At 69.5% G+C, this 56,148-nt stretch carries 51 protein-coding genes (2 of these 51 cut by a window edge); 23 read left to right on the top strand and 28 right to left on the bottom strand.

Annotation, left to right across the window (positions count from 1 at the left end; genetic code table 11):
* From hpf to BLU09_RS02815, 3 genes are all read left to right on the top strand, one after another.
* Positions 1-531: the 3' portion of a ribosome hibernation-promoting factor, HPF/YfiA family gene (hpf, locus tag BLU09_RS02825; RefSeq protein ID WP_090485061.1), read on the top strand. 138 nt of this gene lie to the left of the window's left edge; the window shows 531 of its 669 coding nt (coding positions 139-669); the start codon falls outside the window, past its left edge; the stop codon is at positions 529-531.
* Positions 532-943: 412 nt separating this feature from the next.
* Positions 944-1,405, top strand: coding sequence for a PTS sugar transporter subunit IIA (locus tag BLU09_RS02820; RefSeq protein WP_090485059.1), 462 nt, complete (start codon positions 944-946; stop codon positions 1,403-1,405).
* Positions 1,406-1,438: 33 nt separating this feature from the next.
* Complete coding sequence (locus BLU09_RS02815; protein WP_167371014.1) at positions 1,439-2,284, top strand: hypothetical protein; 846 nt, start codon at positions 1,439-1,441, stop codon at positions 2,282-2,284.
* Here the strand turns inward: BLU09_RS02815 and dtd are convergent.
* On the bottom strand, positions 2,281-2,742 hold the full coding sequence (gene dtd / locus BLU09_RS02810; protein ID WP_090485055.1) for a D-aminoacyl-tRNA deacylase: 462 nt from the start codon (positions 2,740-2,742) through the stop codon (positions 2,281-2,283). The genes BLU09_RS02815 and dtd overlap by 4 nt on opposite strands.
* Before the next feature lie 185 nt (positions 2,743-2,927).
* Between dtd and dacB the strand changes: the two genes are divergently transcribed.
* Positions 2,928-5,174 carry a D-alanyl-D-alanine carboxypeptidase/D-alanyl-D-alanine endopeptidase gene (dacB, locus tag BLU09_RS02805; protein WP_090485053.1) on the top strand — a complete coding sequence of 749 codons (2,247 nt, stop codon included), beginning with the start codon at positions 2,928-2,930 and terminating at the stop codon, positions 5,172-5,174.
* 210 nt (positions 5,175-5,384) lie between these two features.
* On the top strand, positions 5,385-5,882 hold the full coding sequence (locus BLU09_RS02800) for a single-stranded DNA-binding protein (RefSeq protein WP_090485051.1): 498 nt from the start codon (positions 5,385-5,387) through the stop codon (positions 5,880-5,882).
* A 122-nt stretch (positions 5,883-6,004) separates the two neighbouring features.
* Here BLU09_RS02800 and BLU09_RS02795 read toward each other — a convergent pair whose 3' ends face one another.
* Entirely contained in the window at positions 6,005-6,685 is a 681-nt protein-coding gene (locus BLU09_RS02795; RefSeq protein ID WP_011551192.1) for a succinate dehydrogenase/fumarate reductase transmembrane subunit, read from the bottom strand.
* 262 nt (positions 6,686-6,947) lie between these two features.
* Here BLU09_RS02795 and hslO point away from each other — a divergent pair, with 262 nt between their 5' ends.
* The 7 genes from hslO to BLU09_RS02760 all read left to right on the top strand — a co-directional run bounded on the left by hslO (position 6,948) and on the right by BLU09_RS02760 (position 16,824).
* Entirely contained in the window at positions 6,948-7,832 is an 885-nt protein-coding gene (hslO, locus tag BLU09_RS02790; RefSeq protein ID WP_090485049.1) for an Hsp33 family molecular chaperone HslO, read from the top strand.
* 22 nt (positions 7,833-7,854) lie between these two features.
* Positions 7,855-8,898, top strand: coding sequence for a Leu/Phe/Val dehydrogenase (locus BLU09_RS02785; protein WP_244171372.1), 1,044 nt, complete (start codon positions 7,855-7,857; stop codon positions 8,896-8,898).
* Between the two features lie 128 nt (positions 8,899-9,026).
* The gene (locus BLU09_RS02780; RefSeq protein WP_373283992.1) at positions 9,027-9,704 is read left to right on the top strand and encodes a phosphoribosyltransferase; all 678 of its coding nucleotides are present in this window, start codon (positions 9,027-9,029) and stop codon (positions 9,702-9,704) included.
* 19 nt (positions 9,705-9,723) lie between these two features.
* Positions 9,724-11,640 carry a selenocysteine-specific translation elongation factor gene (gene selB, locus BLU09_RS02775; RefSeq protein WP_090485045.1) on the top strand — a complete coding sequence of 639 codons (1,917 nt, stop codon included), beginning with the start codon at positions 9,724-9,726 and terminating at the stop codon, positions 11,638-11,640.
* Complete coding sequence (locus tag BLU09_RS02770) at positions 11,637-14,129, top strand: ATP-binding protein (protein ID WP_090485042.1); 2,493 nt, start codon at positions 11,637-11,639, stop codon at positions 14,127-14,129. The genes selB and BLU09_RS02770 overlap by 4 nt, the downstream gene beginning before the upstream one ends.
* Entirely contained in the window at positions 14,126-15,574 is a 1,449-nt protein-coding gene (locus BLU09_RS02765) for a sigma-54-dependent transcriptional regulator (protein ID WP_167371013.1), read from the top strand. The genes BLU09_RS02770 and BLU09_RS02765 overlap by 4 nt, the downstream gene beginning before the upstream one ends.
* 413 nt (positions 15,575-15,987) lie before the next feature.
* Positions 15,988-16,824, top strand: a complete 837-nt coding sequence (locus BLU09_RS02760; protein ID WP_090485038.1) for a GNAT family N-acetyltransferase — start codon at positions 15,988-15,990, stop codon at positions 16,822-16,824.
* Positions 16,825-16,901: 77 nt separating this feature from the next.
* Here BLU09_RS02760 and BLU09_RS02755 read toward each other — a convergent pair whose 3' ends face one another.
* From BLU09_RS02755 to BLU09_RS02725, 7 genes are all read right to left on the bottom strand, one after another.
* On the bottom strand, positions 16,902-18,461 hold the full coding sequence (locus tag BLU09_RS02755) for an NADH-quinone oxidoreductase subunit N (protein WP_090485036.1): 1,560 nt from the start codon (positions 18,459-18,461) through the stop codon (positions 16,902-16,904).
* 17 nt (positions 18,462-18,478) lie between these two features.
* Positions 18,479-20,206: a complex I subunit 4 family protein gene (locus BLU09_RS02750; protein ID WP_090485034.1), complete on the bottom strand. Its 1,728-nt coding sequence runs from the start codon at positions 20,204-20,206 to the stop codon at positions 18,479-18,481.
* Complete coding sequence (gene nuoL, locus BLU09_RS02745; protein WP_090485032.1) at positions 20,203-22,431, bottom strand: NADH-quinone oxidoreductase subunit L; 2,229 nt, start codon at positions 22,429-22,431, stop codon at positions 20,203-20,205. Before nuoL ends, BLU09_RS02750 begins: the two co-directional genes overlap by 4 nt.
* A 22-nt stretch (positions 22,432-22,453) precedes the next feature.
* Positions 22,454-22,756 (bottom strand): NADH-quinone oxidoreductase subunit NuoK, encoded by a 303-nt coding sequence (gene nuoK, locus BLU09_RS02740; RefSeq protein WP_090485030.1) that lies wholly within the window; start codon positions 22,754-22,756, stop codon positions 22,454-22,456.
* Between the two features lie 73 nt (positions 22,757-22,829).
* Positions 22,830-23,336 carry an NADH-quinone oxidoreductase subunit J family protein gene (locus tag BLU09_RS02735; protein ID WP_090485028.1) on the bottom strand — a complete coding sequence of 169 codons (507 nt, stop codon included), beginning with the start codon at positions 23,334-23,336 and terminating at the stop codon, positions 22,830-22,832.
* Positions 23,333-24,673: an NADH-quinone oxidoreductase subunit NuoF gene (nuoF, locus tag BLU09_RS02730; RefSeq protein WP_013935739.1), complete on the bottom strand. Its 1,341-nt coding sequence runs from the start codon at positions 24,671-24,673 to the stop codon at positions 23,333-23,335. The genes BLU09_RS02735 and nuoF overlap by 4 nt, the downstream gene beginning before the upstream one ends.
* A gap of 35 nt (positions 24,674-24,708) precedes the next feature.
* Positions 24,709-25,197: an NADH-quinone oxidoreductase subunit NuoE family protein gene (locus tag BLU09_RS02725; RefSeq protein ID WP_011551206.1), complete on the bottom strand. Its 489-nt coding sequence runs from the start codon at positions 25,195-25,197 to the stop codon at positions 24,709-24,711.
* Positions 25,198-25,302: 105 nt separating this feature from the next.
* Between BLU09_RS02725 and BLU09_RS02720 the strand changes: the two genes are divergently transcribed.
* From BLU09_RS02720 to serB, 3 genes are all read left to right on the top strand, one after another.
* Positions 25,303-26,052: a TIGR02266 family protein gene (locus BLU09_RS02720; protein ID WP_090485026.1), complete on the top strand. Its 750-nt coding sequence runs from the start codon at positions 25,303-25,305 to the stop codon at positions 26,050-26,052.
* 65 nt (positions 26,053-26,117) lie between these two features.
* Positions 26,118-27,698, top strand: a complete 1,581-nt coding sequence (locus BLU09_RS02715) for a serine/threonine-protein kinase (protein WP_090485024.1) — start codon at positions 26,118-26,120, stop codon at positions 27,696-27,698.
* Positions 27,699-27,771: 73 nt separating this feature from the next.
* Positions 27,772-28,971: a phosphoserine phosphatase SerB gene (gene serB, locus BLU09_RS02710; protein WP_090485022.1), complete on the top strand. Its 1,200-nt coding sequence runs from the start codon at positions 27,772-27,774 to the stop codon at positions 28,969-28,971.
* A gap of 9 nt (positions 28,972-28,980) precedes the next feature.
* Here the strand turns inward: serB and BLU09_RS02705 are convergent, their stop codons facing one another.
* Positions 28,981-29,829 carry a GspE/PulE/PilB domain-containing protein gene (locus tag BLU09_RS02705; protein WP_090485020.1) on the bottom strand — a complete coding sequence of 283 codons (849 nt, stop codon included), beginning with the start codon at positions 29,827-29,829 and terminating at the stop codon, positions 28,981-28,983.
* Between the two features lie 60 nt (positions 29,830-29,889).
* On the opposite strand from BLU09_RS02705, the gene BLU09_RS02700 reads away from it, so the two are divergent.
* Together BLU09_RS02700 and BLU09_RS02695 are read left to right on the top strand one after the other, a co-directional pair.
* The gene (locus tag BLU09_RS02700; protein WP_011551211.1) at positions 29,890-30,084 is read left to right on the top strand and encodes a CPXCG motif-containing cysteine-rich protein; all 195 of its coding nucleotides are present in this window, start codon (positions 29,890-29,892) and stop codon (positions 30,082-30,084) included.
* A gap of 210 nt (positions 30,085-30,294) precedes the next feature.
* A complete protein-coding gene (locus BLU09_RS02695) occupies positions 30,295-30,738 on the top strand; it encodes an Hsp20/alpha crystallin family protein (protein WP_090485018.1) in 444 nt (147 codons plus the stop codon).
* Between the two features lie 95 nt (positions 30,739-30,833).
* On the opposite strand, the gene BLU09_RS02690 is transcribed toward BLU09_RS02695, so the two are convergent.
* The 6 genes from BLU09_RS02690 to BLU09_RS02665 all read right to left on the bottom strand — a co-directional run bounded on the left by BLU09_RS02690 (position 30,834) and on the right by BLU09_RS02665 (position 36,968).
* On the bottom strand, positions 30,834-31,454 hold the full coding sequence (locus BLU09_RS02690) for a response regulator (RefSeq protein WP_020478919.1): 621 nt from the start codon (positions 31,452-31,454) through the stop codon (positions 30,834-30,836).
* A 40-nt stretch (positions 31,455-31,494) separates the two neighbouring features.
* Positions 31,495-32,070: a KdsC family phosphatase gene (locus tag BLU09_RS02685; RefSeq protein ID WP_090485016.1), complete on the bottom strand. Its 576-nt coding sequence runs from the start codon at positions 32,068-32,070 to the stop codon at positions 31,495-31,497.
* Positions 32,071-32,101: 31 nt separating this feature from the next.
* Positions 32,102-32,938: a 3-deoxy-8-phosphooctulonate synthase gene (gene kdsA, locus BLU09_RS02680; RefSeq protein ID WP_011551215.1), complete on the bottom strand. Its 837-nt coding sequence runs from the start codon at positions 32,936-32,938 to the stop codon at positions 32,102-32,104.
* The gene (locus BLU09_RS02675) at positions 32,935-34,575 is read right to left on the bottom strand and encodes a CTP synthase (protein ID WP_090485014.1); all 1,641 of its coding nucleotides are present in this window, start codon (positions 34,573-34,575) and stop codon (positions 32,935-32,937) included. The genes kdsA and BLU09_RS02675 overlap by 4 nt, the downstream gene beginning before the upstream one ends.
* Positions 34,576-34,660: 85 nt before the next feature.
* A complete protein-coding gene (locus BLU09_RS02670; protein WP_020478920.1) occupies positions 34,661-34,894 on the bottom strand; it encodes a hypothetical protein in 234 nt (77 codons plus the stop codon).
* Positions 34,895-35,201: 307 nt separating this feature from the next.
* Positions 35,202-36,968 (bottom strand): ABC transporter ATP-binding protein, encoded by a 1,767-nt coding sequence (locus tag BLU09_RS02665; protein ID WP_090485012.1) that lies wholly within the window; start codon positions 36,966-36,968, stop codon positions 35,202-35,204.
* Positions 36,969-37,077: 109 nt separating this feature from the next.
* Here BLU09_RS02665 and BLU09_RS02660 point away from each other — a divergent pair, with 109 nt between their 5' ends.
* On the top strand, positions 37,078-37,926 hold the full coding sequence (locus BLU09_RS02660; protein WP_090485010.1) for an aldo/keto reductase: 849 nt from the start codon (positions 37,078-37,080) through the stop codon (positions 37,924-37,926).
* On the opposite strand, the gene BLU09_RS39785 is transcribed toward BLU09_RS02660, so the two are convergent.
* Positions 37,919-38,872, bottom strand: coding sequence for a hypothetical protein (locus BLU09_RS39785; RefSeq protein ID WP_090485008.1), 954 nt, complete (start codon positions 38,870-38,872; stop codon positions 37,919-37,921). The two genes, BLU09_RS02660 and BLU09_RS39785, sit on opposite strands and share 8 nt — an antisense overlap.
* A gap of 2 nt (positions 38,873-38,874) precedes the next feature.
* Complete coding sequence (gene kdsB / locus BLU09_RS02650) at positions 38,875-39,615, bottom strand: 3-deoxy-manno-octulosonate cytidylyltransferase (protein ID WP_090485006.1); 741 nt, start codon at positions 39,613-39,615, stop codon at positions 38,875-38,877.
* Positions 39,616-39,722: 107 nt separating this feature from the next.
* Between kdsB and wecB the strand changes: the two genes are divergently transcribed.
* Both wecB and BLU09_RS02640 read left to right on the top strand, forming a co-directional pair.
* Complete coding sequence (wecB, locus tag BLU09_RS02645) at positions 39,723-40,853, top strand: non-hydrolyzing UDP-N-acetylglucosamine 2-epimerase (protein WP_090485004.1); 1,131 nt, start codon at positions 39,723-39,725, stop codon at positions 40,851-40,853.
* Between the two features lie 100 nt (positions 40,854-40,953).
* A complete protein-coding gene (locus BLU09_RS02640) occupies positions 40,954-41,943 on the top strand; it encodes an RluA family pseudouridine synthase (RefSeq protein WP_090485002.1) in 990 nt (329 codons plus the stop codon).
* A gap of 66 nt (positions 41,944-42,009) precedes the next feature.
* On the opposite strand, the gene purF is transcribed toward BLU09_RS02640, so the two are convergent.
* Positions 42,010-43,398: an amidophosphoribosyltransferase gene (purF, locus tag BLU09_RS02635; RefSeq protein WP_222595291.1), complete on the bottom strand. Its 1,389-nt coding sequence runs from the start codon at positions 43,396-43,398 to the stop codon at positions 42,010-42,012.
* Positions 43,399-43,542: 144 nt separating this feature from the next.
* On the opposite strand from purF, the gene BLU09_RS02630 reads away from it, so the two are divergent.
* Complete coding sequence (locus BLU09_RS02630; RefSeq protein ID WP_090484997.1) at positions 43,543-44,853, top strand: neutral/alkaline non-lysosomal ceramidase N-terminal domain-containing protein; 1,311 nt, start codon at positions 43,543-43,545, stop codon at positions 44,851-44,853.
* Between the two features lie 52 nt (positions 44,854-44,905).
* On the opposite strand, the gene yhbY is transcribed toward BLU09_RS02630, so the two are convergent.
* The 3 genes from yhbY to BLU09_RS02615 form a co-directional block, all read right to left on the bottom strand.
* Positions 44,906-45,196, bottom strand: coding sequence for a ribosome assembly RNA-binding protein YhbY (yhbY, locus tag BLU09_RS02625; protein ID WP_090484996.1), 291 nt, complete (start codon positions 45,194-45,196; stop codon positions 44,906-44,908).
* A gap of 42 nt (positions 45,197-45,238) precedes the next feature.
* On the bottom strand, positions 45,239-47,875 hold the full coding sequence (locus tag BLU09_RS02620; RefSeq protein WP_090484994.1) for a J domain-containing protein: 2,637 nt from the start codon (positions 47,873-47,875) through the stop codon (positions 45,239-45,241).
* Positions 47,876-47,974: 99 nt separating this feature from the next.
* A complete protein-coding gene (locus BLU09_RS02615; protein WP_090484992.1) occupies positions 47,975-48,787 on the bottom strand; it encodes a hypothetical protein in 813 nt (270 codons plus the stop codon).
* Positions 48,788-48,922: 135 nt separating this feature from the next.
* On the opposite strand from BLU09_RS02615, the gene BLU09_RS02610 reads away from it, so the two are divergent.
* The gene (locus BLU09_RS02610; RefSeq protein ID WP_090484990.1) at positions 48,923-49,699 is read left to right on the top strand and encodes a TSUP family transporter; all 777 of its coding nucleotides are present in this window, start codon (positions 48,923-48,925) and stop codon (positions 49,697-49,699) included.
* Positions 49,700-49,717: 18 nt separating this feature from the next.
* Here BLU09_RS02610 and BLU09_RS02605 read toward each other — a convergent pair whose 3' ends face one another.
* From BLU09_RS02605 to BLU09_RS02580, 6 genes are all read right to left on the bottom strand, one after another.
* On the bottom strand, positions 49,718-50,233 hold the full coding sequence (locus tag BLU09_RS02605; RefSeq protein WP_090484987.1) for a YfbM family protein: 516 nt from the start codon (positions 50,231-50,233) through the stop codon (positions 49,718-49,720).
* Between the two features lie 4 nt (positions 50,234-50,237).
* Positions 50,238-50,747 carry a biotin/lipoyl-containing protein gene (locus BLU09_RS39780; RefSeq protein WP_090484985.1) on the bottom strand — a complete coding sequence of 170 codons (510 nt, stop codon included), beginning with the start codon at positions 50,745-50,747 and terminating at the stop codon, positions 50,238-50,240.
* A 24-nt stretch (positions 50,748-50,771) separates the two neighbouring features.
* On the bottom strand, positions 50,772-52,289 hold the full coding sequence (gene accC, locus BLU09_RS02595) for an acetyl-CoA carboxylase biotin carboxylase subunit (protein WP_090484983.1): 1,518 nt from the start codon (positions 52,287-52,289) through the stop codon (positions 50,772-50,774).
* Positions 52,290-52,327: 38 nt separating this feature from the next.
* Positions 52,328-52,942, bottom strand: coding sequence for a hypothetical protein (locus BLU09_RS02590; RefSeq protein WP_090484982.1), 615 nt, complete (start codon positions 52,940-52,942; stop codon positions 52,328-52,330).
* Between the two features lie 118 nt (positions 52,943-53,060).
* Positions 53,061-54,623 (bottom strand): acyl-CoA carboxylase subunit beta, encoded by a 1,563-nt coding sequence (locus BLU09_RS02585; protein WP_090484980.1) that lies wholly within the window; start codon positions 54,621-54,623, stop codon positions 53,061-53,063.
* A gap of 9 nt (positions 54,624-54,632) precedes the next feature.
* On the bottom strand, positions 54,633-55,358 hold the full coding sequence (locus tag BLU09_RS02580) for a Coq4 family protein (protein WP_244171371.1): 726 nt from the start codon (positions 55,356-55,358) through the stop codon (positions 54,633-54,635).
* 212 nt (positions 55,359-55,570) lie between these two features.
* Here BLU09_RS02580 and BLU09_RS02575 point away from each other — a divergent pair, with 212 nt between their 5' ends.
* Positions 55,571-56,148: the start of a site-2 protease family protein gene (locus BLU09_RS02575; RefSeq protein WP_090484979.1), read on the top strand. Its footprint extends 580 nt past the window's final position; 578 of the gene's 1,158 nt are visible here — the first part of the coding sequence; the start codon lies at positions 55,571-55,573; its stop codon lies beyond the right edge, outside the window.

The raw sequence follows: 56,148 nt of genomic DNA, 5'->3' as shown, positions 1-56,148 counted from the left end.
CTCCACCATGCGGACATCACCATCCACTCCGGCGCGTGGGTCCTTCGGGGCCGCGACAAGAGCGATGACATGTACGCGTCCATCGACCTGGCGATGGACAAGATCGAGCGCCAGCTGCGGCGCTACCGTGACAAGCTGAAGTCGCACCATGGCCGTGAGCGCGTCCACCACCGGCATGATTTGGTGGAGCAGCTCCGGGTCCGCCACGCCGTGTTCGAGCTCCCGGACGTGGAAACGCTGACGTCGCTGGCCGAGGCCTCCGCGAGCGAAGATGCGCCGAAACCCGCCGCCGTCGTGCCCGCGCAGCCCGCGGCCTCGTCGCAGGCGGCGCGCGAGGTGCGTGCCACCCACCTCACCGTCAAGCCGCTCACCGTGGATGATGCGGTGATGCAGATGAACCTGATGGACAACGACTTCTACGTCTTCCACAACGTGGCGTCGGAGTCGCTGTGCATCGTCTACCGGCGCAAGGATGGCCAGTACGGCCTCATCGAGCCGCACGCCCCGGCGATCGCCGCCACGGGGACCTGAGCCGTCGCTGACCGCTGACCTTCCGCGCGCCGTCACCCGGTGAAGTGGGGTGACGGCGTGTGTCGCTGATTCGAATGCCTCCGCGTGCTGGAGGGCGTCGGTGCGGGTGCCCATGGGGCCCCGCGTTTACGTCCCGCCGCGGGGCGGTCCACCAGGCCGCTTCCGAAGGGAGCCTGGACGCGGGTGGGGGCCACCCGGCGAGCATGCGCCGGTCGCCCTCGACGCGATGTCGATGACAGTCGACAGGAACAGACGCTTCATGGGAAGTCCCTACCTCCCGTGGGACGGGTTTCCCTTCCGCGTCATGATGCGCAGTGAGTGCGGAGAGCGCGCATCCAGACAGGCCACCCTTGCGCTAAAGAGGGGTGGGGAGTAATTGCCGCCAACCAGGAGCGCCAGCGCGGGAGCGTCAGTGAGAATCGCCGAGTTCCTCAGCCCCCAAGCCGTCATCGCCGACATGCAGTCGCGGACGAAGCCTGAAGTCCTGCGAGAACTGAGTGCCACGCTGGTGCGCGCCCATCCGCTGCTGACCGCGGACCGGCTGGTGGAGGTGCTGCGCGAGCGCGAGAAGCTTGGCAGTACGGGCATCGGCGAGGGTGTGGCCATCCCCCACGGCAAGCTGCCGGGCATGGGGCAGCTCCAGGCCGCCTTCGGCGTGTCGCGTGCGGGCGTGGACTTCGAGGCCATTGACGGCAAGCCCACCCACCTGTTCTTCGCCCTGGTGGCGCCGGAGAACAGCGCGGGGGTCCACCTCAAGGCCCTGGCCCGCATCTCCCGTCTCTTCAAGAACCCGCGCTTCCGGGCCGCCATCCTCGAGGCGCCCACGGCCGCGGACATCCACGCCCTCATCGTCCAGGAAGACGCACGGCCTTGAGTGGGCGTGCGTTCCGGGGGGAACATCCGCACCATGGACGTCGTCCTGAGACCCATCAGCGACCGCTTCTTCCACGAACACCTGCTGCCCTTCTTCCAGCGGGCCATGGGGGATGCCCCCGGCGCGCTGGAGTCCCTGCAGGAGCAACTGGGGGATGGTCAGGCGCGCATGCTCTGCGAGCGGATGCTCTCCACGGCGCTGCCCGGCGGCGTGGGCTCCGTGGACGCGGACCCCTGGGCGGACCTGGTGGACCGGCTCGTCTTCCTGCACTGGACCGAAGGCCCCGCGGGCTGGGAGGTCGGTGAGGCGGAGGCGGGCTACGCGGACGGCTGGGACGAGGCCCTGCACCTGGCCCTGATGGTGGAGGAGGCGGACTATCCCTACTGGGACGCGCGGGGCTCGCGCGACGTCAGGGATCGCTTCCGCTTCCGGCCGCGTGAGGACGTGGGGCTGGCCTCGCTGCTCGCGGGCCTGTGGGAGCCCTTCCCGGAGTTCCCGCCGGACCAGGTGTTCACCACCCAGGGTCGGGGCGAATACTCCCCCGGGACGCGCTACGCCTTCGCGGACTGGGCCTGGCGCCCGGCGAAGAAGGTGGCGCACTGGCAGGTGAACCTGCCGCGCAAGCTGGAGCGGCTCCTGACCCGCGAGCAGGCGCGGATGAAGCTGCCGTCGCTGCCGGAGAAGGAGGAGGTGCTGGCGTACTGGCTGGGCAAGCAGCCGCAGCCGCCGCCGCTCACGGTGGCCTTCTCCGGCCTGGGGCCCCGCGCGGCCAACTGGATTCGCGAGCTGGGCGCCCTCACCGCGCACCTTCGCGGCGCGGCGCTGGCGAAGCAGGGGCTGGCGGCGCTGGTGACGAAGGGCTCCGGCGTCCGAATCTAGCCCTTGGGCGCGGCAGGCCCGGGGCTCTCCAGCAGCAGCGTGACGGGGCCGTCGTTGACGAGCGCCACCTTCATGTCCGCGGCGAAGATGCCGGTGCCCACGCTCAGGCCGCGCTGGCGCAGCAGCTCACAGGTGCGCTCATAGAGGGCCTTGGCGCTCACGGGCTCCATCGCGTCGATGAAGCTGGGCCTGCGCCCCTTGCGCGCGTCGCCGTAGAGCGTGAACTGGCTGACGACGATGAGCTGCCGGGACGTGTCCTCCAGCGAGAGGTTCATCTTCCCCGCGGCGTCCTCGAAGATGCGCAGCGTGGCCAGCTTCTCCACCATCCACGCCACGTCCGCCTCCGCGTCGCCCTTGCCCACGCCCAGCAGCACCAGCAGGCCCGGGCCGATGTCGCTCACGCGCTGGCCCTCCACCGTCACCGACGCCTCCAGCACGCGCTGCACCACCGCTCTCATCGAAGTCACCTCGTGGACACGCGTGTCTGACCGGGGGCTCGCGTCAGTCACGCCGTTACAGTTGGAATGTCAGGTTTCCGCCTGCTGGAAGAGCGAGCGCCCAGACGTGGACTCACGCAGCCACTCACCCTTGCCCGTCTTTTGCCCCGTTCCGCATAATGGCACCTGACTTCCCCGGAGAGAGTGTGCAGGTCCATCGAGCCAGCTCCATCTTGGCCGTGTCGGCCATTATTTTCCTGTCGCTTTCTCACGCAGCGCACGCCGCGCCCGCTCCAGCGGAGAAGCGCGCGGACCGCGAGGCCCTCAAGTCCGCGCTGCTGCAGGTCCTCCAGCGCGCGCCACTGAAGGCCAGTCGCATGGGCGTGCTCATGCAGAGCCTGGACGACGGCGCGGTGGTGTTCAGCCACAACGCCGACGAACTGCTCAACCCCGCCTCCAACGTGAAGCTGGTGACGTCCGCCGCCGCGCTCGCGTCGCTGGGGCCCGAGTTCCGCTACGACACCGAGTTCCTGGTGGAGCCGGAGCTGGGCGCGGACGGCAAGGTGAAGACGCTCTACGTGCGCGGCAAGGGCGACCCGTCCATGACGACGGAGCGCCTGTGGGGCATCGTCGCGGAGCTGTGGCACGCCGGCGTGCGCGACGTGGGCGAAATCGTGGTGGATGACTCGTGGTTCGACGCCGAGCGCACGCCGCCCGGTTATGACCAGGAGGACACGGACCGCGCCTACATGGCGCCCACCGGCGCGGTGAGCCTCAACTGGAACGCGGTGGCCATCTACCTGCGGCCCGGCAACGCGCCGGGCGCCAAGGGCGTGGTGGAGATGGAGCCGCCCAGCGACTACTTCGTGGTGGAGAACCAGCTCACCACCGGGCCGCGGCGCGCGCGCCGGGTGTCCGTCACGTCGGACCCCGCGGGCCTCCAGCAGAAGATTGTCGTGCGCGGCCAGCTCCCGGGGGAGCGCGGCGGCGCCGTCAGCGTCTGGAAGAAGATCGACAACCCGCCCATGTACTTCGGCCAGTCGCTCAAGCAGATGCTGGTGACGCGCGGCGTGAAGATGAAGGGCAAGGTGAAGCTGGGCAAGACGTCCACCAAGGCCCGCATGCTGCACGTGTCGCAGTCGGACACGTTCGACGTGCTCCTCAAGCGCCTCAACAAGCTGTCCAGCAACTTCGTCGCCGAGCAGCTTCTCAAGACGATGGGCGCCGAGCTGCGCGGCTCGCCGGGCTCCTTCACCAAGGGCGTGGACGTGGTGGAGCAGTTCCTGGAGCGCGACGTGGGCATCCCCCGCGGCACCTACGTGATGAAGAACGGCAGCGGGCTGAACGACGCCAACCGCTTCTCCGCCACGCAGCTCAACCAGCTGCTGCGGCACATGGTGCAGCGCTTCCCCTTCTCGCCGGAGTACCTGTCGTCGGTGCCCATCGCGGGCAAGGACGGCACGCTCAAGTACCGCTTCGAGGGCAGTGACGCGGTGGGCCGGCTGCGCGCCAAGACGGGCACCCTGGAGAGCGTGTCCGCGCTGAGCGGCTACGTGACGAGCGCGGGCGGGGAGCGCTTCACCTTCTCCATCATGGCCAACGACTTCGCGGGCCGCGCCGGTCCCATCGTCGCGGGCCTGGACGCGCTGGGCGCGGCGGTGGCCGCCACCGGCTCCAGCCTGGGGCCGTCCACGGCGGTGGCCGCGCTGGCGGACAGCGGGCGGCCCTCGGGCGCAGTGGACGACGTGGCCGCTCGCATCAAGACGTACCTGGACCTGGGCGCGCAGCGCGACCAGCGCAACATCGGCTTCCTGCGCACCGCGTGGCGCAGCGAGAGAGACCCGGCCGTGCGCGCGGTGCTGGCGGAGAGCCTCTACCAGTCCAACCCGCACGACTACCTGGGCGCACGCACGCTGCTGGACAGCTATTCGGCCACCGCCGAGGTCTACGGCCGGCTGAAGGACGTGGCGCGGGTGCTGTCCGTGGAGGTGCCGGGCGTCAGCAGCATGGTGGAGCTGGCGGCGGGCGGAAACGCCGAGGCGCTGGCCCGGGTGCTGGAGCTGGCGGGCGCGGCGGGCTCGGACGCCCAGGCCCAGTCGGAGATGGCCGAGGCCCTGGGCGAGGTGGCCCGCACCGCGCCGGAGGAGCTGGTGGTGGCGCTTCGGGCCGCCAGCGCCAGTGACCGGGACGCGTGCACCACGCTGCTCGCGCGGGGGCTGGTGCAGGCGGGGCAGGCGGACCACCCCTTCTGGAAGTCGCTGCGCCGCACGCTGGGCGCTTCGGACCCACGGCTGGCGTCCTTCGCCAAGGGGTTGGACTCCACGCTGTCGCAGAAGGTGGCGGAGGCCAAGGCCCCGGCGAAGACGCCGGAGGGCTTCACCCCCGTGCAGATGGTGGCGCCCGCGGGCAACGCGCCCGAGTCCTCCACCGCCGACAACCGCCCGGGCGGGTAGGCCGGAATCCGCTGTATTTCTCGCGAGTTCCCTCCGGCCGGGCCTGCCTCCCTGGCCGGGTGGCAGGCGGGCGTACGACACCCAGGAAGAAGGCGGCTTTCTGGCTGGGTGTCAGTACCCACTGCTATAGGTGGGAATCAAACCCGGCGGGTGCGTCCGGGGTGTAACCGGTCCTTGGTGGACCGGTTCTCGTGAGAAAGGAATGCAGTCATGGCTGGAGGCGTGAACAAGGTCATCCTCATCGGCAACCTCGGGGCGGACCCGGAGGTCCGGTTCACTCCCGGCGGTCAGGCGGTGGCGAACTTCCGCATCGCCACCAGCGAGAGCTGGGTCGACAAGAATGGCCAGAAGCAGGAGCGGACCGAGTGGCACCGCATCGTCGTCTGGGGAAAGCTCGCGGAGCTCTGCGGCGAGTACCTGAAGAAGGGACGGCAGTGCTACGTCGAGGGCCGCCTGCAGACGCGCGAGTGGACGGACAAGGAGAACCGGAAGAACTACACCACCGAGGTGGTGGCCAACGCCGTGACGTTCCTCGGCGGTGGTGGCCGTGACGCCGGAGACGGCATGGGCGGCGGGGGCGGGGGCGGTGGACGCCGGCAGTTCTCCCAGCCGCGAGGGGGAGACAACAACGACTACGGTCAGCCGCCTCCGGACGACATGGGCGGTGGCCATGGCGGCGGCAACGGCGACGACGACATCCCCTTCTAGGCCCGGCTGACGCCAGCGGCGCCCTGGAAATGAAACCGGCCGCTCCCCGGAAGTCTCGGGGGCGGCCGGTGTGCTTCGTGCGCCTGGACGTCCAGGCCCGGGAGCGCCGGGCCCGGGCCGCGTCACGGAGGGGTGGCACCCACGGGGCTGAAGGCGGCGCCCGCGGTGTAGAGCGCGTAGATGACCGCCCAGCTCATCGCCGTCAGGACCAGGAAGAGGATGATGACCACCGGCTCGAACTTGCGCATGGAGCGCTCGCTGGAGAGCAGACCCCAGCCCATGGCGAAGCCCTGGAGGCCGTTGGCCAGGTGGTAGGAGGTGCCCAGGGTGCCCAGCAGGTAGACGACCAGGGTGGGCGCGTGGTGGTGCATCTCCCGGGCGATGTCATCGAACGCCTCCGGGTGACCCAGCACCAGCCGCGGGTAGAGGAACGCCAGCCAGATGTGGGCGCCCAGGAAGGCCAGCACGCCCACCGCGGTGATGCGCTGGAGGATGTACTTGAGGTTGCCGTAGTTGTTGTAGCGGGCGTTGTTCGGCCGGAAGCTGAACAGGCGCACCAGGCCCCAGCCGGTGTGCATCAGCAGCGGCAGCAGGACGATGAGGAAGGTGAAGACCTGGGAGAACGGGTTGGCGTACGTCGTCACCGACTTCTGCCAGGCGTCCGCGCCGTTGAAGGCGGAGAGGTTGTCCCACAGGTGGTTGATGACCCAGATGGACAGGGGAACCACCGCGAGGAACGAGCCCAGGCGGGACTTGAGGAGCGGTGTCTTCGTCTCTACTGCGGCAGCGGCTTGGGTGCTCATCGAATCTCCAGCGGCGGCGCGTGGGCGTCTTGCCGCGTCCACGGTCGAAGGCAAGTGACAGTCGGACGGCGGTTTATAGCCGGTCCAGCGCCGGGGCTGGATTTCTTCCTCACCCCGGCATGCCAGCACACCCACACGGAGGCATAAGGCTGACCTTATGCGTCACCCCGGTCCCCACTGCTGCCCCCCTGCCGGGCGCAGGGGCCTCCGCCTTCTGTCGTTGGCGGGCAATGCGGGCTCGGGCACGCTAGTTGCCATCGATATGTCCGACGAGCTTGTCAGTGGAATGTTGAAGAACACGGACCTGCGCGTGGTGCTCGCCACCACGACGGAGCTGTCGCGCCTGGCGCGTGCCACCCATGGCACCGCGCCCGCCGCCGCCGTGCTCCTGTCGCAGGCCCTCACCGCCGCCGCCCTGATGGGGGCCCTGCAGAAGGGCGACGCCCGCATCAACATCCAGGTGGAGTGTGACGGCCCCCTGCGCGGCCTCTTCGTGGATGGGGACACGTCCGGGCTCGTCCGCGGGTACGTGAAGAACACCTACGTGGAGTACTCCGGGAACGACGGGCAGTACCATTGGCGCCCCGTGCTGGGGAACAAGGGCTTCCTGTCCGTGCTGCGGGATTTGGGCGGCGGCGAGTACTACCGCTCCGCGGTGGAGCTGGAGGCCTTCGACCTGGCGGCCGACCTGGAGCGCTACTTCCGTCAGTCGGATCAGCTCCCGTCACATGTGCTGCTGGCGCAGCTGCCGGAAGGCGGGGCCGCGGAGCCGCTGGGCCGCGTTGCCGGCCTGCTCGTCCAGCCGCTGCCCAGCGCGGACATGGAGGCCTTCGCGGCGCTGGGGGAGCGGCTGCGCCGTGACTTCGTGCCCTCGCTCCAGGCGCACGGCGAGGCGGGGGCAGCGGCCGTGCTGCGCGCGCTGCTGCCGGAGCCCGACTTCGAGGTCATGTCGCGTTACCCGCTGCGCTTCGGTTGTTCGTGCAGCAAGGACCGCGTGCTGCGCGCGCTCCTGGCCATGGGACGTGAGGAATTGACGGACCTTCTGGAGAAGGAAGGGCAGGCGGAGGCGACGTGCCAGTTCTGCACGACGCGCTATGTCATTCCTGGAGACGAAATCCGCGGCATGTTGGAGCGCGGCGCCATTTGACTTGCACGAGGCGCGACGGTACTTGCCGCGCGCCATGAGCTACTTCACGCAGTTGCTTGAGGGCGGCTACGAAGCCGTCCACCTGTTGAGTGATTCGAAGTCGGGCCTGCGTGCCATTGTGGGCATGCACAACACGCGGCTCGGTCCGGGGTTGGGCGGCACTCGCGCGCTGTCCACCTATGCCAGCGAGGAGGAAGCCGTCGCGGACGCGCTCCGGCTGGCGCGCGGAATGACATACAAGGCCGCGCTCGCGGGGGTGCCCCACGGCGGCGGCAAGGCGGTCATCATGCTGCCGCGCGGCAGCTTTGACCGTGAGAAGATTTTCGAGTCCTTCGGCCGCGCGGTGGAGTCCCTGGGCGGGCGCTACATCACCACCGAGGACAGCGGCACCAGCCCCGACGACATGGAGCACGTGCGCCGCCACACGAAGTATGTCGTTGGACTGAAGGAGCGCAGCGGAGACCCGTCGCCGGTGACGGCGTATGGCGTGGCGCGCGCCATGGAAGCCACGGCGAAGCACGTCTTCGGCAGCCCGGACCTGAAGGGCCTGCGCGTCACCGTGCTGGGCGTGGGCCACGTGGGCATGTACCTGGTGAAGGAGCTGCACCAGCGCGGCGCCAAGGTGTGGGTGAGCGACATCAACCCCGCCAGCGTTCAGCACGCGGTGACGCAGTACGGCGTCACGGCGGTGGACGCCGACGCACTGCATCGGATGGAGGCGGACATCTACGCCCCCTGTGCGCTGGGTGGCGCCATCAACGACACCACCCTGTCGCTGCTGAACGTGAAGGCGGTGTGCGGCGCGGCCAACAACCAGCTGCTCACGTCGCGTCACGGCGAGCAGTTGGCCCGGCGCGGCATCCTCTACGTGCCCGACTACGCGGCCAATGCCGGCGGCCTCATCAATGTGGCCCAGGAGTGGGCGGGGTATGACCGGGACAAGGCGTACGCCCGCGCCTCCCTCATCTTCGACACCATCGACACGGTGCTGACCCGCGCGAAGGAATCCGGCCTGCGCCCCGAGCAGGTGGCGGACCGGATGGTCGAGGAGCGGCTGGCCGGCTGAGCGCTCACGCACGCAGTGCGTGTCTTGCCGCGATACAAAGGCGACGTCTGGGGTGTGGCCGGATGTGGCCACCGTGCGGCCCTCGGAGTATGACGGGGCCGCACACACCCCAGCCGGAGTTCAGCGCCGTGGCGACCAAGCGGCAGAGCAAGTCCACCGAGAAGGCCTCTACGAAGAAGTCCCCTGCGGTCCAGGCGGAGAAGCTCGTCTCCATTCCCGCGGACGTCGTGTTGGCGCCGCAGGTGGAGGCCCCGCGCCAGCCGACGGGGAAGGACCAGTCCCGAGGCCGGTCCGCGTCCAGCGGCGTGAAGGAGCTGTCCTGGAAGGAGTTCGACCGCGCAGTCCAACAGCTCGCGGGTTCCATCAAGGAGACCTTCGAACCCCAGGTGGTGGTCGGTGTGGCCCACGGCGGCGTCTTCGTGGGTGGCGCGCTGGCGGGGGCGCTCGGCTGCCCGTTCTTCCCCGTGCGCATCAGCCGCCGGAGCAGGGACCGGGGCAGCGCCGCGCCTCGCACGTCGAAGACGCCGCAGCTCGCCGGGGAGATGCCCGCGGAGCTGAAGGGCCGCCGCGTGTTGATTGTGGATGACGTGGCCTCCAGCGGTGACACGTTGGAGCTGGCCACCGCCCTGGCGCGCGAGGCGGGCGCGAAGAAGGTGGCCACCGCGTGCCTCGTGACGAAGCCCGGTGGCTTCTCGCCGGACTACTCGGCGCTCTCCACCGCCTCGCTCATGGTCTTCCCCTGGGACTACGAGCCGTCCACCGGCGACGCGCGCTTCGACGAGGACCCGGACAAGGCTGGCGCATGAGCCTTGGCGCGGTGACGCCATGATTGTCGGGACGGCGGGCCACATCGACCATGGCAAGACGTCCCTGGTGAAGGTGCTCACCGGCATCGACACCGACCGGCTGAAGGAAGAGAAGCGCCGCGGCATCACCCTGGAGCTGGGCTTCGCCCACCTGACGCTGGATGACGGCGCCGTGGCCGGCGTGGTGGACGTTCCGGGTCACGAGCGCTTCGTGAAGGCCATGGCCGCTGGCTCCGGCGGCGTGGACCTGGTGGTGCTGGTGGTGGCCGCGGACGAGGGCGTGATGCCCCAGACGCGCGAGCACCTGGACATCTGCCGGCTGCTGGGCGTGAGGGCCGGCGTCATCGCCCTCACCAAGTCGGACACGCTGGCGGAGCTGGGCCCGGAGTGGCGCGCGCTGGTGGAGGCCGACCTGTCCGCGCTCACCGTGGGGACCTTCCTCGAGTCGGCGCCCGTGGTGGCCTGCTCCGCCAGAACGGGTGCGGGAGTGGACGCGCTGCGCGCCGCGCTCACCCGGGCCGCGGCGGCGCTGCCCGAGCGGCCTTCGGAGGGCCCCGCCTTCTTGCCAGTCGACCGCGTGTTCACCATCAAGGGCTTTGGCACGGTGGTGACGGGCACGCTGCTGTCGGGAGCGCTGGCGGTGGATGACGCGGTGTCGCTCCTGCCTGGGTTGCCCGGTCCGCTGCGCGTGCGCGGGGTGCAGCGGCATGGCGACGCCGTGTCCGTCGTGGAGGCGGGACAGCGCGCGGCGGTGAACCTCGCCGGCGTGGAGCCGGAGGCGTTGCGCCGGGGGATGGTGCTGGTGCGCGCGGGCGAGCTGCCGGAGACGCGCATGCTCGACGTCGAGTTGACGTTGCTGCCCGCGGCCCCGTCGCCGTTGCCTCGTCGCTCGAAGCTGCTGCTGCACCTGGGCACCGCGCAGGTGGAGGCCACGGTGGCGCTGTTGGATGTGGAGCGGCTGGAGCCGGGCGAGACGACGCTGGCGCAGCTGCGGCTGGGCGCCTCCGTGGGGGCGTTGGTGGGCCAGCGCTTCATCCTGCGCGGCGCGCGAGCCCTTCCGGGCCGAGGCGCCACGGTGGCGGGAGGCCGCATCCTGTCCATCTCCCCGCCGAAGCGGCGCAAAGGCGGCGCAAAGGCGGTGGCGCCCCTGCTGGAGGCGGACCCGGCGGGGCAGGCGGCCTGGCTGCTACGGCAGGCGGGCTATCGCGGGCTGACGCAGCCGGAGCTGTTCGGCCGCTCGGCGCTGGGGCCCCGGGTCCTCACGCGCGCGCTGGAGTTGCTGGGGGCGCGGGGCGGCGCGCTCCTCATCGACCGGGAGCGGCGGCTGTACCTCTCCGGCGAGGTCTTCCTGGCGTTGCAGGGCCGCGCCCTGGCGCTGCTGGCCACCTTCCATGAGCGCGAACCCCTTCGCGAAGGCCTGTCCCGCGAGGAGCTGCGGCAGCGATTGTCCTCGGCGCTGGACGCGCGGGCGTTCCAGCGGGTGTTGCAGTCCCTGGTGGAAGGAGGACGGGTGGAACTGGAGCGGGACGTGGTACGCCTCAAGGGGCGCGGTCGCACGCTGAGCCTGGGGGACACCGCCGCTCGGGCGCGGCTGGCGGCGGAGCTGTCCGCCGCGGCCCTGGCGCCTCCCTCGCTCCCCGAACTGGAGCAGAAGCTCCAGCTTCCCGCCTCCCGGCTGCGTGAGCTGTTGGGCGTCATGGTGGTGGAGGGCGCGGCGGTGCGCGTCTCGGAGGGCTTGTGGTTCGCGGCCGGGGCGCTGGCGTCACTGCGCGAGCGCCTGGTTGCCCACCTGCGCGAGAAGAAGGAGATTACCACCCAGGATTTCAAGGAGATGGTGGGGCAAAGCCGCAAGTTCGTCATCCCCCTGTCCGAATACTTCGACCGGGAGAAGGTCACGCTCCGGGTAGGAGAGAAGCGGGTGCTGCGTCGCGGATGAGTACCAAGCGCTACAGCGAGGCAGGGCTTCGCGTCCTCGTCGACACCTTCCGCAACCCCATGCTGGCGGTGGTGGAGGGACGGGTGCTCGTGGCCAATGACGCCTATGTCGCGTTGCTCGGCCTGCAACGCGCCCAGGTGGAGGGCCGCTCCGTCATGGACTTCATCCAGCCGGAGGACCGCAGCCGCGTGGTCGAGCGCTACTGGCGGGTGGAGGCCGGTGCGCCGCTCCATGAGGGCTCCCAGCTCTTCCAGGTCCCCTGCGCGGGTGGCGTGGCGCGCGAGGTGGCCGTCACCGCGTCCCGCTTCGTGTTGGAGCGCGGGGGCGGGGGCCTGCTGCTCAACTGCGTGCCCATGGAGAACCGGCCGCCGGAGATGTCGGTGGCCGAGCGGCTGGTGGAGACCTCCGCGGGGCTGGTGTCCGCGCACTCGGAGAACGCCGTCCGCCGCGTCGCCCTGAAGGGCCTGGAGGCCGCGGGCTTCCGGGCCCGGCTGTTGCGCTGGGACGGCGAGGGCCTGCTGGCTCGGGATGGGGAGCCCCTGCCGGAGGATGCGCGCCTGGGGCTGGAGTCGCTCGCGGACGGGCGCCCCGTCTTTGGTGGCTCGGACCAGGCCGCGCCCACCCACGTCTACCTGCCCGTGGGCGGCCCCCAGGCCGAGGTGCTGTGGGTGGAGGGCCACTGGGTGGCGCCGCACCATGGCTCGGTGTTGATGCTCTTCGCCAAGGTGGTGGGCGCCGCGCTGGCGGACGCGCGCGTGCAGGCGGAGAGCGCGCGCAGCCGCTGGGAGATGGAGGCGGTCGCGCAGATGGCGCGCTTCGTCGCGCAGCCGTCTCCGCCCACGCAGGAGGACTTCCTGGAGCGCGTCGCTTCACTGCTCCAGGCGGACGCCGCGGCCCTGCACCTCTCGACGCCTCCCGAAGCCACGCTGATGCTGTCCTCACACGTGGGCTTTCAGGACGCGGCGGACGCGCGCCGGCTCACGGGCGTGCTGTCGTGTGGCGCGGAGGGCGCGCTGTCCTCGTCCGCGGACGAGGCCCCGCTGGTGGCGCAGTCCGGAGGGCGGTTGGGGGCGGGCGCGGCGGTGTGTCTGATTCGCGGCGGCGGGGTGTGCGGGAGGCTCCAGGTGCTGCGCGCGCCGGGGAAGCCCTTCGACGAGCGGGACCTGCGCCTGCTGGGCACGCTGTCGGAGTTGCTGGTGACGCTGCTGGAGCAGCGCCGGCTGAGGGCCGAGTCCTCGCGCCAACTGGCCGAGACGCGCCTCCTGCTGGACCTGGCGCGCACCACATCCGGCGTGCTGGAGACGTCGAGCATCCTGGACGTGGCCGCCGACTTCCTCGTCCGCCTGCTGGACGTGTCCAACTGCTACATCCTGCTGTACGACGAGAGCGCCCGGCTGCTGCGTGGCGCCGCGGCCTCCATCGCGCACCGCGACTACTTCCGCACGGTGGTGCTGCCCCTCCATGGAGACGGCCTGGCGGCGCGCGTGGCGCGTGAGCGCAGGCCCATCGCGGTGGAGGACGTGACCGCCGCGGACGGAGGCTTCAACCCGGAGCTCGCGCACCGTTTCGACGAGAAGGCGCTGCTGGCGCTGCCGCTCACCTCGCGCGAGGAGCTCATCGGCGTGGTGGTGGTGGACGACACGCGGGGCCCGCGCGCCTTCGGCCCGGAGCTCATCGAGCTGGCGGAGGCCACGTGTGGCCAGCTGGCGTTGTCCATCGCCAACGCGCGCTTGTACGAGTCACTGTGGGCCAGCTACGCGGAGCTGGCCGCCACGCGCGCGGAGATGGTGAAGCGCGAGCGGCTGGCCGCGCTGGGCGAGCTGTCCGCGATTGTCGCCCACGAGGTGCGCAACCCGCTGGGCGTCATCTTCAACGCGGTGGCCTCGCTGCGCCGGCTGTTGGTGCCGGGCGGGGACGCGGCCATGTTGCTCGACATCCTGGGGGAGGAGAGCGACCGGCTCAACCGCATCGTCGGTGACCTGCTGGACTACACGCGTCCCAGGGACCCGGTGCTCCAGCAGGAGGACCTGGGCCGCGTGCTCCAGGATTCGCTGGAGGCCGCGCGGATGCAGGGCGGCGGCGCGGACCGCTCCATCCGCATCCAATCCGACGTGGAGCCCGGCCTGCCGCCGGTGCCCATGGACCGCCGCCTCATCCGACAGGCGCTGGTCAACGTGGCGGTCAACGCCATCCAGTCCATGCCGCAGGGTGGACTCGTGCAGGTGCGCGCGCGCCGTGAAGCCCACGCGGGGCGCGAGCAGCTGCGCATCGACGTGGTGGACCAGGGCCCGGGCATCCCCGCCGAGCTGCTCCACCGCGTCTTCGAGCCGTTCTTCACCACCAAGGCCCAGGGCACCGGCCTGGGCCTGGCCGTCGTCAGGCGCATCCTCGAGGAGCACCGGGGCGAAATCGCCGTGGACAGTATTCCGGGGCGCGGTACCACCTTCACCTTCCGGCTGCCGTTCTCGCAGCCTCCGTCCTTCCCATGACCGACGCGAACACTCCGCCGACCCGAGGACGGCTCCTCGTCGTGGACGACCAGCGCAACATGCGCGCCACCACCGCCCTGTTGCTCCGGGCGGAGAACTACACCGTCTTCGAGGCCGCCACCGGCGAGGAAGCCCTGGCCCAGCTCGCCAGCGGCAGCATCGACCTGCTGCTGACGGACCTGAAGATGGAGCCCATGGACGGGCTCACGCTCCTGCGGCGCGCGCTGGAGGTGGCACCCCGGCTCCAGGTCATCATGATGACGGCCTTCGGCTCCATCGAGAGCGCCGTGGAGGCCATGCGCCTGGGGGCCTACGACTATGTCACCAAGCCCTTCAAGGAGAGCGAGCTGCGCTACCGCGTGGAGCGCGCCCTGGAGCGCGCGCGCCTGCTGCGCGACGTGGACAACCTCACCACGGACTTCAACCAGCGCCACGGCCTGTCCGCCCTGGTGGGGCGCAGCGCCGCCATGCGCGAGCTCACCACGCGGCTGATGCGCGTGGCGCAGAGCGACGCCACCGTCCTCATCCAGGGCGAGAGCGGCACGGGCAAGGAGCTGGTGGCTCGCGCGCTCCATGCGCACAGCCGCCGAAAGGCCCGCTCCTTCGTTCCCGTCAACTGCGCGGCCATCAGCGAATCCCTGCTGGAGAGCGAGCTGTTCGGCCACGCCAAGGGCGCCTTCACCGGCGCGGTGAAGTCCCGCCGGGGCCTCTTCGAGGAGGCGGACGGCGGCACGCTCTTCATCGACGAGGTGACGGAGACCAGCCCCACCTTCCAGTCCAAGCTGCTGCGCGCGCTGCAAGAGGGCGAGGTCCGCCGCGTCGGTGAGTCCACCGCGCTGCGCGTGGACGTGCGCATCGTCGCCGCCACCAACCGGGACATCGAGCTGGAGGTGCGCGACAAGCGCTTCCGGCAGGACCTCTACTACCGCCTCAACGTGGTGGCCCTCCGCGTCCCGCCCCTTCGCGAGCGCCTGGAGGACGTGCCTGCGCTGGCGGAGCACTTCCTGGAGCGGGCCAATGCCCGCAGCCCCAATCCCAAGCGCCTTTCCGCCGCCGCGGTGTCTCACCTGATGAGCTACGGCTTCCCCGGCAACGTGCGCGAGCTGGAGAACCTGGTGGAGCAGGCCGCCGCGCTCGCGGAGGGCGATGAGCTGCTGCCCGAGGACTTCCCCGTGCGGCAGGGCCGCATGACGCCGGCCCATGGCACCCCTAGCGTCGCCTTCCTGGACGGGCAGGGCGGGGCGCTCGGGCGCAACGCCAGCGCCGGGCCCACGCTGGCCCAGGTGGTGGAAGAGGCGGAGCGCCACGCCATCACCCAGGCCCTGGAGCGGCACGGCGTGGACCTGGCGCGCGTCGCGGATGAGCTCGGCGTCTCCTCCACCACGCTCTGGCGGAAGATGAAGCGGCTCAACCTCCGACCTCCCAGTGAGCTGGCCCGGGAATAGCCCTGGAGTAGGAGGAAGACTCACCCATGTAACTTTCCCGCAGCCATGGATTCAGATCCGAAATGGACGGGTTCATAGGTGAAAAAGGTAAGTGGCTGGATTTGCTCGTCTTTTTCACATCTGAAACTCCATTGCAGTCATGAAATGGAGCGGCGGGGCAGGGGCAGCGTCAGCTAGTTCTTCAAGTGCTTGAGAAAACTAGAGTTTCTCCCCGCGAGGCTGCTGGCACGGCGACTGCTAAAGGAATACGCGGGACACATCGAAGCGAGGCTGAAGGCGGTTCCCCCCCACCCCTTCAGCACTTCCGGTGAGTCACCTTGAGAAGACCCGCGGCCCGGCACCTCTTTGGGGTGTCGGGCCGCCTTCTTTTCCGCGTCCGTAGCTGCCTCGGCTCGCGACGAAAGGAAGCGCAGGTGGGTTCCTCTGAATCTCAGTGGGTGCTGCGTCCCGGTCGGCTGGAAGACCACGCTGTCTTTGCCCGGCTGTTTCTTGAACTCGGGGTGGATGAGCCCCCGCCGCCAGAGCCCGTGTGGGCGGCGGAAATCGCTCAGCGCTCCCTGTTCGCCGAAGGTCCCCAGGGTGTGGGCGCCTACGCCGTGACGAGCGTCCTGGGGGACTTCGGGTACGTGAGGCAATTGGTGGTGGCGCCGTTCGCCCGGGGGCAGGGACTGGGGCGGAGGATGATGACGCACCTGGCCGGGCACTTTCGCGCACAAGGGTGCACCCGCTGGGTCCTCAACGTGAAGCGGGACAACACGCCCGCGCTCGAGCTCTACACCTCGCTGGGAATGCGGCCGGCGCGCGAGGCCACCACGTTGCGGGTGACGCGGGCCCACCTGGCGGCGCTCCCCCTCGCGTCACCGGACGGGGCCGTGGTCCCGGTGTCGCTAGAGGACTGTGGCGCGCTGACGGAGGCCTTCGGGATGATTCCCGGCAAGCTGGCGGCCTCCGCGGCCAGTGACTCGCACCGGCTGCTGGGGCTCATCGACCCTCAAGTCCCTGCGCGCCGGTGGTTGGGGATGATGGACCTGCGCCCCGGTCCTAGCTTGTTTCCCTTCTTCGCGGTGTCTCCCGGGCATGCGCGGACACTGCTCGAAGAGGCCTTCAGCCGGCTGGAGGAGGGCGTGTCCGCGCTGAATGTCACGGTGGTGGATGACGCGCCCCTGGTGCACCTGCTCCGCGAAGCGGGAGCGCAGATGCGCCTCGAGACGCTGGAGCTTCGCGGCTCACTGGTGGACGCGGCGCCCTGATTCACGGGCGCTGAAAACACGACGCCCGCCCAAGCACGAAGCCAGGGCGGGCGGGGTGTGACAGCGGAGGCGGGAGGCTACTGGCCGAAGATGCTGCTGGCCTGCTCCAGCCAGCCCATGATGGGACCGGGGATGATGCCCAGAATCACGACCGCCGCGGTGGACAGCACCAGCGCCAGCTCGGTGGACCAGCTCTTCTCGAGCGCCTGCGCGCCCTCCGGCACCGGCCGCATGAACATGTAGACCACCACGCGCAGGTAGTAATAGATGCCCACCGCGCTGGAGAGCACGCCGACGATGGTGAGGCCGATGAGGCCCGCGTCCACGGCGGCCTGGAAGATGAGCAGCTTGCTCATGAAGCCGATGGTGGGCGGGATGCCACCCAGCGACAGCATGAAGGCCGCCATCGCGAAGGCCCAGCCCGGCTTGCGCTGAGCCAGCCCGCTGAAGCGCTCCAGGTCCCAGGCGGTGCCCTTCTCCTCGTCCTCGCGACGCTCCAGGACGGAGACGATGGCGAAGGCGCCCACTGCGCTGAACGTGTACGCCAGCAGGTAGTAGAGGATGCCGCGCAGCGCCTCCGCGCGGGCCAGGTCCAGCGGGGTGCCGCCCGTCAGCGCGGACGCACCCAGCAGGCGGAACTGCTCGCCCGGGCCGGTGACGAAGAGGGCGGCCACGCCCACCAGCAGGTAGCCGGCGTGGGCAATGGACGAGTACGCCAGCATGCGCTTCACGTTGCGCTGCGGAATCGCCAGCAGGTTGCCCGCCACCATGGTGAGGAAGGCCAGCACGGAGAACAGGCCCAGCAGCATCTGCGGGTCCACGCCCTTGCCCACCATGAAGAACACGCGGACCATCGCCGCGAAGGCGGCCGCCTTCACGCCCACGCTCATCAGCGCGGTGACCGGCGTCGGCGCGCCCTCGTAGACGTCCGGCGTCCACATGTGGAACGGCACCGCGGCGACCTTGAAGGCGAAGCCCGTGATCACCAGGATGATGCCCGCGTACACTAGGCCCGGCTGCGACGACATGGCGGTGGACAGCGGACCGGCCATGGCCGTCAGGTGGGTGGTGCCGGTGGCGCCGTACAGCAGCGCCGCGCCGTAGAGCAGCACCGCGGACGAGAAGGCGCCCAGGATGAAGTACTTGAAGCCCGCCTCGCTCGGCCGCGTGCCACGCCGCAGGTACGACGTCAGCGCGTAGGTGGAGAGGGAGAGGACCTCGATGTTGACGAAGAGCGTGATGAGCTCGTTCGACATCGCCAGCAGGCTCATGCCCGCCGAGGCGAACAGCATCAGCGCGTAGAACTCACCGCGCTCCGCGCCGCGCTTGCGCAGGAAGCTCACCGAGCTCAGGGTCGCCAGCGCCAGACCCACGCACACCACGAAGGTGAGGAAGCTGGAGAAGGGGTCCATCACGCCGAAGCCGAGCATCACCTCCTGGGGTGGCTCGAACATCGTCGTCAGCGCCATGGCGCCGGCCGCCACCGCCGTCACCACGGTGAGCACCGCCTGGTACGCGCGCGACGCCGTCGTGGAGAGGAACACCTCCGACAGCAGCAGGATGGAGGCGCCCACCACCATGATGATGGCGGGCAGCAGCGGGAGGAAGTCTGCCAGGCTGAGATTGGGCAGGTTCATGTCGGAAGCTCAGGCGGCTACTGCCGCGGCGAGGGAACGGCCGGGGCGGCGGCCAACGGAACGGGCGCGGACGGCGCGGCGACAACCTGACGGGATGGCAGGGACATCACCTCGACCCGAAGCCGGTCCTCCTGCAACTCGGCCCCCGGCGTGCCCACGCGGGCGCGGGCCAGGAAGCGGTCCGTGGACGGCTCCAGCCGGTCCAGGAAGGGCTGCGGCTGCAGACCCATCACGGCGACCAGGACGATGAAGGGGAGCACCGTGAGGCCCTCGCGCAGGTTCATGTCCGTCAGGTGTTGGTTCTCCCGGTGGGTGATTCCACCGAAGAACACCTTCTGGACCATCCACAGCATGTACGCGGCGCCCAGGATGACGCCCAGCGTGGCGAAGGCGCCGAACACCGCCGTCAGGTGCGGGTTGCCCGCGGCCTCGCCCAGGTCGCTCTTGAAGGTGCCCAGCAGGACCAGGAACTCACCGATGAAGCCGTTGGTGCCCGGCACCGCGATGGAGGAGAAGGTGATGATGACGAAGGCCGCGGTGAACACCGGCATCACCTTCGCGATGCCGCCGTAGTCCGCCATCAGGCGCGAGTGGCGCCGCTCGTACAGGTAGCCGAACAGGAGGAACAGCGCGCCCGTGGACACACCGTGGTTGAGCATCTGGTACGCGCTGCCCGTGGCGCCCTCGGCCGTAATCGCCAGGATGCCCAGCATGCAGTAGCCCAGGTGGCTGACCGACGAGTACGCAATCAGCTTCTTGATGTCCCGCTGCGCCAGGCACATCAGCGCGCCGTACACGATGCCGATGACGGCCAGCGTGGCCAGGAAGGGCCGCGCCTGCTGCGTGGCCACCGGGAAGAAGGGAATCGCGTAGCGCCAGAAGCCGAAGGTCCCCATCTTCAGGGTGACGCCGGCCAGAATCATGGAGCCAGCCACCGGCGCCTGCACGTGCGCGTCCGGCAACCAGGTGTGCAGCGGCCACATGGGGACCTTGACGGCGAACGCGATGGCGAACGCCGCGAACAGCCACGGACCCCAGGTGTGCAGCGTGGCGGCCAGTCCCGTGAGCGAGTCGCACGTGCCCGCGGTAGTGCAGGCGCTGAGCTGACGGTTGGCGTCCAGCAGGCCGTTGTAGATGCTCGCGTAGTCGAAGGAGCGGGCACCCACCGGCGCGCTGATGAAGTACACGGCGATGACGGCCACCAGCATCAGCAGCGAGCCGGCCAGCGTGTAGAGGAAGAACTTCACCGCCGCCATCTGGCGGTCCTCGGCGCCCCACACACCCACCAGGAGGTACATGGGGATGAGCATGGCCTCGAAGAAGATGTAGAAGAGCAGCACGTCCAGCGACACCAGCGCGCCCAGCATCGTCGTCTGGAGCACCAGCAGCGCCAGGTGGAACTCCTTGATGCGGAACTTGATGTACGTGGTGGACGCCAGCACCACGAGGGGCCCCAGGAAGACGGTGAGCAGCAGCAGGCTCACGGCCAGGCCGTCCACGCCAATGTGGTAGCTGGTGCCGAACAGGTCGAACCAGCGCGCCCGGTACTCGAGCTGGAACTCCGGCCCGCCCGGCACGTACGTCATGTAGGCCCAGACCCCGAACATCAGGTCCACCACCATGGCGATGAACGTGATGGTGCGAATCTGACCATGCTCGCCGGCCGGCAGCAGCGCCACCAGCGCCGCGAAAACCAGCGGCAGGAAGACGACGAGGTTGAGCAGGTGGTTGTCGAAGAAGCTCATTGCATCACCTGGATGAGGGCGTAGGCCATCCCGCCCAGCAGGGCGATGGCCAGCACAGCGGCGTAGGCCTGGGCATCGCCCGACTGCACGTAGCGGAGCGCACTGCCCACGCGCGCCGTCACCCACGCCGTGCCGCGGACCGCCACGGTGTCGATGACGAGCGCGTCCACGACGCGGAAGAGGAGGAAGCTCATGAACTTCACGGGACGGATGACAATCAGCTCATAGAGCTCGTCCACGTAGAACTTGTTGAGCGCCAGGGGGCGCACCGCGCGGATGAAGGCGGGATCCGGCTGACCCACGCGCGAAGGGAAGTAGCGCAGGTAGAGGAAGGCCGCCGCGCCGCCACCCGCCAGGGCCACGGCCCAGGCCTTGAGGTAGTCCGGCACCAGCTGCGGGCGGCTGGTGTCCAGCGCCACCAGCGTGCTGGCGTCGGTGATGCGCTTGGTCGCGCTGAACACCGGGCTCAGGAAGTTGTCGAGCACCGGCTGCGCCGTCATGTTGAAGAAGTCGATGCCGAACGCGTACCGCGCGGCGACCACGCTCAGGACCGCCAGCACCACCAGCGGCAGGGTCATCTGCCAGGCGCTCTCATGGGCGTGGGCCACTCGGGCCTCCTTCGAGCGGGGACCCTCGAAGGTGAGCAGGTACACGCGCGTCATGTAGAACGCGGTGGACGCCGCGATGAGCAGGCCCAGGTAGTAGACGAGGCTGGACACCCACTCCATGCCCTGCAGGTGGTTGTGGTGCACGCCGTGCAGGATGGCGTCCTTCGAGAAGAAGCCGGACAGCGGGATGATGCCGGTGATGGCCAGGGTGGCGACCAGGAAGGTGGCCCAGGTCCAGGGCATCTCCTTGCGCAGGCCACCCAGCTTCTTGATGTCCGTCTCGTCGCCGTTGCCGTGCATCACGCTGCCGGCGCCGAGGAAGAGGCAGGCCTTGAAGAAGGCGTGCGTCATCAGGTGGAACACCGCCGCCCAGAAGATGCCCATGCCCACGCCCATGAACATGATGCCCAGCTGGGACACCGTGGAGTAGGCGAGCACCTTCTTGATGTCGTCCTGCGCGAAGGCGATGAGCGCCGCCAGCAGCGAGGTGAGCGCGCCGATGATGGCGATGGTCGCCATGGCGGTGGGGCTCAGCACCAGCAGCGCGGACATGCGGCTGAACAGGTAGACGCCGGCGGTCACCATCGTCGCGGCGTGGATGAGGGCGGAGACCGGCGTCGGGCCGGCCATGGCGTCCGGCAGCCAGACGTAGAGGGGCAGCTGCGCGCTCTTGCCCGCGGCGCCCAGGAGGAACAGCAGCATGGCCGCCGTCATCACGCCGCCGAAGGTGTAGCCCTCCAGCGGGCCCGCCTCGATGGGGGTGCTCAGGTCGACCTTGTCCGCGGAGCCGTCCACCAGGCCCTCGGCCATCTTCTCCAGGCCCTTGAACGTCACCGGGCCCTTCTGCTCCAGCGCGGCCGTGTAGTGCTGCGCGGTGGTGCCGGCGTTGTTGAAGTCCGCCGCGTTCGACTGCTGGGTGAAGGCGGAGACCAGCAGCACCAGCAGGAAGGTGCCGATGAGGAACGCGAAGTCACCGATGCGGTTGGTGACGAAGGCCTTGCGCCCGGCCCAGGCCTTGGCCGGGTCGTCGTACCAGAAGCCGATGAGCAGGTAGCTGGCCATGCCGACGCCCTCCCAGCCCACGAAGAGCAGGATCAGGTTGTCGGCCAGCACCAGCGTCAGCATCGCCGCGACGAACAGGTTCAGGTACGCGAAGAACCGCCAGTACGCGGCGTCGTGCTCCATGTAGCTGGTGGAGTACAGGTGGATGAGGAAGCCGACGCCGGTGATGATGAGCAGCAGGATGCCGGACAGATGGTCCACCATCAGCCCGATGTTCACCCGGACGTCGCCCACCGAGAACCAGGTGCCGTAGTCGTACGCGAGCGCGTAGCGCACGAAGTCCCGCTCGATGCCGAACGGGTTGGGGAAGATGGCCGCCAGCCGACCCGTCTCGGGGTTGTGATGGCTGGTGGCCCAGAAGGCCAACAGGCTCAGGACGAAGGAGCCGGCCACCGCCGCACAGGCGACGAGCTGGACGTTGGCCCGGCCCATCATCTTGCCGAACACACCGCAGATGAACGCGCCCAGCAGGGGCAGCGCGATGATGAGCCAGAGCGAGGGCGCCAGGATGTCTGGCGCCACGGGTGCCGCCCGGAAGAATTCGACGAGAGTCATGACAGTGGCTCCTGGGGGGGCATCAGTGCTTCATCGTCCGGAGGTCTTCCAGCAGGATGCTGCCCCGGCTCCGGAAGACGGCGATGACGATGGCCAGACCGATGGCGGCTTCCGCCGCCGCCACCGCGATGACGAAGAAGGCGGACACGTGGCCGAGGTCGTCACCGCGCATGCGCGCGAAGGCCACGAACGTGAGGTTGGCCGCGTTGAGCATCAGCTCCACGCTCATGAAGACGACCAGCGCGTTGCGGCGAACGAGCACGCCGAACATGCCCATGCAGAACAGGGCGGCGGCAAGCAGGAGATAGTAGGTGATGGGAACCATGGGCCGATTCGGGGCCTCGCGAGCGGCTGCCTGCGCCGCCATCTAGCACAGAAAAGTTGTCCGGGATGGGCGATCAGATCCGCGACTTGGCCACGACGACTGCGCCCACCATGGCCACCAGCAGCAGCAAGCTCACAGCTTCGAAAGGGAACAGCCACTGGGTGAAGATGACCTGACCCATGGTGGCGATGGTGCCGAAGGAGGCCTGGGCTCCCGTGCTCAGCGTGGCCGGCTCGGCGGGCAGCTTCAGCAGGACGATAGCCAGGACCACGAACAGGCCCACCGTCGCCGTGCCGCCCGCGACGCGGGCCACCGTGGGCTTGCCGCGCGTGGACGACTCTCCCAGGTTGAGCAGCATGATGACGAACAGGAAGAGCACCATGATGGCGCCCGCGTACACGAGCACCTGCATGACGGCCACCGTGTGCGCCCACAGCAGCACGTAGATGCCGGCCATGAAGAAGAACGTGGACACCAGCGCCATGGCCGAATTGATGGGGCTGCGCGCGAAGATGACTGTTCCAGCCGACAGCAGCGTCAGGAGCGCGAACGCCCCGAAGAGGATGAGCTCGATGTTCAAGACCAGTCTCCGAACGAACCCCAGGGCTTGTCGCCGAACGGGCAGCGGTGCTCACGGATGTGAGCCTCGAACTCGTCCCGGAACCGCATGAGGAACGAGTGCGTGGGCAGCGCCGCCGCGTCGCCGAGCGCGCAGATGGTGTTGCCCAGGCCGATGGGCGGGTAGGGGGCGATCGACGACGCGACGTTGGACAGCATGTCGATGTCGCCCGGCTCGCCGCGGCCCTCTTCGATCTTGCGCAAGAGGCGCGTCTGCCAGGGCGTGCCTTCACGGCACGGCGTGCACTGGCCGCACGACTCTTCCGCGTAGAAGCGGGCCACGCGCCACAAGCTGCGCACCATGCAGGTGGCGTCGTCCATGACGATGACGCCGCCGGAGCCCGCCATGGTCTGCTTCACCTTGAGGGCCTCGAACTCCATGGCCACGTCCAGCTCGTCCGCGCCCAGCACCGGCGCCGAGGAGCCGCCCGGAATCACGGCCTTCACCTTCCGGCCCGCGGGCATGCCCCGGCCGTACTTGTCGTCGAAGATGAGCTCGGAGAGGGTGGTGAACATCGACACTTCGTACACGCCCGGCCGGTTCACCGTGCCGGAGAGGCAGACGAGCCGCGTGCCGCCCGACTTGTCGGTGCCCAGCTTCGCGTAGGCCTCCGCGCCCTGCTGGAAGATGGCGGGCACGCTGGCCAGCGTCTCCACGTTGTTCACCACCGTGGGGCAGCCGAAGAGGCCCACCACCGCGGGGAAGGGCGGCTTCAGGCGGGGCCAGCCCTTCTTGCCTTCCAGGCTCTCCAGCAGCGCCGTCTCCTCGCCGCAGATGTACGCGCCCGCGCCGCGGACCAGGTAGCAGTTCAGCTCGTAGTCCTTGCCCAGGACCTTCTTGCCGAAGATGCCCGCCTTGTAGGCCTCGTCGATGGCCGCCTGCGTGCGCTCCGCCGGGAACTTGAACTCGCCGCGCAGGTACACGTAGCAGGTGTGCACGCCCAGCGCGTAGGACGCGATGGCGATGCCCTCCAGCATCATGTGCGGGTCGTCTTCCAGGATGTAGCGGTCCTTGAAGGTGCCCGGCTCGGACTCGTCGCCGTTGACCGCCAGGTACTTGGGCTTGGGGCTGTCCTTGGGGACGAAGCTCCACTTGAGGCCCGTGGGGAAGCCGGCGCCGCCGCGACCGCGGAGGTTCGACTTCTTCACCTCGTCGATGATGGCGGCGGGCTCCATCTGGAGCGCCTTCTTCAGCGCCTCGTAGCCCCCCCGCTTGCGGTAGCTGTCCAGGGTCCAGGACTGAGGCTTACCCCAGGCCGCCGAGATGATCGGTTCGATCGCCTTTGCCGTAGAGGCCATGTCGATGACGTCCTAAGCCTAAGAAGGGTGGGGGTTCAGCTCAACTTGGCGAGGATGGCATCCAGCTTCGCCTGGGTCAGGCTTTCGTGGTGATCCTCGTTGATCTGCAGGCAGGGCGCAGTACCGCACGAGGCCAGGCACTCGGTCTCTCGCAAGGTGAACTTCTCATTGGCTTCACCTGCCTTGAGGCCCAGCTTCTCCTCCAGGTAGGCGAGCATCTTCTCCGCGCCCCACAGCGAGCAGGACAGGTTCGTGCAGACGTCGATGACGTACTTGCCCGGCTTCTTGAGGTGGTACATCACGTAGAAGCTGGCCACTTCCATGGCCCGCTCGGGAGTGACCTCCAGATGCTTCGCCACCAGCCGCAACCCTTCCGGGGGCAGCCATCCCTTGATTTCCTGGAGCAGACGCAGCGCTGGGAGCATGCCCGCGCTTTTCCGATCCGGGGGGTAGTGGGAGATGATCTCCGCGATTCCCGCGTCGAACTTCTTCTGCTCTTCAGAGGTGAACAGGGGCTCCGCCATGGCGGGCCGGTACGTATTGCCCCAATGGCTACGTTGTCAACATAAACCCTCGAAGCTACACTGGGTTGCCATCAGCAAATTGCCGAGCGATTTCAAGCCCTTGTTATGAACCCGGGTCCAGAGGACAAGCGCCAGCACCCCCGCGTCCCGGCCGTGCTGAGAGTGGACTACACGGACGGGCGCCAGGCCCGCGACGTGACGGAGAACCTGTCCCACGAGGGCCTGTTCGTCCAGACGGACCAGGCCTTCGTCATGGGGGACGAGGTCCGGCTCGCACTTTCTTTCCCGGGACTGCTGGATCCGGTAGAAGTCAGCGGAACCGTGGCCTGGATGCGGCCAGCGGGCCCCGATCAGCCCGCGGGCGTCGGCGTTCGCGTGGAGCGCGAGCAGGACCGGCGGAAACTGGGTGACATCTTGAGTGCGGCAGGAGCAGACAGCCACGCGTCCCACGCAGAGCACGAGGGGTATCGTGTGCTCATCGTCGAGGACAACCCGCACATCATCGAGATGTACAGCTACGTGCTGAAGAAGCTGGCCAGCGGCGAGCTGCACGGAAAGGTCCCCCTGGAGGTCCACTTCGCGCCGGACGGGCACCACGCGCTGCTGATGCTGCGCGAGGACCGCTTCAATCTGGTGATGACGGACCTCTACATGCCGGTGATGGACGGCTTCGCCCTGGTGGAGCGGATGCGCGAGGAAGAAGCGCTGCGCACCATCCCCATCATCGCCATCTCCGCCGGCGGCAAGGAGGCGCAGGACCGCGCCATGCAGCTGGGCGTGGACATCTACCTGCGCAAGCCGGTGCGTTTCGTGGAAGTCCTGGAGACGGTGAAGCAGCTCTTGCGCATCAAGTAGGGGCGCGTTTTACCGCCAGTCATCCGTTGAGCCACGGCGTGGGGACGGCATAGAGTCGCTTCCCCATGCAGAAGCCCGCCCTCAATCGCGACACCGTCAGTGGCGAGGCGCTGTTCATCCTCCGGAACCTGAGGGAGAACGGCCGTCTTGGACGCTCGAACAAGCTGGCAGACGTGAAGGCCGCACTCGAGCCATCCGTGTCGCTCGAGTTCGACAACTACTTCTTCTTCCTGCGCAAATTCCACTACATCGCCATGGACCGCGAGGCCCAGCTCAAGCTCACCGACCAGGGCGAGCAGGTGGCGGGTGGGGAGCTGAACGAGCGATTCTCCCTGGAGGTCGGTGAGTTCTTCGCCGATCAGCTGGCCGCCGCCGCGGACGCGCCCCTGGATGGGGCCAGTGGGGACGAGCCGCTGATGGTTCCTCCGCCTCCGCCGGAGCTGCTGCTGGATGAGGCCGAGGTCGACGGCGCGCCGCCCGTGCCCTCCGGCCCGCCCGCGCCGCCGCCCATGCCGCCGGTGCGCAGCTCGCGCTCGGCCATGCCCGCGCTGGACCTGGGCATGCCGTCCGCGGCCATCCCCATGCCGCCGCCGTCAGCCCCGGGGCCCCGCGCGGAGGCCGCCGCCGAGCCCCGCCGCGAGGCCACCGTCATCGTCCAGGGGCCCTTCACCGCGTCGAACACCCCCGCGCCGTCCCCCACCTCTCCCGCGCCTGCCGCCGCCCCCATGTCTCCTCCCCCCGCTTCCACCTCCGCCGCCGCAGCAGCGCCTGCCGCTCCCGCTCCGAAGGGCGCCGAGCTGGACCTGCGCTACCAGAAGTTCGACCCCATCGGCACCGGGCCGCTGGGCACCGTCTTCAAGGGGCGCGTCACCGCGCTGGGCCTGGACATCTGCCTCAAGGAGCTGAAGGACATCTTCGGCTACTTCTCCTTCCTGCAGCGCGGCGAGGTGCTCAAGCGCCTGAAGAAGGAGCTGTGTGCCCAGGCGCAGGTGCGCCACCCGGGCGTGGTCCAGGTGGTGGATCAGAACGTGGACGCCGCCCGGCCGTACTTCGTGCTGGAGCTGATGCAGGGCAGCCTGCGTGAGCGGCTGGACGCGGGTGGTGGCAACGGCGTGCCAGTGCCCTTCGCGCTGCGCGCCTTCCTGCAGATGGCCTATGGCCTGCGGGCCGCGCACGCCGCGGGCCTCACGCACCACAACATCAAGCCGGAGAACGTGCTCTTCGACACGTACGGCAACGCGAAGCTGGCCGACTTCGGCCTGGGCCGCGTGGTGGAGGTGGACGCCACCAAGGGCATGCCCCAGGTCTTCGTGGGCACGGGTGGCATGGCCTATATGGCGCCGGAGCTGATGAACCGGGGCGGCAAGGAGCCGGGCGCCTCCGCGGACGTCTACGCGCTGGGCATCCTGCTCTACGAGATGCTCACCGGGCAGATTCCGGGCCGCCGCTCGCCGCTGCCCTCCGAGGTCAACCCGGAGGCCCCCAGCGGCCTCGACCAGCTCTTCGACAAGGCCACCCAGGACAAGCGCGAGCAGCGCTACCCGGACGTGGACGCCATGTTGGAGGACTTCTACAAGGCGTTCCCGGACAAGGAGTTCCTCGCCAAGGGCGACCTCGTCATCTCCTCGGACACGCCGAAGGAGTGACGGACGAGCGGCCGGGCCCCGGCGCACTCGGGGCTCGCCGCGCACGATGGGGGCTGCCACACTCCGTGGCGCCATGACTCCGCCCCTGTCCGAAAGCGTGCTCATCACCGTCACCGGGAAGGACCATCCCGGAATCGTCTCGCGCCTCACCGGCCTGCTGGCGGAAGCTGGCGCCGAGCTGCTCGACGTGGAGCAGGTGGTGGTGCAGGGACGCCTCACGCTCTGCCTGCTGGTGCGCCTGCCCCCGGCGAGCGGCACCCTGGAGACGCTGCTGTCCGCCGCGCAGACGCTGGGCGTGGCGCTGGACTTCCAGGCGGTGGAGGCGCCCGCCACGCCCGCCGCGTCCGCGCGCCACGTCGTCACCGCCGTGGGCCGCGCCCTGGGCGCGAGGGAGCTTCATGCGCTGACGCAGGTGCTCGCGGGGCACGGCGCCAACGTGGAGCGAATCACGCGTCTCAGCGAGCCGCACCTGGGCTCGGTGGACATCCACATCAGCCTGCCGCCGGGCCAGCCGCCCGACGCGCTCAAGCACGCGCTGCTGGAGCTGTCCATGCAGTCGGGCGGGTTCGACGTGGCGTTGCAGCGCGAGAGCCTGTTCCGGCGCGGCAAGCGGATGGTCGTCATGGACATGGACTCCACGCTCATCCGCATCGAGGTCATCGACGAGCTGGCGCGCGCGCATGGCGTGGGCGAGCAGGTGTCGCGCATCACCGAGCGCGCCATGCACGGCGAGATGGACTACGACGAATCGCTGCGTCAGCGCGTGGCGTTGCTGCGAGGCCTGGATGCATCCGTGGTCCACCAGCTCGCGGCGAACCTGCCGCTGACGGAGGGCGCGGAGACGCTGGTGCGCGTGCTCAAGCGGCTGGGCTACCGCACCGCCGTCATCAGCGGCGGCTTCTCCGTGGCGGCCGAGGCGCTGAAGGCGCGGCTGGGCATCGACTTCGCGTACTCCAACGAGTTGGAGATTCAGGGCGGGAAGCTCACCGGCCGCACCGTGGGCCGCATCGTCAACGCGCAGCGCAAGGCGGAGCTGTTGGAGTCGCTGGCGCAGGCGGAGGGCATCCTGCTGGACCAGGTGGTCGCCGTGGGAGACGGCGCCAACGACTTGCTGATGCTGGAGCGCGCCGGGCTGGGCATCGCCTTCCGAGCGAAGCCCAAGCTGCGCGCCGCGGCCGACACGTCCATCTCCGCGGGCGGCCTGGACAGCATCCTCTACCTGCTGGGGCTCACCGGCCGCGAGCTGCTGGAAGCGGGCTCCGGCGCCGGCTGAGGGCGCGCCCTACAGCCGCATCCGCGCCGCCAGTTCGCGCTGCTGGAGCTGGTTCTTCTCCAGCAGCAGCTCGAGCAGCGCGCGCAGAATCTTGGAGCTCTTCTCCTGGTTCTGCTGCACCGTCTGCAGCCGCTTGAGGTCCTCGTCCGTCCACTCGTTGGCGGGCGTGCCACCCGCCAGAATCTCGTCGAGGATGTCCGCGGCGCTGGCGCCTGCGCCTGGGGCGGTGGCGCGCTCCGGCGCGCGGGGCGCGGGCGGAGGCGCCGCGGCGGGAGCGGGCGGGGTGATGTCGGCGATGCGCTTCACCACCGTGTTTCCGCTCATGTCGACGACCTTGAACTCGTCCTCGTCCTCCGGCGCGTCCGAGCTGCTCGGGCGCTTGTTGCCGCCGAAGCGCGTGCTGACGACGGGCTCCTGGCCACGGTAGTGGCGGAGGATGGCGTGTTCGATTTCACGCTCGCCCGCCACCATGACGACCACGCGTGCGCGGCTCTTCGCCGCCACTTGGTCCAGGGTGCCGAGGTCCGTGGGGTCCGCCATGGCCAGTACCAGCGTCTTGCCGTTGTCCTTGAGCGACACCGGGAAGACGGCCTTCTGTTCGGCGAGGCTCACGTCCACGCGTGAGAGCGCGCCCGCGTCGCGCGTGACGTTGCCCAACTGGATGCGCTGCATTCCCAGGCCCTGGCAGATGGCCTCGGTGATGACGTCATCGGTGGCCAGACCCAGGTCCGCGATGATGCGTGACAGACGTCCGCCCCACTGGTCATGGGTGGCCAGTGCGCTGCGCAGCTGCAAGTCGTCGATGACGCGTGCCTTGACGAGGATGTCGCCAATGCGATTCCGGGAAGGAGAGGCCATGGCTCGGCATTCTACCGTCTAGATGCGCGGACGCTGAGTCCGTGATGAGGAGACCCAGCCATGCAGCCCTTCGCGGAATCCGCCGCCCAGCTGTGCCCCTACTGCGGTGAGGAAGTGGAGGTCGCCGTGGACCCCATTGGTGTGGCCTCGGAGACGTACATCGAGGACTGCCCGGTGTGCTGCCGTCCCTGGACGGTGCAGGTGTCCCGCGACGAGGAGAGCTTCGCCGTGCACCTTGGTCGCGACGACGACTGAGGTGGCCTGGGGGGCAGGCGGGCGGGCGTGAAACGTGGCGCCGGTGAAGGCGCCGGGGCGTTGCTTGACACGTTCCGAAGCATGGTTCTCTTGAGTCTTGTGAGGCGGCGCTGGAGCTCCGGTGGGGGGCACCGCGGCGACCGCGAACCAGAACAACCCAGGCTCATTCATGCCGTGCGTCCGCGAGGACGTCACGAACAGGAGACGACCATGCAGACTCGCAATCCGTTCAACTCCGCCGTCGTGGTGAACCCGCTGATGCGCGATGTCGACGCGCTCTTCCGCGAGCTGACGCAGCCCATGTGGCGCCAGGCCCCGCGTGAGCGCACGCCGGCCGCGGACATCACCGAATCCGAAAGCGGCCTCACGCTCCAACTGGACATGCCCGGGCTGGAGGCGAAGGCCATCCAGGTGACGGTGGAGAAGGACATCCTCACCGTGCAGTCCGAGCGCAAGGCCGAGCCGCGCGCGGAGGGCGTCAACGTGCGCCGCCAGGAACGCGTCTTCGGGACGTTCGCCCGCTCCTTCGCGCTGCCTGACACGGTGGACGCAAGCCGGGTGGAGGCTCGCTACGAGCAGGGTGTGCTGACGCTGACCCTGCCTCGGCGCGAGGAGTCCAAGCCCCGCGTCATCGAAGTCAAGGTCCAGGGCTGAAGCCGCGGGCGCACACCGCGGGCCAGGGAGGTCACCTGCCTCCCACTGAAATCCCTGCCAGGGCTTCCGCGAGCAAGGCGGAAGCCCTGCCTGTCCTACCGCTTGGCGCTGAGCGCCAGCGGAACGCGGAACAGCTCCAGCACCTGCTGCACGTCCAGCGGCTTCGCCATGCACGCCAGCGCGCCGGCCTGCTTGGACTGCTCCACGACCTCGGGCGTATGCGCGGACGTCATGGTGATGAGCCGCACGCCCTCCATCTGCTTGCGCGCGCGGATGCGGCGGCAGACTTCCAGACCGTCGATGTCCGGCATGTTGAGGTCGATGATCATGCCGTGCGGCTTCTGCTCGGACACGAGCAGCAACGCCTCCACGCCGCTCGTCGTCGTCTGCAGCTCCACCTGGGCCGCGAACGGCTTGAACGCGCGCTTGATGGCGTCCAGCACCGGACGCTCGTCATCCACCGCGAGCAGGCGCACCGTGCCGCTGCCGAGCTCCTCGGGAACCGGCATCTGGTGGGTGATGAGGAACGTGCGCAGGTCCGCCGACCGCACGCGGCGGTGGCCACCCGGCGTCCTGAACGCCATCAGGATGCCACGGTCAATCCACTTGCTCACCGTGGACGGATCCACCTGAAGCAAACGACTGATGTCGTGCGTCGTGTAGAGCTGGTCCGTCATGGCCGTACTCCCCTCTTGCTGCATGATTCCGCTGCCCATGGAACTATTCACCTACCTTGAACACGGGTTTTCTTCAACCTCACAGAGTACCGCGCCTATCAGTCCCTCTCATCAGACCCACTGCGTCGTCCCAGCGGCCACTGGCCTTGAGACACAGCTCCACGAGTTCGCGAGCGGCCCCTCGGCCGCCAGGACTCTGGGTAACGAAGTGTGCCTCGCGGCGCACTTCGGGGACCGCATCCGCAGGACAAGCGGAAAGAGCCACCATTGAAAGTGGACCCAGGTCGTTGTGGTCGTCACCCATGTACGCGCAGGCGTCCAGGGGCACGTCCAACTGGGTGACCAGCTCTTTGAGCGCGGCCGACTTGTCACGGCGGCCTTGGAACACGGCCGCGAGGCCCAGCTCCCGCCCGCGCTTCTCCACGATGCCGGAGGTGCGGGCGGTGAGGATGGCGGCGGGCAACCCGGACAGCCGGGCCATGACGAGCGCATGGCCGTCCTTGACGTCGAAGCGCTTCATCAGCTCGCCGTCCTGGCCGTAGTAGAGGCCGCCGTCGGTAAGTACCCCGTCCACGTCGAAGACGAGCAGCCGCACGCGCGCAGCACGGGACATCAGCTCTTCCGTTGCCAGTCTGGAAGGGGCGTCCGTCACCATGGCTTGCTCGACTCCCTTGTTTGCCGACACATCAACCCGGCTCGTGTCCCAACACCCGGCGGATGCTCAGCACGTTTCGTACCACGTCTTCAAACATCTGTGGATTCAGCGAACAGGGACCGTCACACAGGGCACGATCCGGATCTTCGTGGACTTCCGTGAACAACGCGTCAATCCCGGCGGCCGCGGCGGAGCGGGCCAGCAGTGATACAAAGCGGCGTTCGCCCGCCGTCTCACCGTTTCCGGCGCTGGGGAGCTGAACGGAGTGGGTGGCGTCGAAGCACACGGCGAGGCCGGCGTCGCGCATCTGCGCGAAGCCGCGCATGTCCACCACCAGGTTGTTGTAGCCGAAGGTCGAACCGCGCTCGGTGACGAGCACGTTGGGGTTGCCCGCTTCGAAGGCCTTGCGCGCCGAGTGGACGATGTCCTTGGGCGCCACGAACTGTCCCTTCTTCAGGTTCACGCCCTTGCCCGTACGCGCCACGGCTTCCACCAGGTCCGTCTGCCGGCACAGGAAGGCCGGTATCTGGATGATATCCACAACTTCCGAGGCTGGCCCGACGTGACTCGTCTCATGGACGTCCGTGAGGACGGGAACGCCCACTTCATCCCGGATTCTCTTCAGGATTCTCAGGCCTTCCTTGAGACCCGGGCCTCTGAAGGACTTGCCGCTGGTGCGGTTGGCCTTGTCGTAGGAGCACTTGAAGGCGTACGGCACGCCGAGCCGGCCGGTGATTTCCTTCAGCATCCAGGCATGGCGCAGGGCCATGTCCTCGGACTCGATGCTGTCGGGGCCGGCGATGACGAACAGCTTCTGACCTTGGCCGACCTTGAAGCCACACAGCTCGATGGGGTTGGGGGCGCTCATTCCGTCACCTTGCCGGCCGCCGCGTTCGCGTCCCGCTGGGCGAGCGCCGCGCGGATGAAGCCGGAGAAGAGGGGGTGGGGTGCGAAGGGCTTGCTCTTGAATTCAGGGTGGAACTGGCAGCCGACGAAGTAGGGGTGGTCGGCCAGCTCAATCATCTCCACCAGGTTGAGCTCGGGGTTGGAGCCGGAGATGACCAGCCCCGCCTCCTGCAGCTTGCTGCGGTACGCGTTGTTCACTTCGTAGCGGTGGCGGTGGCGCTCCTGGATGGTGTCCTGCCCGTAGAGCTGGTGGGCGAGCGAGCCGGGCTTCAGCGCACAGGCGTAGCTGCCCAGGCGCATGGTGCCGCCCTTGTCCTGCACCTTCACCTGGCTCTCCATGAGCGTCACCACCGGGTGCGGCGTGTGCTCGTTGAACTCCAAGCTGTTGGCGGAGGACAGGCCCAGCACGCCGCGGCTGAACTCCACCACGGCCATCTGCAGGCCCAGGCAGATGCCGAAGAACGGCACCTTCTTCTCACGGGCGTAGCGCACGGCGGCGATCTTGCCCTCGGTGCCGCGCACGCCGAAGCCGCCGGGCACCAGGATGGCGTCCACGCCGGCCAGCAGCTTCTCCGCGCCCTGCTCTTCGACCTCCTGGCTGTCGACGAAGTGCAGGTTCACCTTCACGTCGTTGGCGATGCCGCCGTGCAGCAGCGCCTCGTTGAGGCTCTTGTAGCTCTCCGTGAGGTTGACGTACTTGCCGACAATCGCGATGCGGACCTGGCCGCGCGCGGGCTCGTACACCTTGCGGATGATGTTCTCCCAGCGCTCCAGGTGGGGCGCCCGGCTCCAGATGTTGAGGACCTCCGCGAGCCGCTCATCCAGGCCCTGGCGGTGCAGCTCCAGCGGCAGCTCGTAGGTGCTGCGCACGTCCGGCGACGTGAAGACGCTGCGAGTGTCCACGTTGCAGAACATGGCAATCTTGTCCTTCAGCTCGCGGGGCACCTCGCGGTCGGTGCGGCACACGAGGAAGTCGGGCTGGATGCCTATCTCCCGCAGCTTCATCACCGAGTGCTGCGTGGGCTTGGTCTTCACCTCGCCAGCCGCGCCGATGTACGGCAGCAGCGTGAGGTGGACGTAGACGACGTTCTCGTTGCCCACGTCGTAGCGCATCTGCCGGATGGCCTCGAGGAAGGGCAGCGACTCGATGTCGCCCACGGTGCCGCCCACCTCCACGATGACCACGTCCGCGTCCTGCGCCGCCTGGCGGATGCTGGACTTGATTTCGTCGGTGACGTGCGGAATCACCTGGACCGTCTTGCCCAGGTATTCGCCCCGCCGCTCCTTCATGATGACCGCGTGGTAGATGCGGCCGGACGTGAAGTTGTTGAGCCGGCTCATCCGCGCGTTGGTGAACCGCTCGTAGTGGCCGAGGTCCATGTCCGTCTCACCGCCGTCCTCGGTGACGAACACCTCGCCGTGCTGGAACGGGCTCATCGTGCCCGGGTCCACGTTGATGTAGGGGTCCAGCTTGATGAGGGTGACGGCCAGCCCACGGTTCTCCAGCAGGGCGCCAATCGAAGCGGAGGCGAGACCCTTGCCGAGGGAGCTGACCACTCCGCCCGTCACGAAGATGAACTTGGTTTTCTTGGAGCGCATGTCCCGTTCTGCCTACTGAGGCAGGGATGCGTCAATTATTCTGTTTCCGATGGACGGCCGCCCGCTGGGGCAGGCGCGGGCGGCGTCAGTTGCCGTCCCAAGCACCCGGCCGGGCGACCGCGAATTCCTGGGCGTTCGGCTGCCCGACGCGGAACTTGCGCAAATCGCAGTTTCGGCAGCTCCAGCCCTCCCAGCCCCGCTTCACCACCAGGTGCAGGCAGGCGTCATAGTTGGGGCAGAAGAGGTTGCGCTGCGCGTCCACGGACTCCTCGTCCCGGAGGGCGGTGGGCAGCGGGCTGGGGCATGGAGTGATGGACACGGCGGAAACTCCCGGATGAAACGTGTTGAGTCGGCCTCTCCCCCCGGCGCGCTCCGAACAGGAGGGGCGGTCTGGCATTCCCGAGCCGTCGCGAAAAGGCCCGTCCCCCTCGCGGGGAACGGGCCCGGAACTGCCAGCATCCGCCACCGCTTCGGAGCCTCTTCAGGCCCGCGAAGCGGAGGTGGACGCCTTGGAGTTGCTGTCGTTCAAGGCATCACCTCCTTTCGGAGCCCCAGACTTAATCGGGAGCCTGTGGGCGCGCCACTGTCGCGGGGTGCGTGGCGAGCGCCGTGTGGGCACCGGGCGTTCAAGCTGCGACAAACTGCCGCTCCACCAGGCGCCGGTACAGGCCCTCCTGGCTCATGAGGGAGGCGTGGGTGCCGCTCTGGATGACGAGGCCGCCGTCGAGCACCAGCACCCGGTCCGCGTTGGCCACGGTGGACAGGCGGTGGGCGATGATGAGCGTGGTGCGGCCCTTCATCAGGCGCTCCAGCGCGTCCTTCACCAGATGCTCGCTCTCCGCGTCCAGGGCGCTGGTGGCCTCGTCCAGGATGAGCAGGCGAGGGTCCTTCAGCACCGCCCGGGCGATGGCCACGCGCTGCTTCTGGCCACCGGAGAGCTGCACGCCGCGCTCGCCCACCTGGGTGCCGTAGCCTTCCGGGAAGCGCTCGATGTACGCGTGGGCGTTGGCGGCCCGGGCGGCCTCCTCCACCTGGGCGTCGGTGGCGCCGGGCCGGCCGTAGCGGATGTTGTCCGCGATGGAGCAGGAGAAGAGCTGGGGCTCCTGCGCCACCATGCCGATGTTGCGGCGCAGCCACTCCGGCTCCAGGGAGGTGAGCGGGTGGCCGTCCAGCAGCACCTCGCCGTTCTGCGGGTCGTAGAAGCGCGACAGCAGGGAGGCCAGCGTGGACTTGCCCGCGCCGGAGGGGCCCACCACCGCCACCACCTCGCCCGGCCGCAGCTCCAGGTCCAGGCCCTGGAGCACCGGCACGTCGGGACGGCTGGGGTAGGCGAAGTGCACGCCGCGGAACTGCACGTGCCCACGCAGGTAGGTCAGCTGCTCGCCGCCAGCGCCGATGGCGGGCTTGCGGTCCAGCAGCTCGAAGACGCGCTCGGCGGCGCCGCTGGCGCGCATGAAGTCCGCCCACAGCTCCGCGATGCCGCTGAACGAGAAGGCCACCAGCATGGTGTAGATGAGGAACGAGGTGAGCTCGCCCACGGAGAGGCCGCCTTCCACCACCAGCCGGCCTCCGTACCAGAGCACCGCGGCGATGGAGCCATACCCCGCGATGGAGGCCACGCCCATGAAGACGGAGGTCTGGAGCGCGCGCTTTTTCGCCAGCATGAAGGAGCGCTCCACGGCGACGCTGTAGCGCTCCACCTCGTGCCGCTCCGCGGCGAAGGAGCGCACGGTGCGGATGCCGGACAGGTCCTCCTCGGCCACCTCGCCGCTGGCGGCGAGCGCGTCCTGGGCCTGACGGGAAATCACCCGGACCCGGCGCCCGTAGAACACGCCGCCAATGGCCACGGGCGGGATGACGGCCAGCATCACCAGCGTGAGCTGGACGGACGTGTAGAGCAGCAGGCCCACGCCGCCCAGGGCCGTGACGACGTAGCGCAGCATCATGGACACGTTGGCCGTGACGGTGGTCTGCAGGACGGTGGTGTCCGAGGAGAGCCGGCTGGTGAGCTCGCCCGTGCGGCGCGAGTCGAAGAAGCCCACCTCCTGGGACAGCAGGGCGCGGAAGAGGTCCTTGCGCAGCCGCGACACCACGCGTTCGCCGGCGTTGGTGAAGAGGTAGATGCGCAGCGCCATGGCGATGCCCTGCACCGTGAACACGGCGAGCATCATCAGCGCGAGCCGGTCCACCACATACCGGTCGCGCGCGGTGAGGGCCTGGTCCACCAGGTCGCCAATGGCGCGGGGATAGGCCAGCGTGGCTCCGCTGCTGATGAGGAGGAAGAGGGTGCCCGCAGCCAGTGGCAGCAGTTCCGGGCGCGCCAGCTTCAGCAGGCGCCGGACGGTGACGCCAGGGGAGGCACTGCTTTTCGAATCGTTCGCGGGGGAAGACACCGGCGGAGACTAACGCGAGCTTCCAACCTGCGCACCGGACGCCTGCGTGTGCGTTGAAGCGGTATTAATCCTCTCGAAGCAAGCCACACGTCGAGTCAGGGGGAGTGCCATGGAGCAGCGTCCATTCGGAAGCACACGGGTGTCCGTGCCCGTCCTGGGCCAGGGGACCTGGCAGATGGAGGAGGACGACCGGGCAGGCGCCATCCGCGCCCTTCGCGCCGGGTTGGACCTGGGAATGACGCACGTGGACACCGCTGAACTGTACGGCCACGGCAAGGTGGAGGCGTCCATCGTCTCCGAGGCCATCGCGGGCCGGCGCGGAGACGTCTTCCTGGTGTCGAAGGTGATGCCGTCCAACGCTTCCTACGCGGGCACGCTCGCCGCCTGTGAGCGGAGCCTGAAGCGGCTGCGCACGGACCACCTCGACTGCTACCTGCTGCACTGGCCGGGTTCGCACCCGCTGGAGGAGACGGTGCGCGCCTTCGAGAAGCTGGTGGCGGATGGAAAGATTCGCGCCTGGGGCGTGAGCAACTTCGGGGTGGAGGACCTGGAGGAGGCGCTCGCGCTCGCGGGGCCCGGGCGCATCGCCTGCAACCAGGTGCTCTACCACCTGGAGGAGCGCGCCATCGAGCACGCCGTCCTGCCCTGGTGCGAAGCCCACGGGGTGGCGGTGGTGGGCTACAGCCCCTTCGGCAACGGCCGTTTTCCCCGGCCCGACAGCCGGGGTGGGAAGGTGCTGGGCGCCATCGCCCGCGCGCACGGCGTCACGCCGTACCAGGTGGCGCTCCGGTTCCTGGTGCGCGGGCCGTCGCTGTTCGCCATTCCGAAGGCGAGCCGGGAAGCCCACGCACGCGACAACGCCGCCGCCGCGTCGCTGACGCTGACCGCCGACGAGCTGGCCCACCTCGACGCGGCCTTCCCGCTGGGGCACGAGCCGGCGTCGCTGCCCGTCATCTGATGCCGGCGGCGAAGGCCTTGCGGAAGGCGGACACGGTGGGCTCACCCGGGCCCACTGTCACCGTGCCCGTCTCGCCCTCCACGGCGGCGCGGGTGTCGCGGCCCTTGAGGAAGCGCACGGTGGTGATGCGGCGGAGCACCTCGCGGCCCTGCTCCTGGGCCAGGGCGCGCAAGGCATGGCTGGTGACATTCACGGCGGACTCCAGCGCGCGGCGGCCCGGCTCGTCGTCCAGGCCCACCCAGTCCACCTCGAAGCGCAGGGGCTTGCCGCCCAGGGACGCCTCGCCCGGCCAGAACTGCTCGGTGAGGGCGTGGGGCAGCTTCTCCAGCAGCGTCGCCACGTCCTGCCGCGTGGGGTTGGGCCGTACGAGCTGCGTCAGCTCCAGCAGCTTCTCCGCGTTGCCTACCGCCACCGCCACCACCGTGGACAGGTCCACGTAGGCCACCGACTCCGAGCGGCGCAGCCCCTCCTTGCCCAGGGCCATCAGCACCGATTCGCGGGGCACGTAGTCCACCACCTCGCCCGTCATCGAATGACCGTGGGCCAGGTGGAGCGTGACGGTGATGGTGGGGACTTCTTCACCCGAGCGCGCCCGCGTGGCGAGCGTTCCCAGCTGCTCCAGCACCCGCTCCACCTTGCGCGACAACAGCCGCTGAACGCCCTCCATGTCCTCGTCCTCCTGCTGCTTGCGGGTCTCTTGCGCGCGCTGCGGTTTCGGAGGCGCGGGTGGTTTCGGGGCGGCTTCGGGCCGGGGGGCTTCCGCGGGAGCATGCTCCCGCGCCTCGGCGGCATGGGGCGCGCCCGCTGGGCCGGCGGCGGGGACCGTGGTTCCCGCTCCGGGCGGGGCGGAGGTGGCTGGCGCGGTCGTGGTCGCCGCGTCAGGCGCGGGGGGCTCCGCGCCCGCCTTCGCCGCGCCACCGCCGAACACGTTCTTGAGGAAGCCCATGGTCAGCCTCCCCGCGCGCGCATGAGGGCCTCCACCTTCTCCACGTCACCGGGGAGGTCGACGGCCACCGTGTGCGAGGTGACCTTCGCGCAGCGGATGGGGATGCCGTGCTCCAGCGCGCGGAGCTGCTCCAGCTTCTCCGCGTCCTCCAGCGGCGTGGGCGCCAGCTTCGCCAGCGACAGCAGCACCTCGCGCCGGTAGCCGTAGAGGCCAATGTGGCCCCAGCGCTGGACGGGCGTGCCCGGCTCGCGGGCGTGGGGGACCAGGCTGCGGCTGAAGTAGAGCGCGTCGCCGTTGAGCGCGAGCACCGCCTTCACCACGTGCGGGCTGGCGGCTTCGTCCGCTTCGAGCGGGCGGACCAGGGTGCCCATCCGCACGGACGCGTCCTGGAAGAGGCCCGCCAGCCGCTGGAGCGCGGCGGGGTCCACCAGGGGCTCGTCCCCCTGGACGTTCACCCAGATGTCGATGTCTGGACGGCCGAGCGCCACCTCGGCGACCCGGTCCGTCCCCGTGGCGCAGGCGGGGCTGGTCATCACCGCCTTGCCGCCAAAGCCCTCCACGGCGGCGCGAATGCGGTCGTCATCGGTGGCAACCCACACCTCGTCGAAGGCCTGGGCCTCCTGACAGCGGCGCCAGACGTGCTCAATCATTGTTCGGCCGGCGATGATTGCCAGCGGCTTGCCCGGGAAGCGGGTGCTGGCATGTCGGGCGGGAATGACTGCAACGGTCCGGCAAGATTGCATGACCCCTCCGTCTATCAGGTTCGCGACGATTGCCGGCCCCCGGGATTGGACATTCGCATCATGGGACACTGGCCAGCGCGGCTCCAGTGCCTAGCTTTGGTCGCAACATGAAGAAGGTCATTCATATCGTTGGGGCGCGTCCGAACTTCATGAAGGTCGCGCCCATCTATCGCGCCATCGCCGAGCGGACTCCCCTGGAGCAAATCCTTGTCCACACGGGGCAACACTACGACGCCAAGATGAGCGACGTGTTCTTCGCCGACCTCGGCCTGCCTGCCCCGGACGTCCATCTGGGTATCGGGTCGGGCAGCCATGCGCAGCAGACGGCACGCATGATGGTGGAGCTGGAAAAGGTTTTCCTGGCCCACCCTCCGGCGCTCGTCTCCGTGGTGGGCGACGTGAACAGCACCATCGCGGCGGCGTTGGTGACGTCGAAGCTGGGCATCCCCCTGGCACACGTCGAAGCGGGGTTGCGCAGCTACTCGCCACACCAACCGGAGGAGATCAACCGCCTCGTCACCGACCGCCTGTCGGACCTGCTGCTGACGCCGTCACGTGACGCGGACGCCAACCTGCTCAAGGAAGGCACCGACCCGGCCCGCATCCACTTCGTGGGCAACGTGATGATCGACTCGCTCTTCGCCTCGCGCGAGAAGGCCGACAAGCTGCCGCTGCTCAAGGACCTGGGGCTCATCCCCCACGGCTACGCGGTGTGCACGCTGCACCGGCCCTCCAACGTGGACGACCCCAAGATTCTGGGCGGCCTCCTGTCCGCGGTGGCCCACGTCGCCACGCGCCTGCCGGTCATCTTCCCGGTGCACCCGCGCACGCGGAAGGTGATTTCGGAGCATGGCCTGAACACGTGGTTCGAGCGCACGCCGAACCTGCGGCCCGTGGAGCCCATGGGCTACCTGGACTTCCTGGCGCTCACGTCGAAGGCGCGCCTGGTGCTCACCGACTCCGGCGGCCTCCAGGAGGAGACGACGGCCATGGGCATCCCGTGCCTCACCCTGCGCGAGCAGACCGAGCGCCCCATCACCGTGGAGGAAGGCTCCAACGAGGTGGTGGGCACCGACCCGGTCCGCATCCGTCTGGCCGCCGACCGCGTGCTGGATGGTGAAGGCAAGCAGGGCCGCGTGCCCGAGTTCTGGGATGGCCGCGCCGCCGAGCGCATCGCGGACCTGTTCGCGAGCTTCCTGGGCGTCGAGGACCGGCCGATTCAGGCGGCCTCGGCCTGATGGCAGATGATGGAGGGGGGCCCGGCACTGCGTGGGCCCGCCTGCTCGTCCATCCCCGTCTGTGCAGGAGGGCCCGCCGTGGTAGAGCGCCGGCAGGCCCATGCACAGCGCACCGCAGGAAGAAGCCCCCGAGGGCTACGTCGACATCCGCTACGTCGTCGAGCCGAACTACGCGGGTTGGCGGCTGGATGAGTACCTGGGTGAGAAGCTCCGCCGGATGACGCGGGAGCGGCTCCAGGGCGTCATCCTGAGGGGTGTCATCTGCGAGGAGCGGCGCCTGAAGCCGTCCACGCCGGTGTACCCGGGGCTGGCCTTCCGCATCCGCCGCCGCGCCAGCGAGGAGCCGGACACGCCCACGGAATTGCCCGTGGTGTTCCAGGACGACTGGCTGCTGGTGCTGGACAAGCCCGCGGGCCTGCCCATCCACCCCACGGCGCGCTACCACAAGGGCACCCTCGTCACGCTCCTGCGGGAGCGCTTCGGTGAGCGCTTCGCCGAGCCCGCGCACCGGTTGGACAGGGAGACCAGCGGGCTGGTCGTCTGCGGGCGCACCACGGAGTCCTGCCGGGTGCTGGGGCGGCTGTTCGTCTCGCGTGACGTGCACAAGGAGTACCTGGCGCTCTGCGAAGGGCACCCGCCCGAGGACACGTTCACCGTGGATGCGCCCATCGCGGAGGGCACCGAGCTCATCCGCATCGCCGTGCGCATCGACCCGGTGGAGGGCAAGGAGAGCCGCACGCGCTTCCAGGTGCTCCAGCGCTTCACGTGGGACGGCGCGCCCTTCGCGCTGCTGCGCTGCTTTCCGGAGACGGGGCGGCAGCACCAGATTCGCATCCACCTGCGCCATGCGGGCTTCCCGCTCGTGGGCGACAAGATGTACGGGCCAGACCCCGGCTACTTCGACCGCTTCAGCAAGCGCTGTCTGGAGCCCGAGGCGTGGCCGCGGCTGCGCCTGCCCCGGCAAGCGCTGCACGCCGCGCGCATCGCCTTCCCCCACCCGGGCTCTGGCCAGGCGGTGGCGTTCGAGGCGCCCCTGCCGGCGGACCTCACGGACTTCATCGAAGGCCGGCCCGTGGCCTTGCCGGCCTGAAATGCGAAGGCCCCCAGCCCGGAATGAAGCGGGCAGGGGGCCAGGGGCGTGAAGCCGGTGGTGACGTCAGGCGGTGAGCTTGCTGGGCTCGGCGTGTTGCTCGCCGAAGTCGCCGATGAGGTACTTGCCGGAGAAGCAGGCGGTGCAGAAGCTGCCGCGCTCCGGGTCGCCCACCGCGCGGCCCAGGCCTTCCTGGGAGATGTAGCCGAGCGAGTCCGCGGTCACGTACGTGGCAATCTCCTCCAGGCTGTGCGTCGCGGCGATGAGCTCCTGACGGCTCGGCGTGTCGATGCCGTAGTAGCAAGGCCACTTCGTGGGCGGCGAGGAGATGCGCAGGTGCACCTCCACCGCGCCCGCCGCCTTGATCATCTTCACGATTTTGCGGCTCGTGGTGCCGCGGACGATGGAGTCGTCCACCACCACCACGCGCTTGCCCTTGAGCACCTGCCGCACCGCGGACAGCTTCAGCTTCACGCCGAAGTGGCGGATGGACTGCTGCGGCTCGATGAAGGTGCGGCCCACGTAGTGGCTGCGGATGAGGCCCACGTCGTAGGGGATGCCGCTGGCCTGCGCGAAGCCGATGGCCGCCGGCACGCCCGAGTCCGGCACCGCGATGACCAGGTCCGCGGAGGGCGCCGGCTGCTCCTTCGCGAGCTGACGGCCCATTTCCTTGCGCACTTCGTACACGTTGCTGCCGAACAGCGTGGAGTCCGGCCGGGCGAAGTACACGTGCTCGAAGATGCAGCGCGCCTGACGCGGCGGCTCCGCGAAGGGCTTGCTGGTGCGCAGCAGCCCGTTCTCGATGACGAGCAGCTCGCCCGGCTCCACCTCGCGCACGATTTCCGCCTCGATGAGGTCCAGCGCGGTCGACTCGCTGGCCAGCACGTAGGCGCCTTCCTTCATCCGCCCCAGCACCAGCGGCCGGATGCCGTGCGGGTCCCTCACCGCGACGAGCTTGTTCTCCGTGAGCACCAGGAGGCTGTAGGCGCCCGTCACCTTGCGCAGCGCCTCCACGAGCTTCTGCTCGAAGGTCGCCTGCTTGGAGCGCGCCAGCAGGTGCAGGATGACTTCCGTGTCCGCGTCGGACTGGAAGATGGCGCCGTCGGCCTCGAGCTGCTGCTTCAGCTCGGTCGCGTTCACCAGGTTGCCGTTGTGCGCGATGGCGCACTGCCCGCCCGCGTACTGCACGAAGAGCGGCTGGGCGTTCTTGAGGGCGCTGCCTCCAGCGGTGGAGTAGCGCACGTGGCCGATGGCCGCCTGCCCAGGCAGGTCGGCGAGCACCGGCGCATCGAAGATGTCGGCGACGAGTCCCATCTGCCGGTGAGCGCGCAGCCCCATCCCGTCAGAGGCGACAATGCCCGCGGACTCCTGCCCGCGGTGCTGGAGGGCGTGCAGCCCCAGGTACGTCAGGTTGGAGGCCTCGGCGTGCCCCACGATTCCGAAGATGCCGCACATGGCGCGCTGCCTTACTCCTTTCGAGCGGTGAGCGGAACAGGAACGCATGCCCCTCTGGTGGGTATTCCACCCGACGCCAGAGTCGTTTCATGTGGGCAGTCAGGCGTCCCAAAGGCGAGGCCCTGCGGGTAGTCTGGTTCCCGCATGGCATCCTCACGATGGGTCCGCTGGCGTTCCCTGTTTCCCCTGATGTTGCTCACCGTGGGCGCTGCGTATTCGCTGGCGTCCTGGAACTGGTGTGGCAGCTGGGCCGAACGCGCGCCAGTCCTTGTGTCACAGGTTCATGGCGAAGGGCCGCTGCGCGCGGGCGCGGCGAAGGTGGCGCTTTCGCCGCCCTTCCCGGTGGTGGTGGCCGGCTATACGCCGCCACGGCCCGAGGCGGAGCAGGCTGACGTGCCGCTCCACGCGCGCGCGGTGGTGCTGGAGGCGGGAGGGACACAGGTGGGGCTGGTGTCGTTGGATCTGCTCCTCGTTCCGGACGTGCTGGCCACGCGGGTGCGTGAGCGCGCGCGGGCCTCGGGGCTGGAGGATGTGCTGGTCCTGGCCACGCACACGCATTCGTCATTGGGCGGGTATGACTCGCGGTGGGTGGCCCAGGTGTCCGGCACCGGGCGCTACCGGGAAGACGTGGTGGATGCCATCACCATGGCTGCCGGTGACGCACTGGCCCAGGCGGCCGCGTCGCTCGCCCCGGTGTCGCTGGAGGTCGGCGAGGCGCGGGAGCAGAAGTTCGTCATCTCCCGCAGCGGTGGCGAGAAGCCGGATGGCGTCATGACGCGCGCGGTGTTCCGAGGGCAGAAGGGCCCGGTGGCGGAGCTGCTGCTCTACTCCGCGCACCCGGCGATGGTGCCGCGTCGCCGCGCCTACGTCGACCCTGACTACCCCGGCCGGCTCAGCGCGCTGCGCGAGGAGGCGGGCAGCGGCGTGACGCTGTTGCTGCAGGGCGCGGGGGGCAATGCGACGGTGGCGTACTCGGAAGGGCAGGGGCTGGAGCGGGTGTCGGGCTTCGCGCATGCCCTGGCGGAGCTGGCCGGCGATGCGCCCTTGTCACCCGTGGGGGAGACCGTGCGGCTGTCCCTGGCGCGCGCTGATGCGGCCATGCCACGTCCGGACGCTTCGCGGCTGGTGCCGGCGCTGACGCGGGCGGCGGGGGACAACCTGCTGTGTGAATCCGCGCCGCGGCTGGCGGAGGTGGGCGCGCTGGTGCTGGGGCCGCTGAAGCTGGTGGCGGTGCCGGGCGAGCCCAGCGTGGCCGCGGGCATGGAGTTGCTGCAGAGGACCGGCGCCACGGGCGTGCTGAGCCTGGCGGATGGCTACGTGGGCTACGTGGAGACGGCGGCGAACGTGCAGGGGAGACTGGGGGAGTCCAGGCGCCAGTACTTCGGGCCCGAGCTGCTGGAGCGGCTGAGCGTGGCGGCGGAGTTCGTGGCCGGGGCGGCGGGCTTCACGCCTTGAGGCGGCCGGGCGCCGCGGAGGACCTTCCGCGGCGCGGCCGGCTCGTGGCTGGCTAGAACTTCTCGAACTTGGAGTCCTTCTTGCGCTTCTTGAACACGAGCGCGGTGCGGCCCAGCAGCTGCGCGAGCTCCGCCTGGGTGCCCTCGGCGATGCGCGCCGCGGCTTCCTGGCGCGTCTCCGGGCCCTCGTTGATCTTCACCTTGATGAGCTCGTGGTCCTGCAGCGCCTGCTCGATGGCGGCGATGACACCCTCGGTGACGCCGGCCTGACCGACGATGACCACCGGCTCCAGGTGGTGTCCTAGCGCGCGCAGGTGGCGGCGTTGCTTCCCAGTGAGCGGCACGTTCCTTCTCTCCTTCGTGTCTTCGGGTAAGGGGGGCGCACCCTACTTCTTCTGCGACGCGATGCGGACTTCTCGCTGCGCGTCGATGTGGTCCGGTTGAAGCTCCACGGTGCGCTTGAAGTGCTTGAGCGCGCCCTGGCCGTCACCACACAGCTTGGCGATGACGCCCAGGAAGTAGTGCGCGGGGGCGCAGCGCTCGTTGCGTCGGATGGCGTTCTGGATTTCCCGGAAGGCCTCGGGCTGGGCGGCCTTCTTGTCCGCCGCCGTGAAGAAGCGCGCGTAGCCACGCCACGCGTAGAACTCCGCTTCCTCCGGGTTCAGCTTGATGGCCTCGTCCAGCATCTGCACGGCGTCCGGGAACTTGCGCGCCTTCACCAGGATGCAGGACTTCTGGAACAGCTCCTCCGCCATGAGGATGCCGTTGATGTCCACCCCGTCTCCGCTGCCGCCGCTCTTGAGCTCCTCGATGTAGCTGGCGCGGCTGCTGTCGTCGGAGAGGGTGCGGTAGGCGTCGCCGATATACGCGAAGACCTCCGCCTTCAGCTTCTCCAGCTCCGGCGGCGCCCCCTGCGGGAGCGTGTCCGGGTGGTAGAGCTTGGCCAGACGGAAGTACGCGATCTTCACCGCGCTGGAGTTCGTCTGCTCCGTCAGCCCGAGCCGCTGGAAGTGGTTCTGCTGCTTCATCGCCATCGTGAGCTGGCGCAGGGCGGGAATCTCTTCAGCCCCTGGTGCATTCGCGGGCGTCGCAGCGGCGGGCGCGGCTGGACGCTGAGCGCCCTGCGCGGACAGTGACGGCGGGGGACGGGGCTGGGCGCCGGGCCCGGCGACCGGGGGACGCGCGGCGGTGGCGCCGGGGCCTGCGGCTGGGGCCGCGCCTGCCGGACGTGGGGCGGTGGCACCGGGGCCTGCCGCGGGGGCCGGACGTGGGGCGGTGGCACCGGGGCCTGCCGCGGGGGCCGTGCCTGCCGGGCGTGGAGCGGTGGCACCGGGACCGGCGACGGGCGGGCGCGCGGCGGTGGCACCCGGGCCCGCGATGGGCGCGGGCGCTCCGGGGCCGGCGGCTGGGGCCACGCCCGCGGAGCGCGTGGCACCGGGACCTGCCGCGGGAGGCGTGCCTGCCACGGGGCGTTGGGACGCGGCGCCGGCGGTTTGCGCCACCCCGCCGGGCTGCGGACCTCCCGCGACGTTCGGAGCGGCTCCAGCGGGGCGCTGTTGCGCGGCGGCGTTCGGAGCCGCGGCGTGTGCGGCACCCGTGGAGGGCTGGGCACCTCCGGCACCGGGCGCTCGTGGGCCCACATCCTGCGCCGTCCTGGCCTGTCCGGCGAACGACACCGAGTCCAGCTCCTTGAGCAGGAACGCGAGCCGCAGCAGGTGGTCCGCGTCCTGCGCGAAGTCCGCCAGCAACTGCGCGACCGAGCGCACGCCGTCGATGACCGTGAGCGCGCGGACCTCGTGCGGCGTGAGGCGCAGCTCGCTCGCGGCCACGACGCCACCGGACTTCATGATGGGAAGCTGGAGCACCGGGGTCAGCCGGCGCTTGAGGTCCGCGGAGGGAATCCGGCGAACCGTGTCGCTCAGCACGGCCCAGCGGTGACCCAGCGGCATCGCCTTGTGCGAGGACAGGTCCTTCAGCTCGAAGGTGAACGTCCCGCTCTCAGCCCGCAGGCCCCTGGAGAGAATGCCGCCCGCGCGCTGCGCCAGGATGGCGAAGGCGGTGGCTGGCTGGAGCAGTCCCAGACCGAAGAGCGCGGTGAGCAGGTCTCCGCCAAACCGCTCCAGCGTGGGCTCGGCCTGGCGAAGCTGCTCGGGCGTGAGCAGCCGCGCCGCGACCAGTGACGGCCCGAGCGCCTCCTCGGGATGGGACGAGTCGACGAACTCCGGGTTGCCCTTGCGGAAGTGAATCTGGACGACGCGGTCCGCCAGCGTCAGCGACAGCAGCCCCGTCTGCTCCCGCGCGGCGATGCGGCCATAGAGGCGGATGGGGGAGAGCTGCTCGAGCCGGCCGAGGGCCGGAATCTCCGGTGCGGCGTCATCGCCCTCCACGCCGGGCACCGCCACGGGGGCGGGCGCCGGGGCCGGGTTCGCGGGGGGAGTGCTCGGCGGACGCGCGGCTCCCGCCACGGGCGGAGGTGGCACCGCTCCGGGAGGACGGGCCTGCTGGGCGGGCGCCACGGGACGCCGCGCGGGGTCCACAGTGGCCCGAGCACCGGGACCCGCCATGGGGGCCGCGCCAGGGCCCGCCATGGGGGCCGCGCCAGGGCCCGCCACGGGCCGGACACCGGGACCCGCGATGGGCGCCACGCCAGGGCGGACACCGGGGCCCGCGATGGGCGCACCGGGGCCCGCACTCGGCGCGACACCGGGGCCTGCTGCGGGCCGGACACCTGGCCCCGCCATGACGGGCGCTCCGGGGGCCATGCCCATGGGGGCTCCCGGTGCGGCCTGTTCCGCCGCGGAGACGGGCGGTGCGCCCGGGCCCCACAGCTCGCGGGGAACGACCTCGCGCGCTTCCGGGAAGCGCCAGGGAAAGGCGAAGTTGAGCCCGTCCTCGGACATCTGGAGCCGGCCTTGGATGGAGCCGCTTTCGATGAGCAGTTCAATGGTCGGCAGGGTGAGGGGCCCCCACATGGTGCCCCTGTCGTTGCGGACCCAGTACTGCCGGACCTCACCCTCCGCCATGCGCGGCCTTGCTCCTTCGTCCTGCGAGAAAAGCGAACCCTACCGCTGTCCTCCGTCGCATCAAAGCAGCGCGCCGGGGCGCGAGCCCCTTACTTCGACTCAGGGCGCCGCGCCATCCAGTGCCGCCAGCCCGAGCGCTGCCAGACACGCCGCGTCCGCTTTCTGTTCAGCGGGCGGGTCGAAGCAGTACACCTCGCTGTCGAAGACCTTGCACAGCCCGTTCGGGGTGGACGCACAGGCCGACTTCGAGAAGGCGGTGGTGCAGTTGTACCCACACACCGGGCCCGCCTCGGTGTTCTTGCACTGCGGCGCGGGCAGTTCGCGCTTCCAGGCGCACAGGGCGGCGGGGGAGGGGTCGAAGCAGGTGATGCGGCCACTGGCCAGCTTGCACACGCCCGCGGGCGTCCGGGCGCAGCGCACTCCCTCCGAGGCGTTGATGCAGCCATAGCCACACGTCAGCTCCATGGCGTTGCTGTGGCACTGGGCGGTGGGCGTGTCCTTGCCGTACACGGCGAACACCACGGCGGGCGGGTCGAAGCACTCCACCTCGCCGCCCCGGCCCCGGCAGACGCCCGCGGGGGACTGCGCGCACTTCACCCGGCCGGGCTGCGTCGCGCAGTTGTAGCCACACGCCACCACCCCGTCGATGCTCTGACACTCCGGCTTCGGCAGCGCCGCGCCATAGGCCTTCTGCACGTAGGCTGGAGGGTCGAAGCAGACCGCCTGCCCGTCAATCACCTGGCAGTGGCCCTGCGGTGTCTGCGCGCAGCGCACCCGCTGTCCGTCCGACTTGCACCCATAGCCGCAGGACACCTTGCCGTCGATGGCGCGGCACGTCGGCGCGGAAGGGTCCTGCGGAGTCGGAACCGAGCCCAGGGTGAGCGCCAGCACGGTGAGGAAGGAAGCGAGCACGGGGACCTCGGCGGGGGGCGTGGAGTCGTCCCGGCATTGACGCCCAAGGAGGGTGATGACGCAAGAAGCGGGCGGTCATGGGCGGCGGGCCGGGCCCGTGGTACCCAGGCGCCGCCCGCGAGGAGGTTCACCCCGGTGGACGTGGACGTCAGTGCGCTGCACCTCATCTTGCTGTGCGTGGCCGCGCTGATTGCCGGCATGGTGGATGCCATCGCGGGAGGTGGCGGGCTCATCTCCGTCCCCGCGCTGCTGGCCGCGGGGCTTCCGCCCCACGTGGCGCTGGGCACCAACAAGGGACAGTCCGTCTTCGGCTCGTTCGCCGCGCTGGTGCGCTTCTCCCGCGCGGGGCTGGTGGATGGGAACCTGGCGCGAGTGACGTTCCCCTTCGGCCTGGGTGGGGCCCTCGGGGGCGCGGCGCTGGTGCTGCTGGTGAAGCCCGAAGTCCTCAAGCCCCTGGTGCTGGTGCTGCTCATCGCGGTGGCGGTGTTCCTCGCCTTCCGCAAGTCGCCGCGTCCGGGGGACATGCCGGAGCCCGGGCCGCCCGCGCGCGCCCGGGCCATTGGCGCGCTCATCGCGCTGGCCATCGGCACCTACGACGGCTTCTTCGGGCCGGGGACGGGGACGTTCCTCATCGTGGCCTTCTCGTCCCTGCTGGGACACGGCCTGGCGCGCGCGTCGGCGGACGCGAAGGTGGTGAACTTCGCCTCCAACCTCGCCTCCGTCGCGTTGTTCGCCTTCAAGGGCGTGGTGCTCTGGAAGGTGGCGCTGCCCATGGCCGGCGCCCAGTTCGCGGGCGCCTACCTGGGCGCGCACCTGGCCGTGAAGGGCGGCGACAAACTGGTGCGCAAGGTGGTGCTGGGCGTGGTGCTGGCCCTGGTGCTCAAGCTGGGGCACGACGTGGTGATGGCCTGAGCAGCCGTCACCCCGCCATCAGCCGATGTGCACCAGCAGCGCCTCCCGGCGCTTCGCCACGGCGGCCATGAACTTCTGGAGCTCCTCGAAGTAGGAGAGCAGCTCCTCCAGCAAATCCACCTCGGACTCGGGCTCGTCCCAGGTCCCGGGGTAGATGTCCTGGGCCTGCATGGTGGACGCGTCGTAGCGCGCGCGCAGCGTCTTCTGCGTCACCTGCTGCAGCGCCGTGGCCAGGGCCTGCACCTGGGCCGGCGTGAAGACGCGCGCGGTGCCTTCCTCGGAAGGGATGTCGCCCACGTCCTCGCCGCCACGCACCAGGAAGTCCAGCGGCGCGCTGCCTTCCCACGGTGTTCCGGTCAGCAGGTACTGGAGGCCATGCCACGCCTCGCCGATGTCCAGCTCCAGGAACGCCGAGCCCTTCGGGTCACCGAAGTCCTCGTCATCGTCGACGAAGTCCTCCAGCCGTTCGGGGGCCTGGAGCAGGGCAACGCGCTGGGCCTCGGTGGCGCTGCGCAGGGTGCAGAGCATCTCCATGGAGCTATTCCACCACCACCAGCTTGGCGTTGTTCTCCACGGCGGTGCCTTCCTTGGCGAACAGCTCCGTCACCTTGCCCGCCTTGGGGCTCTTGAGCTCGTTCTCCATCTTCATGGCTTCCACCACCACGAGGCCCTGGCCCTCCTTCACCTCGTCGCCCACCTTCACCAGCACCTTCACCACCTTGCCCGGCATGGGCGCGGTGACCAGCTGCTTGCCCTCCACGGAGAAGGCCGCGTTGGCCGCGCGCAGCCGGAGCCGGCGCTCATCCGCCACGTCGATGCGGTTCACCTGGCCGCGCAGGAGCACGCCAAGCTCGTCGCCGTTCTCCTCGAACTCGACGTTGTACGACTGGCCGTCCACCAGCATGGACAGCGTGCCGTGCTCCAGCGCCAGCGCGTCCACCTGGTACGTGGTGGCGCCCACGGTGATTTTGAACTGGTCGTTCCCCAGGGGCTCCAGGTCCACCGGAACCGCTTCCTTCTGGCCCTGCTGCTTCGTGAAGTAACGCATGGAAGTCCTTCCGAGCTCTGAGGGTTAGCGGCGCGTGCGCAGCGCCAGCTTCCACGGGGAGACGCCGCCGTTGCCACCGCCCTGGCCGCCACCGGCGGCGGGCAGCGTCTTCGCGCGCTTCTGGTCCTTCTGGTACGTGTGCACCACGCTGGCCAGCAGCGCCATCTCGCTCAGCTTCGGGTCCTCCGCGCCCAGCAGTGCATCGTGCTGGCGGGTGAGGAAGCTGGTGTCGTAGTCGCCCTCGATGAACTCGGGGTGCGCCAGAATCGCCTTCAGGTAGCGGATGTTGGTGGTGATGCCCTTCACCACGTACTCGGACAGCGCGCGCTGCGTGCGCGCGATGGCCTCGCGCCGCGTGGGGGCCCACACGGACAGCTTGGAAATCATCGGGTCGTAGACGTTGGGCACCGTGTACCCGGGGAACACGCCCGAATCGTCACGCACGTTCGGTCCACCCGGCACGCGCAGGTACGTAATCTTGCCCGGGCTGGGCATGAAGTTGCGGCTCGGGTCCTCCGCGTACACGCGGACTTCAATCGAGTGACCGCGCGGCGTGGGGGCTTCGGTGAGGCCGAGCTTCTCGCCCTCGGCGGCCCGAATCTGCATGGCCACCAGGTCCAGGCCCGTCACCCACTCCGTCACCGGGTGCTCCACCTGGAGGCGGGTGTTCATCTCCAGGAAGTAGAAGTTGCGGTGCACGTCCACCAGGAACTCCACCGTCCCGGCGCCCACGTAGTTGACGGCCTTGGCCGCCTTCACCGCGACCTCGCCCATCTTCGCGCGCAGCTCCGGCGAGAGGATGGGGCTGGGCGTCTCCTCCACCACCTTCTGGTGCCGGCGCTGCGCCGAGCACTCGCGCTCGTTCAGGTGGATGGTGTTGCCGTACTGGTCCGCGAAGACCTGGATCTCCACGTGGTGTGGCTTCTCCAGGTACTTCTCGATGTAGACGGCGTCGTTGCCGAAGGCGTTGAGGGCCTCGCTCTTGGCGGCGCGCCACGAGGACTCGAAGTCCTCCATGCGCTCCACCTTGCGCATGCCCTTGCCACCGCCGCCGCCCGCGGCCTTGAGCATGACGGGGAAGCCAATCTTCTCCACGTAGGCGCGCGCCTCCTCCACGGAGGGGATGGGCTCGGTGGTGCCGGGCACCACGGGCACGCCCGCCTTGATCATGTTCGCGCGGGCACGCGTCTTCTCGCCCATGGAGTCCATGGCGGAGGCGGGCGGCCCGATGAACGTCAGCCCTTCGGCTTCACAGGCGCGGACGAAGGCGGCGTTTTCGGAGAGGAAGCCGTAGCCGGGGTGGATGGCATCCGCGCCAGCCTGCTTCGCGGCGTCGAGGATGCGCTGCTGCACCAGGTAGCTCTCACGCGAAGGCGGGGGCCCCACGAAGATGGCCTGGTCGGCCGTGCGCACATGCAGGGCGGAGCGGTCCGCCTCCGAGTACACCGCCACCGTGGCGATGCCGAGTTCCTTGCACGTGCGCATCACCCGGATGGCGATCTCGCCGCGATTGGCGACGAGCACTTTGCGGATCTTGGGCATGGGGCCCGTCTAGCACGGGGCGACCCTGTTTGCCGCCTCTACTTCCGGGTGTTGAGGTACTGCTCCATGTAAGCGCGAGCCTGTGTCAGCTTGGCCTCCACGAAGCGGTCGTCCTCGTCCGGCTCCGGCGGGGCGGGCGGACCTGACCGTCCAGGTTCGTTGCCGAAGTCGACCGCCGCAGCCAACAGGTTGCGTGCCGCGTTTCCGCCGCCGAAGAGGCGGGCCAGCATGCCCGTCTCCACGTCCAGCCAGCGCGCCGCCTGCCGGATGACGTCCAGAACCTCACCTTCCACGGCCTTGGACGGGCGGCCCGGGCCGCTGATGCAGGAGCGCGCGTAGCTGTGCTCACGGTCCACGAAGAGGCCCAGCGCCCGGTCCCGGAAGTCCTGCGCCAGGGCCTGACTCATGGCGTCGAGCTGCTCCTCCAGGAAGGGCTGCTCGGACTTGCGCGCCTTGCGGCCCGGGGCGGGCGGGAGCTCCAGCTCGACGGCGTGCCAGCCCGCGTCGGCCAGCCCCTCTGGCGGAGGCTCCACCCACTTCACCTCGGGCGTGGCCAGGTCCACCGCTTCGCAGACGCGCTTGAGCGTCTGGCGCAGGGCGGTGAGGTTTCCTTCGACGTCGGAGAGAAAGAGGATGAGGCGGCGGTGGGGCAAAATGAGATTCCTTTCCTGGCCCCTGTAAGCCCGTTCGTCACCCCCAAATTTCCCCCTTCGCGCGCGCCTGCCTGCCCTGCTGGCGACAGAGGGCGGGCAGGCGAGGGCTGAAAGAAACCTAGAGCGGGATGTTGCCGTGCTTGCGGGGGAGGTTCTCCTGGCGCTTGTCCTTCAGCAGCTCCAGGGCGCGGATGAGCTTCGCGCGCGTCTCCTCCGGACGGATGATTTCGTCGATGTAGCCCAGCTCGGCCGCCTTGAACGGGGTGGCGAACTTGTCGCGGTAGTCCGCCGTCAGCCGGGCCCGCTCGGCGGCGGCGTCCGGGGCCTTGGCCAGCTCGTTGCGGAAGATGATGTTGACCGCGCCCTCCGGGCCCATGACGGCGATTTCGGCGGTGGGCCAGGCGAAGTTCATGTCCGCGCGGATGTGCTTGGACGCCATGACGTCATAGGCGCCGCCGTAGGCCTTGCGGGTGATGACGGTGACCTTGGGGACGGTGGCCTCGGCGTAGGCGTACAGCAGCTTGGCGCCGTGGGTGATGATGCCGCCCCACTCCTGGTCGGTGCCGGGGAGGAAGCCGGGCACGTCCACCAGCGTGACGAGCGGGATGTTGAAGCAGTCGCAGAAGCGCACGAAGCGCGCGGCCTTGATGCTGGCGTCGATGTCCAGCACGCCGGCGAGCACCGCGGGCTGGTTGGCGACGACGCCCACGCTGCGCCCGTTCATGCGCGCGAAGCCGATGACGATGTTCTTCGCGAAGTGCTCCTGCACCTCGAAGAAGTGCTTGTCGTCGACGATGGCCTTGATGACTTCCTTGATGTCGTAGGGCTTGTTGGGGTTGCTCGGGACAATCGTCTTGAGCGACTCCTCGGCCCGGAACGCGTCGTCCTCGCACGGCTGGACGGGCGCCTCTTCCTGGTTGTTGGAGGGCAGGAAGGAGAGCAGCTCGCGCGTCATCACGATGGCGGCCTGCTCGTTCTCCGCCGCGAAGTGGGCCACGCCGGACTTCTGGTTGTGCGTGACGGCGCCGCCCAGCGCCTCCTTCGACACCTCCTCGTGCGTCACCGTCTTGATGACGTCCGGGCCGGTGATGAACATGTACGAGGTGTCCTTCACCATCATGATGAAGTCGGTGATGGCGGGCGAGTACACCGCGCCGCCCGCGCACGGGCCCATGATGAGCGAAATCTGGGGCACCACGCCGGAGGCCAGCGTGTTGCGCACGAAGATGTCCGCGTAGCCGGCCAGGCTCTCCACGCCTTCCTGGATGCGCGCGCCGCCCGAGTCATTCAGGCCGATGACGGGCGCACCCACGCGGGTGGCCAGGTCCATGATCTTGCAGATCTTCTGCGCGTAGGCGCCCGACAGCGAGCCGCCGAAGACGGTGAAGTCCTGGGCGAAGACGAAGACCTTGCGGCCTTCCACGGTGCCGTAGCCGGTGACGACGCCGTCGCCTGGAATCTTCTTGTCGCCCATGCCGAACTCGTTCGAGCGGTGGGTGACGAACTTGTCCAGCTCACAGAAGGAGCCGGGGTCAAGGAGCAGGTCGATGCGCTCGCGGGCGGTGAGCTTGCCGGACTCGTGCTGCTTGGCGATGCGGTCGGCACCGCCACCCAGCTCGGCTTGCTTCTCCATCTTCTCGAGACGTGCGCGGAGGGGGTCCTTCTCGGGAGTCTGGTCCATGGGGCGCGTCTAGCATGATTGGGGCGAGGACGCGCTGCCTGGATTCCTGACTTCCATGGCCGGACGCATGGGGTCGTCAAGCACTGCATCCACCGCCGCCAGGTCCAGGCCGTAGCGCTGGCGGACCTCCACCAGGGGTGACTCCCACATCTGACACCACGGTGCCCCGAAGAGCGGCCGGGCCCGTTGTCCCAGCAGCCAGCCCCGGACGATGGCGCGCATGCGCTCCTCGCGCTGGGAGAACGCGTAGAGGAGGGTGTTCGTCAGGCCGCCCGCGAGGATGCCCAGCGCGAAGGGGCTGCCCACCTGGGCCAGGCTGAAGGCCTGGATGCCCAGCTCGCCCGCAACGGTCGTCGGAAAGCCGGTGAGGACGTGCCAGACGTCATGGGATTCGAGCAGGTGCGCTCGCACGTACTCCTCGTCGGTCCGCGCCTCCAGGTAGGGCAGCGCGTCAGGGTTCACCTGGTTCGCCTCCAGGTGGTCGACGAAGGCACGTCCCAGGGTGTGTTCGGGCAGGGCGCGCAGCGCGGCCAGGTGGAGCAGGCCCACGCGCGGGCGCTCGATGAAGGCCTGGGCCGCGGAGGCGTGGCTCATCAGGCGCTCCACCAGCCGCCGCATCGCCACGGGGGGCGCGAGCACGGGGGCCAGACCCAGGACGTCCTGGAGTTTCTCCGGGTCGCGGAGGGCCCGTGCCATCCGCCATGCCGTCCACGCATACGCGACAGGATTCCACATGGTGCCTCCACGGTGGGGGGACGCTGGGGCCGCCCCGTCCAGCGTATGTGGGTGGCGCAAGGGCGGGGCGGGGTGGCCGCGGCCGTGCTCGCGGGCGGACATCTCGAAGGCCGAGCAGCGGACACTCAGGGGGCGGGCAGCCGGCCGGGCCGCCCCCAGGTCCGTGCGCGCCGCGCGGAGGGGACGGAGGTTGAGGCCATAGGAGGGCCGCCATGCGCGCCGCGCGAGGTTCCTTTCAAATCGGCTCGTTCCGCGGCATTCCCGTCCGCGTCCACTTCTCGCTGTTGCTGGTCCTTCCGCTGTTTGCGTTCCTATTCGGCGGCGCCTTCCGGCGTGCGGCGGAGGTGGCGGAAGTCCCCCCGGAGCGACTCGGCGGCTCGCCCGTGCTGTGGGGGCTGGTGGTGGCGGTGGGCTTGTTCGCGTCCGTGTTCATTCACGAACTGGCGCACACCGTGTACGCGCTGCGCCGTGGCGGGACGGTGCGCTCGATTACGTTGATGATGGTGGGCGGTGTGTCGGAGTTGACGGAGGCGCCGCCGCGTCCCCGGGATGAAGCGCTGATGGCCGCGGTGGGGCCGCTGACGAGCATCCTGCTGGCGGTGCTGCTCGGCGGCGCGACGTGGCTGCTCCAGGAGGTGCGCTCGTTCAACCTCCAGTTCGCGTTCTTCTACATGGCCAGCCTGAACCTGTTCCTGGGGGTGTTCAACCTGCTGCCCGCGTTCCCCATGGATGGGGGGCGCATCGTCCGCGCGTCGCTGGCGGGACGGCTGGGGATGGTGCGCGCGACGCA

Origin of the sequence: Myxococcus virescens, from assembly GCF_900101905.1 — a bacterium.
Classification (GTDB): domain Bacteria; phylum Myxococcota; class Myxococcia; order Myxococcales; family Myxococcaceae; genus Myxococcus; species Myxococcus virescens.
Note: the sequence above shows the minus strand (reverse complement) of the source record. Positions and strands in the feature narration are given on the sequence as shown.

Excerpts from the sequence above, each read along its gene's own strand:
- BLU09_RS02815 (WP_167371014.1), top strand. The coding sequence starts at position 1,439 with ATGGACGTCGTCCTGAGACCCATCAGCGACCGCTTCTTCCACGAACAC.
- dtd (WP_090485055.1), bottom strand. The coding sequence starts at position 2,742 with ATGAGAGCGGTGGTGCAGCGCGTGCTGGAGGCGTCGGTGACGGTGGAG.
- BLU09_RS02800 (WP_090485051.1), top strand. The coding sequence starts at position 5,385 with ATGGCTGGAGGCGTGAACAAGGTCATCCTCATCGGCAACCTCGGGGCG.
- BLU09_RS02795 (WP_011551192.1), bottom strand. The coding sequence starts at position 6,685 with ATGAGCACCCAAGCCGCTGCCGCAGTAGAGACGAAGACACCGCTCCTC.
- hslO (WP_090485049.1), top strand. The coding sequence starts at position 6,948 with ATGTCCGACGAGCTTGTCAGTGGAATGTTGAAGAACACGGACCTGCGC.
- selB (WP_090485045.1), top strand. The coding sequence starts at position 9,724 with ATGATTGTCGGGACGGCGGGCCACATCGACCATGGCAAGACGTCCCTG.
- BLU09_RS02770 (WP_090485042.1), top strand. The coding sequence starts at position 11,637 with ATGAGTACCAAGCGCTACAGCGAGGCAGGGCTTCGCGTCCTCGTCGAC.
- BLU09_RS02765 (WP_167371013.1), top strand. The coding sequence starts at position 14,126 with ATGACCGACGCGAACACTCCGCCGACCCGAGGACGGCTCCTCGTCGTG.
- BLU09_RS02755 (WP_090485036.1), bottom strand. The coding sequence starts at position 18,461 with ATGAACCTGCCCAATCTCAGCCTGGCAGACTTCCTCCCGCTGCTGCCC.
- BLU09_RS02750 (WP_090485034.1), bottom strand. The coding sequence starts at position 20,206 with ATGAGCTTCTTCGACAACCACCTGCTCAACCTCGTCGTCTTCCTGCCG.
- nuoL (WP_090485032.1), bottom strand. The coding sequence starts at position 22,431 with ATGACTCTCGTCGAATTCTTCCGGGCGGCACCCGTGGCGCCAGACATC.
- nuoK (WP_090485030.1), bottom strand. The coding sequence starts at position 22,756 with ATGGTTCCCATCACCTACTATCTCCTGCTTGCCGCCGCCCTGTTCTGC.
- nuoF (WP_013935739.1), bottom strand. The coding sequence starts at position 24,673 with ATGGCCTCTACGGCAAAGGCGATCGAACCGATCATCTCGGCGGCCTGG.
- BLU09_RS02725 (WP_011551206.1), bottom strand. The coding sequence starts at position 25,197 with ATGGCGGAGCCCCTGTTCACCTCTGAAGAGCAGAAGAAGTTCGACGCG.
- BLU09_RS02720 (WP_090485026.1), top strand. The coding sequence starts at position 25,303 with ATGAACCCGGGTCCAGAGGACAAGCGCCAGCACCCCCGCGTCCCGGCC.
- BLU09_RS02715 (WP_090485024.1), top strand. The coding sequence starts at position 26,118 with ATGCAGAAGCCCGCCCTCAATCGCGACACCGTCAGTGGCGAGGCGCTG.
- serB (WP_090485022.1), top strand. The coding sequence starts at position 27,772 with ATGACTCCGCCCCTGTCCGAAAGCGTGCTCATCACCGTCACCGGGAAG.
- BLU09_RS02705 (WP_090485020.1), bottom strand. The coding sequence starts at position 29,829 with ATGGCCTCTCCTTCCCGGAATCGCATTGGCGACATCCTCGTCAAGGCA.
- BLU09_RS02700 (WP_011551211.1), top strand. The coding sequence starts at position 29,890 with ATGCAGCCCTTCGCGGAATCCGCCGCCCAGCTGTGCCCCTACTGCGGT.
- BLU09_RS02695 (WP_090485018.1), top strand. The coding sequence starts at position 30,295 with ATGCAGACTCGCAATCCGTTCAACTCCGCCGTCGTGGTGAACCCGCTG.
- BLU09_RS02690 (WP_020478919.1), bottom strand. The coding sequence starts at position 31,454 with ATGGGCAGCGGAATCATGCAGCAAGAGGGGAGTACGGCCATGACGGAC.
- BLU09_RS02685 (WP_090485016.1), bottom strand. The coding sequence starts at position 32,070 with ATGGTGACGGACGCCCCTTCCAGACTGGCAACGGAAGAGCTGATGTCC.
- kdsA (WP_011551215.1), bottom strand. The coding sequence starts at position 32,938 with ATGAGCGCCCCCAACCCCATCGAGCTGTGTGGCTTCAAGGTCGGCCAA.
- BLU09_RS02675 (WP_090485014.1), bottom strand. The coding sequence starts at position 34,575 with ATGCGCTCCAAGAAAACCAAGTTCATCTTCGTGACGGGCGGAGTGGTC.
- BLU09_RS02660 (WP_090485010.1), top strand. The coding sequence starts at position 37,078 with ATGGAGCAGCGTCCATTCGGAAGCACACGGGTGTCCGTGCCCGTCCTG.
- BLU09_RS39785 (WP_090485008.1), bottom strand. The coding sequence starts at position 38,872 with ATGGGCTTCCTCAAGAACGTGTTCGGCGGTGGCGCGGCGAAGGCGGGC.
- kdsB (WP_090485006.1), bottom strand. The coding sequence starts at position 39,615 with ATGCAATCTTGCCGGACCGTTGCAGTCATTCCCGCCCGACATGCCAGC.
- wecB (WP_090485004.1), top strand. The coding sequence starts at position 39,723 with ATGAAGAAGGTCATTCATATCGTTGGGGCGCGTCCGAACTTCATGAAG.
- BLU09_RS02640 (WP_090485002.1), top strand. The coding sequence starts at position 40,954 with ATGCACAGCGCACCGCAGGAAGAAGCCCCCGAGGGCTACGTCGACATC.
- purF (WP_222595291.1), bottom strand. The coding sequence starts at position 43,398 with ATGTGCGGCATCTTCGGAATCGTGGGGCACGCCGAGGCCTCCAACCTG.
- BLU09_RS02630 (WP_090484997.1), top strand. The coding sequence starts at position 43,543 with ATGGCATCCTCACGATGGGTCCGCTGGCGTTCCCTGTTTCCCCTGATG.
- BLU09_RS02620 (WP_090484994.1), bottom strand. The coding sequence starts at position 47,875 with ATGGCGGAGGGTGAGGTCCGGCAGTACTGGGTCCGCAACGACAGGGGC.
- BLU09_RS02605 (WP_090484987.1), bottom strand. The coding sequence starts at position 50,233 with ATGGAGATGCTCTGCACCCTGCGCAGCGCCACCGAGGCCCAGCGCGTT.
- BLU09_RS39780 (WP_090484985.1), bottom strand. The coding sequence starts at position 50,747 with ATGCGTTACTTCACGAAGCAGCAGGGCCAGAAGGAAGCGGTTCCGGTG.
- accC (WP_090484983.1), bottom strand. The coding sequence starts at position 52,289 with ATGCCCAAGATCCGCAAAGTGCTCGTCGCCAATCGCGGCGAGATCGCC.
- BLU09_RS02585 (WP_090484980.1), bottom strand. The coding sequence starts at position 54,623 with ATGGACCAGACTCCCGAGAAGGACCCCCTCCGCGCACGTCTCGAGAAG.
- BLU09_RS02580 (WP_244171371.1), bottom strand. The coding sequence starts at position 55,358 with ATGTGGAATCCTGTCGCGTATGCGTGGACGGCATGGCGGATGGCACGG.